The organism is Polaromonas sp. DSP2-3-2b2, from assembly GCF_049895905.1.
Lineage (GTDB): Bacteria > Pseudomonadota > Gammaproteobacteria > Burkholderiales > Burkholderiaceae_C > Polaromonas.
On sequence record NZ_JAFCTH010000013.1, the window covers coordinates 57,672 to 108,147 of the forward strand.

At 63.1% G+C, this 50,476-nt stretch carries 46 protein-coding genes and 1 pseudogene (1 of these 47 running past the window's edge); 25 read left to right on the plus strand and 22 right to left on the minus strand.

Going from position 1 to position 50,476, the window contains the following annotated elements; genetic code table 11:
* The 4 genes from rho to ACP7AD_RS12315 form a co-directional block, all read left to right on the plus strand.
* Positions 1-166, plus strand: the 3' end of a protein-coding gene (gene rho / locus ACP7AD_RS12300) for a transcription termination factor Rho (RefSeq protein WP_029524947.1). Its footprint begins 1,097 nt before the window's first position; only the last 166 of its 1,263 coding nucleotides appear in the window; its start codon lies off the left edge, out of view; it ends in the stop codon at positions 164-166.
* An 80-nt stretch (positions 167-246) separates the two neighbouring features.
* Positions 247-540, plus strand: coding sequence for a type B 50S ribosomal protein L31 (locus ACP7AD_RS12305; RefSeq protein ID WP_426147746.1), 294 nt, complete (start codon positions 247-249; stop codon positions 538-540).
* 130 nt (positions 541-670) lie between these two features.
* Entirely contained in the window at positions 671-2,434 is a 1,764-nt protein-coding gene (locus ACP7AD_RS12310; RefSeq protein ID WP_426147744.1) for a hypothetical protein, read from the plus strand.
* Complete coding sequence (locus tag ACP7AD_RS12315) at positions 2,431-3,798, plus strand: MATE family efflux transporter (protein ID WP_426147742.1); 1,368 nt, start codon at positions 2,431-2,433, stop codon at positions 3,796-3,798. Before ACP7AD_RS12310 ends, ACP7AD_RS12315 begins: the two co-directional genes overlap by 4 nt.
* Here the strand turns inward: ACP7AD_RS12315 and phoR are convergent.
* The 7 genes from phoR to pstS all read right to left on the minus strand — a co-directional run bounded on the left by phoR (position 3,786) and on the right by pstS (position 10,420).
* Positions 3,786-5,132 (minus strand): phosphate regulon sensor histidine kinase PhoR, encoded by a 1,347-nt coding sequence (gene phoR, locus ACP7AD_RS12320; protein WP_426147740.1) that lies wholly within the window; start codon positions 5,130-5,132, stop codon positions 3,786-3,788. The genes ACP7AD_RS12315 and phoR overlap by 13 nt on opposite strands.
* Positions 5,129-5,854 (minus strand): phosphate regulon transcriptional regulator PhoB, encoded by a 726-nt coding sequence (gene phoB, locus ACP7AD_RS12325; RefSeq protein WP_426147738.1) that lies wholly within the window; start codon positions 5,852-5,854, stop codon positions 5,129-5,131. The genes phoR and phoB overlap by 4 nt, the downstream gene beginning before the upstream one ends.
* Before the next feature lie 2 nt (positions 5,855-5,856).
* The gene (gene phoU / locus ACP7AD_RS12330) at positions 5,857-6,561 is read right to left on the minus strand and encodes a phosphate signaling complex protein PhoU (RefSeq protein WP_426147736.1); all 705 of its coding nucleotides are present in this window, start codon (positions 6,559-6,561) and stop codon (positions 5,857-5,859) included.
* 23 nt (positions 6,562-6,584) lie between these two features.
* Positions 6,585-7,364: a phosphate ABC transporter ATP-binding protein PstB gene (gene pstB, locus ACP7AD_RS12335; protein ID WP_426147828.1), complete on the minus strand. Its 780-nt coding sequence runs from the start codon at positions 7,362-7,364 to the stop codon at positions 6,585-6,587.
* 56 nt (positions 7,365-7,420) lie between these two features.
* Positions 7,421-8,293, minus strand: a complete 873-nt coding sequence (gene pstA, locus ACP7AD_RS12340; protein ID WP_426147734.1) for a phosphate ABC transporter permease PstA — start codon at positions 8,291-8,293, stop codon at positions 7,421-7,423.
* Complete coding sequence (gene pstC / locus ACP7AD_RS12345; RefSeq protein ID WP_426147732.1) at positions 8,290-9,255, minus strand: phosphate ABC transporter permease subunit PstC; 966 nt, start codon at positions 9,253-9,255, stop codon at positions 8,290-8,292. The genes pstA and pstC overlap by 4 nt, the downstream gene beginning before the upstream one ends.
* 121 nt (positions 9,256-9,376) lie before the next feature.
* On the minus strand, positions 9,377-10,420 hold the full coding sequence (gene pstS / locus ACP7AD_RS12350; RefSeq protein ID WP_426147730.1) for a phosphate ABC transporter substrate-binding protein PstS: 1,044 nt from the start codon (positions 10,418-10,420) through the stop codon (positions 9,377-9,379).
* 213 nt (positions 10,421-10,633) lie between these two features.
* On the opposite strand from pstS, the gene ACP7AD_RS12355 reads away from it, so the two are divergent.
* From ACP7AD_RS12355 to ACP7AD_RS12370, 4 genes are all read left to right on the plus strand, one after another.
* Positions 10,634-11,125 carry a fasciclin domain-containing protein gene (locus ACP7AD_RS12355; protein ID WP_426147729.1) on the plus strand — a complete coding sequence of 164 codons (492 nt, stop codon included), beginning with the start codon at positions 10,634-10,636 and terminating at the stop codon, positions 11,123-11,125.
* 127 nt (positions 11,126-11,252) lie between these two features.
* Positions 11,253-12,401, plus strand: coding sequence for an ABC transporter substrate-binding protein (locus tag ACP7AD_RS12360; RefSeq protein ID WP_426147727.1), 1,149 nt, complete (start codon positions 11,253-11,255; stop codon positions 12,399-12,401).
* A gap of 82 nt (positions 12,402-12,483) precedes the next feature.
* Positions 12,484-13,983, plus strand: a complete 1,500-nt coding sequence (gene ppx, locus ACP7AD_RS12365) for an exopolyphosphatase (protein WP_426147827.1) — start codon at positions 12,484-12,486, stop codon at positions 13,981-13,983.
* A 70-nt stretch (positions 13,984-14,053) separates the two neighbouring features.
* Complete coding sequence (locus ACP7AD_RS12370; protein WP_426147725.1) at positions 14,054-14,596, plus strand: hypothetical protein; 543 nt, start codon at positions 14,054-14,056, stop codon at positions 14,594-14,596.
* 24 nt (positions 14,597-14,620) lie between these two features.
* On the opposite strand, the gene ACP7AD_RS12375 is transcribed toward ACP7AD_RS12370, so the two are convergent.
* From ACP7AD_RS12375 to ACP7AD_RS12400, 6 genes are all read right to left on the minus strand, one after another.
* Complete coding sequence (locus ACP7AD_RS12375) at positions 14,621-15,094, minus strand: SixA phosphatase family protein (protein ID WP_426147723.1); 474 nt, start codon at positions 15,092-15,094, stop codon at positions 14,621-14,623.
* 6 nt (positions 15,095-15,100) lie between these two features.
* Positions 15,101-17,203 (minus strand): polyphosphate kinase 1, encoded by a 2,103-nt coding sequence (gene ppk1 / locus ACP7AD_RS12380; RefSeq protein WP_426147721.1) that lies wholly within the window; start codon positions 17,201-17,203, stop codon positions 15,101-15,103.
* A gap of 190 nt (positions 17,204-17,393) precedes the next feature.
* On the minus strand, positions 17,394-19,088 hold the full coding sequence (locus ACP7AD_RS12385; protein ID WP_426147719.1) for a thiamine pyrophosphate-binding protein: 1,695 nt from the start codon (positions 19,086-19,088) through the stop codon (positions 17,394-17,396).
* A gap of 72 nt (positions 19,089-19,160) precedes the next feature.
* A complete protein-coding gene (locus ACP7AD_RS12390; protein WP_426147717.1) occupies positions 19,161-19,463 on the minus strand; it encodes a hypothetical protein in 303 nt (100 codons plus the stop codon).
* 97 nt (positions 19,464-19,560) lie between these two features.
* Positions 19,561-22,011 (minus strand): DUF3772 domain-containing protein, encoded by a 2,451-nt coding sequence (locus ACP7AD_RS12395; RefSeq protein WP_426147715.1) that lies wholly within the window; start codon positions 22,009-22,011, stop codon positions 19,561-19,563.
* Between the two features lie 214 nt (positions 22,012-22,225).
* Entirely contained in the window at positions 22,226-23,656 is a 1,431-nt protein-coding gene (locus tag ACP7AD_RS12400) for a coniferyl aldehyde dehydrogenase (protein WP_426147713.1), read from the minus strand.
* Between the two features lie 89 nt (positions 23,657-23,745).
* Between ACP7AD_RS12400 and ACP7AD_RS12405 the strand changes: the two genes are divergently transcribed.
* The 8 genes from ACP7AD_RS12405 (at position 23,746) to ACP7AD_RS12440 (ending at position 31,519) form a co-directional block, all read left to right on the plus strand.
* Positions 23,746-24,267, plus strand: coding sequence for a CreA family protein (locus ACP7AD_RS12405; RefSeq protein ID WP_426147711.1), 522 nt, complete (start codon positions 23,746-23,748; stop codon positions 24,265-24,267).
* A 116-nt stretch (positions 24,268-24,383) separates the two neighbouring features.
* Positions 24,384-25,370 (plus strand): DnaJ C-terminal domain-containing protein, encoded by a 987-nt coding sequence (locus ACP7AD_RS12410; protein ID WP_426147709.1) that lies wholly within the window; start codon positions 24,384-24,386, stop codon positions 25,368-25,370.
* Positions 25,367-25,696 carry a chaperone modulator CbpM gene (locus ACP7AD_RS12415; protein WP_426147707.1) on the plus strand — a complete coding sequence of 110 codons (330 nt, stop codon included), beginning with the start codon at positions 25,367-25,369 and terminating at the stop codon, positions 25,694-25,696. The genes ACP7AD_RS12410 and ACP7AD_RS12415 overlap by 4 nt, the downstream gene beginning before the upstream one ends.
* 290 nt (positions 25,697-25,986) lie before the next feature.
* Positions 25,987-27,951 (plus strand): DNA methyltransferase, encoded by a 1,965-nt coding sequence (locus tag ACP7AD_RS12420; protein WP_426147705.1) that lies wholly within the window; start codon positions 25,987-25,989, stop codon positions 27,949-27,951.
* A gap of 18 nt (positions 27,952-27,969) precedes the next feature.
* Positions 27,970-29,571, plus strand: a complete 1,602-nt coding sequence (locus ACP7AD_RS12425) for a type IIL restriction-modification enzyme MmeI (RefSeq protein ID WP_426147703.1) — start codon at positions 27,970-27,972, stop codon at positions 29,569-29,571.
* A 69-nt stretch (positions 29,572-29,640) separates the two neighbouring features.
* The gene (locus ACP7AD_RS12430; RefSeq protein WP_426147701.1) at positions 29,641-29,865 is read left to right on the plus strand and encodes an AbrB/MazE/SpoVT family DNA-binding domain-containing protein; all 225 of its coding nucleotides are present in this window, start codon (positions 29,641-29,643) and stop codon (positions 29,863-29,865) included.
* Complete coding sequence (locus ACP7AD_RS12435) at positions 29,862-30,257, plus strand: type II toxin-antitoxin system death-on-curing family toxin (protein WP_426147700.1); 396 nt, start codon at positions 29,862-29,864, stop codon at positions 30,255-30,257. The genes ACP7AD_RS12430 and ACP7AD_RS12435 overlap by 4 nt, the downstream gene beginning before the upstream one ends.
* 176 nt (positions 30,258-30,433) lie before the next feature.
* The gene (locus tag ACP7AD_RS12440) at positions 30,434-31,519 is read left to right on the plus strand and encodes a hypothetical protein (protein WP_426147698.1); all 1,086 of its coding nucleotides are present in this window, start codon (positions 30,434-30,436) and stop codon (positions 31,517-31,519) included.
* A 100-nt stretch (positions 31,520-31,619) separates the two neighbouring features.
* On the opposite strand, the gene clpB is transcribed toward ACP7AD_RS12440, so the two are convergent.
* From clpB to ACP7AD_RS12480, 8 genes are all read right to left on the minus strand, one after another.
* The gene (gene clpB / locus ACP7AD_RS12445; RefSeq protein WP_426147696.1) at positions 31,620-34,223 is read right to left on the minus strand and encodes an ATP-dependent chaperone ClpB; all 2,604 of its coding nucleotides are present in this window, start codon (positions 34,221-34,223) and stop codon (positions 31,620-31,622) included.
* 137 nt (positions 34,224-34,360) lie between these two features.
* On the minus strand, positions 34,361-34,837 hold the full coding sequence (locus ACP7AD_RS12450) for a molybdenum cofactor biosynthesis protein MoaE (protein WP_426147694.1): 477 nt from the start codon (positions 34,835-34,837) through the stop codon (positions 34,361-34,363).
* Between the two features lie 5 nt (positions 34,838-34,842).
* Positions 34,843-35,094, minus strand: coding sequence for a MoaD/ThiS family protein (locus ACP7AD_RS12455; protein ID WP_426147693.1), 252 nt, complete (start codon positions 35,092-35,094; stop codon positions 34,843-34,845).
* A gap of 13 nt (positions 35,095-35,107) precedes the next feature.
* Entirely contained in the window at positions 35,108-36,367 is a 1,260-nt protein-coding gene (gene glp, locus ACP7AD_RS12460) for a gephyrin-like molybdotransferase Glp (protein WP_426147691.1), read from the minus strand.
* Positions 36,368-36,408: 41 nt separating this feature from the next.
* Positions 36,409-36,945, minus strand: a complete 537-nt coding sequence (mobB, locus tag ACP7AD_RS12465) for a molybdopterin-guanine dinucleotide biosynthesis protein B (protein ID WP_426147689.1) — start codon at positions 36,943-36,945, stop codon at positions 36,409-36,411.
* 78 nt (positions 36,946-37,023) lie between these two features.
* Positions 37,024-38,451: a threonine synthase gene (thrC, locus tag ACP7AD_RS12470; RefSeq protein ID WP_426147688.1), complete on the minus strand. Its 1,428-nt coding sequence runs from the start codon at positions 38,449-38,451 to the stop codon at positions 37,024-37,026.
* Positions 38,451-39,797, minus strand: coding sequence for a homoserine dehydrogenase (locus ACP7AD_RS12475; protein WP_426147686.1), 1,347 nt, complete (start codon positions 39,795-39,797; stop codon positions 38,451-38,453). Before ACP7AD_RS12475 ends, thrC begins: the two co-directional genes overlap by 1 nt.
* Positions 39,798-39,862: 65 nt before the next feature.
* Positions 39,863-41,086, minus strand: a complete 1,224-nt coding sequence (locus ACP7AD_RS12480) for a pyridoxal phosphate-dependent aminotransferase (RefSeq protein WP_426147684.1) — start codon at positions 41,084-41,086, stop codon at positions 39,863-39,865.
* A gap of 199 nt (positions 41,087-41,285) precedes the next feature.
* On the opposite strand from ACP7AD_RS12480, the gene ACP7AD_RS12485 reads away from it, so the two are divergent.
* The 3 genes from ACP7AD_RS12485 to ACP7AD_RS12495 all read left to right on the plus strand — a co-directional run bounded on the left by ACP7AD_RS12485 (position 41,286) and on the right by ACP7AD_RS12495 (position 44,123).
* A complete protein-coding gene (locus ACP7AD_RS12485) occupies positions 41,286-41,678 on the plus strand; it encodes an Mth938-like domain-containing protein (RefSeq protein ID WP_426147682.1) in 393 nt (130 codons plus the stop codon).
* A gap of 129 nt (positions 41,679-41,807) precedes the next feature.
* Complete coding sequence (locus ACP7AD_RS12490; RefSeq protein WP_426147680.1) at positions 41,808-42,284, plus strand: peroxiredoxin; 477 nt, start codon at positions 41,808-41,810, stop codon at positions 42,282-42,284.
* Between the two features lie 153 nt (positions 42,285-42,437).
* A complete protein-coding gene (locus ACP7AD_RS12495; protein WP_426147678.1) occupies positions 42,438-44,123 on the plus strand; it encodes a PhoH family protein in 1,686 nt (561 codons plus the stop codon).
* An 84-nt stretch (positions 44,124-44,207) separates the two neighbouring features.
* Here the strand turns inward: ACP7AD_RS12495 and ACP7AD_RS12500 are convergent, their stop codons facing one another.
* On the minus strand, positions 44,208-45,545 hold the full coding sequence (locus tag ACP7AD_RS12500) for a sigma-54 interaction domain-containing protein (protein ID WP_426147826.1): 1,338 nt from the start codon (positions 45,543-45,545) through the stop codon (positions 44,208-44,210).
* Positions 45,546-45,761: 216 nt separating this feature from the next.
* On the opposite strand from ACP7AD_RS12500, the gene ACP7AD_RS12505 reads away from it, so the two are divergent.
* From ACP7AD_RS12505 to ACP7AD_RS12530, 6 genes and pseudogenes are all read left to right on the plus strand, one after another.
* Entirely contained in the window at positions 45,762-45,962 is a 201-nt protein-coding gene (locus ACP7AD_RS12505) for a hypothetical protein (RefSeq protein WP_426147676.1), read from the plus strand.
* Between the two features lie 2 nt (positions 45,963-45,964).
* A complete protein-coding gene (locus ACP7AD_RS12510) occupies positions 45,965-46,612 on the plus strand; it encodes an MBL fold metallo-hydrolase (protein WP_426147674.1) in 648 nt (215 codons plus the stop codon).
* Between the two features lie 37 nt (positions 46,613-46,649).
* Positions 46,650-48,074, plus strand: coding sequence for a cytochrome c oxidase accessory protein CcoG (ccoG, locus tag ACP7AD_RS12515; protein WP_426147672.1), 1,425 nt, complete (start codon positions 46,650-46,652; stop codon positions 48,072-48,074).
* A gap of 290 nt (positions 48,075-48,364) precedes the next feature.
* On the plus strand, positions 48,365-49,195 hold the full coding sequence (locus ACP7AD_RS12520; RefSeq protein WP_426147671.1) for an alpha/beta hydrolase: 831 nt from the start codon (positions 48,365-48,367) through the stop codon (positions 49,193-49,195).
* A 30-nt stretch (positions 49,196-49,225) separates the two neighbouring features.
* Positions 49,226-49,605 (plus strand): annotated as a pseudogene (locus ACP7AD_RS12525) (rhodanese-like domain-containing protein).
* Positions 49,606-49,804: 199 nt separating this feature from the next.
* Positions 49,805-50,476: MBL fold metallo-hydrolase (locus tag ACP7AD_RS12530; protein WP_426166160.1), on the plus strand; the 672-nt coding region annotated here is incomplete at its 3' end.

The following is a 50,476-nucleotide window of genomic DNA, read 5'->3' on the forward strand; positions in this document are numbered from 1 at the left end:
CAAGGAAGAACTGCTGCTCGCGCCTGAAATCCTGCAGAAATCGCGCATCCTGCGCCAGTTCATGTACAACATGGACGAAATCGAATCGATGGAGCTCATGCTGAAGAACATGAAGGCCACTAAGAACAACCACGAGTTCTTCGACATGATGCGCCGGGGCGGCTAAAAATGCGATAATCGCTGGCTTCATGGAAAGTGCCCGGAACGGTTTCGGGTGGCTACCAAAACGATGAAAAAGGAAAAATCATGAAAGCAGGAATTCACCCCAACTACCGCGAAGTTTGTTTCATGGACTTGTCCAACAACTTCAAGTTCGTGACCCGCTCGTGCGTGAACACCAAAGAAATGGTGAAGATGGAAGACGGCCGCGAACTGCCGCTGTACAAGCTCGATACGTCGAGCGAATCGCATCCGTTCTACACCGGCACGCAAAAATCCGTGGACAACATGGGTGGCCGCGTTGAGCGCTTTCGCAACCGCTTTGGCAAGACCACCGCCAAGGAAGCAACTCCCGAGGCTGCACCGGTCGCTGCCGAGTAAGCTGCACAAGCTTCTGCCCGCCAGCACGAAAAGCAGCCTGAAATTCAGGCTGCTTTTTTTTTCGGCTAAATTTCCTGCTTCCGGCGTATCGCATCCGGCCCATTCGGCCATCGTCCATCATCAAGCTGTTTTGAACAAACCCTCCCCTGCCATCATTGCCCAGTCTGCCGTGCGGCGCCTGCCGCGCCGGGCGCTGCTGCTGTTTTGCGCGGCCTACATCCTGCCGGGCTTCCTCGGGCGCAGCCCATGGAAAAACGAGGACATCGCGGCCTTTGGCGTGATGCGCGAACTCACCTCCTCCGCAGCCAACTGGCTGCAACCGCAGCTGCTCGGCCAGGTCACCGGCTTCGATGCCTTGCTGCCCTACTGGCTGGGTGCGTTTGCCATCAAGCTGCTGCCCTTTCTCGATCCCGCCATGGCGGTGCGCATTCCCTACATGGTGCTGCTGGCGCTGACACTGCTGGCCAGCTGGTACGCGGTGTATTACCTGGCCCGAAGCCCGCAAGCCCAACCGGTGGCGTTTGCCTTTGGCGGCGAGGCCAACCCGGTGGACTACGCCCGGGCGATTGCCGATGGCGGCGTGCTGGCGCTGATTGCCAGCCTGGGCCTGGCGCAGTTCTCGCATGAAACCACGCCGGCCCTGGCGCAACTGGGTTTTACGTCGCTGACGTTCTATGCCATGGCATCCAGCCCTTACCGCCGTGCCACGCGGATTGCAGGTCCGGCGCTGGGCCTGCTGGTTGGTCTGGCCGGCCTGGCCTTGAGCGGCGCGCCGACGCTGGCGATGCTGCTCGGCGTGGGCGGCACGCTGGTGGAATGGTCGCACACGCGCAACCTTTCATCGGGTTCAAACGCCGCAAGCCGCAAGCAGTCCTGGCACTGGGTGCTGCTGATTGCCAGCACCACGCTGGCCGTCGCGCTGTTGAGCTCAGGGCTGGATTTGTGGCGCTGGCGGATCGAGCTGCCCGGCACCGGCGGCCAGCCGGCCTGGACCGACTGGAAAAGCCTGGGGCGCCTGCTGCTGTGGTTCACCTGGCCGGCCTGGCCGCTGGCGCTGTGGACGCTGTGGCGCTGGCGCCGGCAACTCTCCAGTCGCCATGTGGCGTTACCGATGTGGTTTGCCGGCATGGCCGTGGTGTCGGCACTCACCACCAATGCATCTGACCGCAGCCTGCTGCTGAGCCTGCCGCCATTGGCAGCGCTGGCCGCCTTTGCCCTTCCCACGCTCAAGCGCAGCGTGGCATCGCTGATCGACTGGTTCACGCTGCTGTTTTTCACCACCTGCGCCATTGCCATCTGGGTGATCTGGATTGCCATGCAAACCGGCGTTCCCCGGCAACCGGCAGCCAATGTCGCCAAGCTGGCGCCGGGGTTCGAGCCCAGTTTTTCGCTGATTGCCTTTACAGCAGCGGTGGCCGCCACGCTGGCCTGGGCCTGGCTGGTGCGCTGGCGCACCGGCGCGAACCGGGCCGCCGTCTGGAAATCGCTGGTGCTGCCTGCCGGTGGCGCCACCCTGTGCTGGCTGCTGCTGATGACGCTCTGGATGCCTTTGCTGGACTATGCTCGCAGCCTGGGGCCGCTTTCGCGCCAAGTGGCCAGCCTGGTTGACAAGAAAAGCTGCGTTGAAATCTTTGGCGTCAACAGCGCCCAGGCAGCGGCCTTGCAGTACCACGGCCAGCTTGAGCTGCGCCAGGCAACGCTGCGGGCAAGCTGCCCTTACCTGGTGGTCGATGTCACGGCCCAGGCGCGCCTGGGCAGCGCGGTCAACCTGCCCGACTGGGCTTTCCAGGCCACGGTGCGCAAACCGACCGACAAGACGGAAAACATGCTGGTGTACAAGCGGGTCAGCCTCGGCGCGGCGCCCGGACTGGCGGACGCCCCGCGCCGCCCATGAGCGAACTGCGGCTCATCAGCCGCCACGCGGGCACCATTTTGGTTGGCCAGCTGGCGGTAATGGCCTTCGGCGTTGCCGACACGGTGATTGCCGGGCGCCACAGCGAGGCGGCGCTGGCCGCGCTGTCGGTCGGCTCGGCGCTGTACATCAGCGTGTATGTCGGCTTGATGGGCGTTGTACAGGCGCTGCTTCCCATCTGGGCTGAAATGCTGGGCGGGCGCAAGCATGCAGCCGTTGGCCAGTCATTGCGGCAAAGCCTGTACCTTTGCGGCCTCATCAGCATCGCGGGCATGGCAGTCCTGCTGTTTCCGGGACCGCTGCTGCGCTGGGCCCAGGTGCCTGTGCCAATGCAGGACGAAGTTCAGCGCTACCTCGGCGTGCTGGCCTTTGCCTTTGCGCCTTCGCTGCTGTTCAAGCTCTACGCTACCTTCAACCAGTCCCTGGGCAAGCCGCGCCTGGTCACCTGGCTGCAGATCGCCGCGCTGGCCATCAAGATTCCCCTGTCGGTCTGGTGGGTCGCGGGCGGTGCCGGCGTTGACGCCATGGGCGTCGTCGGCTGTGCCTGGGCAACCCTGGTCGTCAACTACGTCCTGCTGGCGCTCGCCATGGTGATGCTGCGCACGCAGGACATCTACCGGCCCTTTCAGTTCTGGCAGCGCATCGAGCGGCCCGACTGGCGCCAGCTCGCCGCCTTCCTGCGGCTCGGCCTTCCGGGCGGTCTGGCCTACCTGGTGGAAGTCACATCGTTCACCCTGATGGCGCTGTTCATCGCCCGGCTGGGAACCGTTGCGTCAGCCAGCCACCAGATCGCAGCCAGCGTGGCCGCCGTGCTGTACATGATGCCGCTGTCGATGGCGGTAGCCTGCAGCGCCCGCGTGTCCTTCTGGCTGGGCGCGGGCCGCCCGGACTTGGCCAGGCACGTTGTTTTTATAGGTTTTATGCTTTCTACGCTTGTTGCGCTTGCCTTTGCAGCTATTATTTATATAGCATCACCGACGCTGGCCGGCTGGTATTCGGCAAGCCCTGGCGTCGTTGCCATGGCCTCCGGACTGCTGACTTGGGTGGCGGCCTACCATGTCGCCGACGCCATACAGGCGCTGTGCGCCTTTTTGCTGCGCTGCTACCGCATCACGATCGCTCCGCTGGCGCTGTATGGTGTGCTGCTCTGGGGACTGGGCCTGTATGGCGGCTACCAGCTGGCCTACGTCGGTCTTGCCGGGAACCCGGCCGCGCAGGCCGCAGGCAGCTTCTGGGCGGCCAGCACCGTAGCGATCAGCCTGGTGGCCAGCGCGCTGTTGGGTCTGCTGCTGCATGCGGTGAAGCGCAGCCAGCGGGGCTATGCTGCCAGCCTTCAGGCCGGCTGAAGCTGCCGGCGTATCCGGGCCGCAGGAAAAATGATGCAAAAGCACGAACCCTGCCCCACATGGCTTTCAATCTTCAGTTCGGCCCCGTGCCGCTGCGCGACATGCTTGACGATGGCCAGGCCCAGGCCGGTGCCGCCGGTCTCGCGTGAGCGGCTGCGGTCCACCCGGTAAAACCGTTCGGTCAGCCGGGGCAGGTGCTCGGCTGCAATGCCCGGCCCTGAATCCCGGACGCAAAACCTGCCGCGTCCATCAGGCAGCAGCGTCCAGGTGACGCGGATCAGGCCGGACTCGGGGGTGTAGCGGACGGCATTCGTCACCAGGTTAGACAAGGCGCTGATGAGTTCGCGCCCAATGCCGGAGATGTCGCTGGCCGGGCCGGCATCGAACAGCAGTTGATGGCCCTGTGGCGACATCAGGCCGGACAGTGCCCGGGCTTCCTGCTCGCACTGCGCGAACAGCGAAGCAGTCGCCGTCCATTCCTGCGTGCCGGGCAGCGGACTGCCCTCCAGCCGCGACAGCGTCAGCAGATCGTCCACCAGACTCTGTATGCGCTGCGACTGCTGGGCCATCAGCGCCAGGTAGCGGTTGCGATCAGGCTTTTTCAGGGGCAGGTTTTGCAGTGTCTCGATGAAACCGGCCACCACGGTCAGCGGCGTGCGGATTTCATGCGACACATTGGCGACAAAATCACGCCGCATGGCCTCGGCCTGCTCCAACGCGGTGATGTCGCGCGACAGCAGCAGTTTTTTCTCCTTGCCATAGCGATGCGCATGCACCGACAACCTGATTGGCCGCACGACTGTGCTGAAATTTCCCGGGATCACCACTTCATGCGAGAAACTGGCGGCCGTCAGGTAGGCGCTGAAGGCCGGATCGCGCACCAGGTTGGCAATGTGCTGCTGGAGGTCGCGCTTGGCATCGAAACCAAAATGCTGGGCAGCCGTCTGGTTACACCATTCGATACGCCCTTCTTCGTCGAGTAGCACCACGCCGTTGGGCGAAGTCTGCAAGGCTGCCAGAAGTTCATCCAGCCTGGCCTGACTTTCGCGGGACTGCTCATGGCGGTTTTTCAACAGGCGGCGCACACGGTCAGCCGCCTCGCCCCAGACGCCGGGCAGGCGCGGCTGCGAACCGGCCATCAGCACCGGCGATTCGTTACTTTGCTCCGAGCGCAGCCAGTTCAGGAGTCGCCGGGCGTAAAAACTGTCCATGAGCTGCCAGCCGACGGCGCCTAGCAACAATCCCCAGGCCAAGCCTTCGTGGGACGCAAGCCACCAGCCCGGGAAACCGCCCGCCAGAGCGAAGGCGGCTAAAACGATCCAGCGGCCGATCATGACTCCAGGGATGCCCTGGCTGCAGGGGTTTTCGCCATGATTCCGGTCAGCCGGTAGCCCGCGCCCCGGACGGTTTCCACCATCGCGCCGGCCTGCCCAAGGGCTTCACGCAGGCGCTTGACATGCACATCAACCGTACGTTCCTCGATGAACACATGGTCGCCCCAAACCTTGTCGAGCAGGCTGGCGCGGCTGTGGACCCGCTCCGGGTGCCTCAGCAGGTAGTGCAGCAGCTTGAATTCGGTCGGCCCCAGCTTGAGTTCCTGGCCCTGCAAGGCAACGCGGTGCGTGGCAGCATCAAGCGCCAAACCGCCCACGGTGACGCTGTCTCCCTGCGACTCTGGCGCGCGGCGGCGCAACACGGCGCGGATGCGGGCCAGCAGTTCCTGCGTCGAAAAAGGCTTGGTGATGTAGTCGTCGGCGCCGGCGTCCAGACCCGCGACCTTGTCGGGCTCGTCGCCGCGCGCAGTCAGCATCAGGATGGGAATGCCTTTGGTGCGCTCTTGCTTGCGCCAGTGGCGCGCCAGGCTCAGGCCGCTCTGGCCGGGCAACATCCAGTCGAGCAGTATCACGTCGGGCAGTTCGGTATCCAGCTCGCGCTGGGCGGCCACGCTGTCGTAGGCCAGCACCGGCGTGAAGCCACCATGCTTGAGGTTGACCTGGATCAGTTCGGCAATGGCCGGCTCGTCCTCGACGATCAATACGCGGGGCAGGTGCTTCACGGTCAAGACTTGACGGCCGATTCGACCTGATCCATCGGGCTGTGCCGCACGTCGGCACCCTTGACGATGTAGATGATGAACTCGGCAATGTTCTTGGCATGGTCGCCGACGCGTTCGATGGCTTTGGCGATGAACAGCAGGTCCAGGCTGGACGAGATGGTGCGTGGGTCTTCCATCATGTAGGTGATGAGCTTGCGCACGAAGCCGTCGAATTCGGCATCGATCTGGTCGTCTTCCTTGAGGATGGACAACGCCGCCGCCGTATCCAGCCGGGCAAAGGCATCAAGCGCCTTGCGCAGCAGCCCTGAGGCCAGGTCGGCCGCAATCTGCAAATCCGACGACGGCAGGGTGCGCGACGCGCCGCTGTGCATGATGGACTTGACCATGCGTGCGATCTTGGCGGCTTCGTCCCCGGCCCGCTCCAGGTTGGCGGTGGTTTTTGAAATGGCGATCAGCAGGCGTAAGTCGCGCGCCGTCGGCTGGCGCCGGGCAATGATGGAAGACAGCTCGCGGTCGATTTCGAGCTCCATGCCGTTAACGCGAATCTCGGTCTCGATGACCTGGTTGGCGCACTCGGCGCTGTAATGCGACAGCGCATGAATTGCCAGCCGAAGCTGGGACTCGACCAGGCCGCCGAGCTCCATCACGCGGGACGACACGCTATTGAGTTCGCTGTCGAACTGGGAGGATAAATGTTTGTCAGGCATGCTATGTTTTCCTTGCTTCTTGCTCAGCCGAAACGGCCGGTGATGTAGTCTTCGGTTTCCTGGCGCTTTGGCTTGAAGAATATCTCTTCGGTTGCGCCGAACTCGACCAGGTCGCCCAGGTACATATAGGCTGTGTAGTCGCTGCAGCGGGCGGCCTGCTGCATGTTGTGCGTCACGATGACCACGGTGTAGTCATTTTTCAGCTCTGAAATCAGCTCCTCGATCTTGGCAGTGGAAAGCGGGTCCAGCGCCGAACACGGCTCGTCGAGCAACAGCACTTCGGGCTTGATGGCGATGCCCCGGGCAATGCACAGCCGCTGCTGCTGGCCGCCTGACAGGCTGGAGCCGCTCTGGTTGAGCTTGTCCTTGACCTCGGTCCACAGCGCGGCCTTGCGCAAGGCCCATTCGACCCGCTCGTCCAAGTCGGCCGAATTGAGGCTTTCAAACAGTTTCACGCCAAAGGCGATGTTGTCGTAAATCGACATCGGGAACGGCGTCGGCTTCTGGAACACCATACCAACCTTGGCCCGCAGCAGCGCCACGTCCTCCTTGGAGGTCAGCAGGTTGGCGCCGTCCATTAGCACTTCTCCCTGCGCGCGCTGGTCGGGGTAAAGCGAGTACATCCGGTTCAGAACCCGCAGCAGCGTCGATTTTCCGCAGCCGGAAGGGCCGATGAAGGCGGTGACCTTGCGCTCTGGAATTTCCAGATTGATGTTCTTCAGGGCATGAAACTTGCCGTAGTAGAAGTTCAGATTCTTTACCGAAATTTTTGATTTTTCGTGGGTTGCCGTCAGGGTTTCCATCATTTGCCTTGTCTTGGAGATCTTGGGTGAGAGCCGGGCCGGGGTAGGCCGGGTGCTCAGTCTTTTTTGCGCGTCAGCACGCGCGCCAGGATGTTCAGGCCCAGCACCGCCATCGTGATGATGAAGACACCGGCCCAGGCCAGTTTCTGCCAGTTTTCGTATGGGCTCATCGCGAACTTGAAGATCGTCACCGGCAAGCTGGCCATCGGCTCGCCCAGGTTCGAGGTCCAGAACTGGTTGCTCAGCGCGGTGAACAGCAGGGGCGCGGTTTCACCGGCAATGCGCGCCACGGCCAGCAGGATGCCGGTGACCACGCCAGCCCGGGCCGCTCGCAAGGTGACTTTTGTGATCACCTTCCACTTCGGCGCGCCCAGCGCATAGGCGGCCTCGCGCAGGCCCGGTGGAATCAGCTGCAGCATGTTTTCGGTGGTGCGGATTACCACCGGGATCACGATCAGTGCCAGCGCCATGACGCCGGCCCAGCCTGAAAACGAATTAAAACGCGACACCACGACCGTATAGACAAACAGGCCGATGACGATGGAAGGCGCCGACAGCAAGATGTCGTTGACAAAGCGCGTAACCGTCGCCAAAGGGCCCCGGGTGTTGTACTCGGCCAGGTAAATGCCGGCCATGATGCCAATAGGCGTGCCGACCAAGGTCGAGAGCATCACCATCAGGAACGAGCCGTAAATCGCGTTGGCAATACCGCCTTCCTCATTGGGCGCCGGCGTCATCTGGGTAAAGGCGGCCAGCGAGATGCCGCCAATGCCCAGCCTGACGGTTTCCCACAATATCCAGAACAGCCAGAACAGGCCAAAGCACATGGCCCCCAGAGACAGCACCAGGGCCACCTGATTGACCAGCTTGCGCTGGGCGAACCGCGCCAGGCGCGCGGCCTGCGCCGGGTTTTTCATGACGGCGCTCATGTCTTGGCTCCTTCATTCTTTTGCAACTGAGACAGAAGGATCTTAGACAACGACAGCACCACGAAGGTGATGAAGAACAGCACCAGCCCCAGATAAATCAGCGATGCCTGGTGCAGGCCTTCGCCGGCTTCGGCAAACTCGTTGGCCAGAGCCGAGGTAATGCTATTTGCAGCCTGGAACAGGCTCAGCGAGTCGAGCTGGTTGAAGTTGCCGATGACAAACGTCACCGCCATGGTTTCACCCAGCGCCCGGCCCAGCCCAAGCATGATGCCGCCCATGACGCCGGACTTGGTGTAAGGCAGCACCACGCCGGTCACCACTTCCCAAGTTGTGGCGCCCAGGCCGTAGGCCGATTCCTTGAGCAGCACCGGAGTGACCTCGAACACGTCGCGCATCACCGAAGCGATGAACGGGATGATCATGATCGCCAGAATAATCCCAGCCGACAAAATGCCGATGCCAACCGGCGGGCCTGAAAACAGCGCACCCAAGTAAGGCACGTCGCTGAAAGCGTTTTGCAGGGGCTGCTGCACATAGGTTGCCAGGATGGGGCCAAACACCAGCAGGCCCCACATGCCGTACACAATCGATGGCACAGCGGCAAGAAGTTCGATAGCTGTTCCGAGCGGGCGTTTGAGCCAGGCCGGTGACAGTTCTGTCAAAAACAGCGCGATGCCAAAGCTCACGGGCACGGCGATCAGTAGCGCAATGAAGGACGTGGCCAGCGTGCCGTAAATCATCACCAGCCCGCCGTACTCGTTCTGCACCGGATCCCAGACGCTGCTGGTCAGGAAACTCAGTCCGTACTTGCTGATGGCCGGCCAGGCGCCAATCACCAGCGACACCAAAATGGCAAACAACAGGGCCAGCGTGATTAGAGCAGCGCCCAGCGCCGCCCAACCAAAAATCTGGTCGGGCAGCGGGCTTCGCTTCAAAGGTCTGACGGGGGGAGGATTGGTCATGGCACGTCCGGTCGCTGTTGCCGGAAACTCCAGAGTGGACCGGCTTGCCGGAAGTGTAGAGGACACGAAATAAACCCCTGTGATGGTGAAGCTGCGAAGCGCGTCTTAAGGCTAAGGCAGCTTATTTGTAAGCGATGGCCTTGCCCGACGCGTCCTTGATCTCGGCCCAGGATTTTTCGATGACGCCCTTCACGTTGGCGGGCATCGGCACGTAGTCCAAGGCGCTGGCAGTCTGGTCGCCATTTTTATAAGCCCATTCAAAAAACTTGAGCGAAACGGCCGCCTGTTCAGGCTTGTTCTGTGCCTTGTGCATCAAGATGAAGGTGGCGCCGGTGATGGGCCACGCATCCTTGCCGGGCTGCTCGGTCAATATCTGGTAGAAGCTCTTGGTCCACTGGGCGCCGGCGGCAGCGGCCTTGAAACTTGTGTCGTCAGGGGATACAAAGTGGCCATCGACATTTTTCATTTGCGCGAACGTCAGCTTGTTCTGCTTGACATACGCATATTCCAGGTAACCGATTGAATTGGGCAGCCGACCGACGAAAGCGGCCACGCCTTCATTACCCTTGCCGCCGGCACCGACCGGCCAGTTGACCGCAGCACCCTCACCCACCTTGGTTTTCCATTCAGGGTTGACCTTGCTCAGGTAGTTGGTGAAAATAAAACTGGTACCCGAGCCATCGGCGCGGCGCACTGGCGCAATAGCGGCATCCGGTAACGCGAGCGTCGGGTTCAAGGCCTTAATAGCGGGATCAGTCCAGTTGGTGATCTTGCCCAGGTAGATATCACCCAGAACCGCACCCGTCAATTTAAGCTGGCCGGGCGCGATGCCCTTGATGTTGACCACCGGCACCACGCCACCGATCACGGTGGGGAACTGCATCAATCCCTTTTGGGCCAGTTGCTCGTCCGTCAAGGGAGCATCCGATGCGCCAAAATCGACCGTTTTGGCTTCAATTTGACGCAAGCCAGCGCCCGAGCCAACCGACTGGTAGTTAATTTTGACGCCGGTTGCTTTGTTGTAGTCGGCGGCCCATTTGGAATAAAGGGGTGCTGGAAAACTTGCGCCTGCGCCAGTCACGCCCTGTGCAGCCGAGAATGCGGCGAACGACATCAGGGCGGCGCCCATGGTCAAGGTCACGGAAGCTTTGAAAGTTGATTTCATCAGAACACCTTTGCAGTTGGTAAGAAAGATGTCGTCACTTTAGAAGCCTTGTGTGACAAGGTTGTGACAATCTAGATGCAGCTTTTTAACGATTCAATCGTCAAACGTTGTCATGAAACTGTCAAATATCTGTCATTAACCGGTCATGCAGTCCCCCTACGCTTGCGGCTGTCTTATTCACCCGTCCTGTTCAGCCACCCCGGAGAATTTTCTATGCTCAAGCGTTACTTTGCCATTGCCCTTGCTTCCGCTGTCACTGCTGCTTTTGTTGCCGGCTGCGCCACTGGCTCGCGTCCGGCTTCTATCGCTGACACCCTGGCAGCGCAAGCACAGCTATCCACCCTGAACAGCCTGGTGGCCAAGGCCGGGCTGACCGACACGCTCAAGGCAGGCGGCCCATTCACCGTATTTGCGCCCACCAACGAAGCCTTTGCAAAAGTGCCAGCCACGACCCTCGAAACGCTGGCCAGCGACCCGGCCAAGCTCAAGGCGGTGCTGAGCTACCACGTCTTGCCTGTCAAGGTCATGGCGGCCGATGTGAAAAATGGCAACAGCAAAACGCTCAATGGCGCCAACGTGGCACTGTCAAAAGCCGGCAACTTCGTGACGGTGGAAGAAGCGCTGGTGACAACCCCCGATATTGGGGCGACCAATGGCGTCGTGCATGTCGTGGACAGCGTTCTGCTGCCGCCGGCCAGCCGCTGAACACAGATGCGCCTTCAGCCATGCGCCTTTATGGTCATTGATGGCCTTGGCGCTTGATGAGCGGGCGTACTCTGCTATTTAATTCATAGTAATCCACTGTCTGTTACGGCCTACTGAAAAAATCACCATGCCACTGCCCTCTTCCCTGATCAAGCGGCGCCATTGGCTGCAGCGCGCCGGCTGGCTGACGGCGGGCGTCGCTGCGCCTGTCTGGGCTCTGCCCGGCAAAGCGGCGTCACCAGCGAACAGTCTGGTAGTAGCCCAGCTGGTGGATTTTTCCGATGCACAACAGGATGTGTCCAAGGATTTCCTGATCGGCTCGCGCGCAGCCTGGCAAGACATCAATCTGCGCGGCGGCATTCGCGGCCGGCAAGTCATGCACTTGGCGCTGGAGACCGACGGCACGGCGGCCAGTGTGCGCACGGCCCTCAATGAAGCCTTGGCAAACCCGGCTTGCCTGGTGCTGTCCGGCAGTGTCGGTGATTCGCTCGCCAGCCAGATCGCCATGCTGTCGCGCCAGGGCGGCCTGAACATCGCCCATGCCGCGCCATGGCTGCAAAACGCCAGCCTTGACGTGGACGACAAGACTTTTCCGATTTTCGCCGCGCGTCAGGAACAGATCACCCATGCGCTCAACACCTTGACGGTCATGGGCGTGAAAGTGCTGGGCGCCGTGTACGCCAGCGCCCGCGAGCATGCGGCCTACCACCTTGAAGTCGAACGCATCGCCGCTGGAATGAAGCTTGGGCTGCAGTCTTTTCAGGGCAACGGTGATGTGCGCCTGCTCGGCCAGAAACTGACGCCGGGCACGCCAGCCGTGCTGCTGTTCATGGGCGGCACGCCGGAATTGGCGCAATTCACCCAGGGGCTGGAAAAGCAGGCACGCCAACGCTACATCGTCGCGCTGGCGGATGTGAACCTGCAAACTCTTCTGCAGATGGGCGCGGCGCGCAACACCCCGGTGATTGCCACTCAGCCTGTACCGATGGTTAATTCGGCCTTGCCGGTGGTGCGGCAGTACCGTGAAACGCTGGCCCGACTGTTCGACGAGGCGCCCACGCCGCTGAGCCTGGCCGGCTTCATTGCCGCCCGCTACACGTTCGAGGTGCTCAACGCGATCGACGGCATGCCGACGCGCCAAAGCGCACTGGCCGGTTTTCAGCAGCGCGCCAGCCTGAACATTGGTGGTTTTCGCATCGCCTTCAACGCCCAGCGCCGAAGCAGCAGCTATGTGACGCAAAGCATGCTGGCGCTAGACGGCCGGTTGATTGGCTGAAGACCTGATCCACGCGCCCGTGGCCCGTCTGAAAGCGGCTTCGGCCGAATGCTATGCTGGCTTCCGATCAAAAAGCCTAAATATGCAAAATGGAACATTACTCGCTGCGGTGGACTTGGGGTCCAACAGCTTTCGTCTAGAAATTGGCCGCCTTGACCATGGCCGCATCCACCGGATTGAATACCTTAAGGAAACCGTGCGCCAGGGCAACGGCCTGGACGCCGACCGCAACCTGTCCGAACCAGCCATGCAACGCGGCTGGGACTGCCTGGCCCGCTTTGGTGAACGGTTAGCGGGATTCAAAAAAGAGCAAGTCCGGGCTGTTGCCACGCAGACGCTGCGCGAAGCCAACAACCGTGAGGAATTTCTCAAGCGTGGGCAGAAAACACTTGGTTTTCCGATTGACGTAATTGCTGGTCGCGAGGAAGCGCGCCTGATTTACCAAGGCGTGGCTCACTTGCTGCCGCAATCGGATCAACGGCGGCTGGTGGTTGACATCGGCGGGCGCTCGACAGAAATGATCCTGGGTCAAGGTCTGGAGGCCCGTACCCTGGAGTCTTACCGCGTGGGCAGCGTAACCTGGTCGATGCGGTATTTTCCTGACGGAAACTTCACCGCACGCGCTTTTGAGATGGCGGAAATTGCGGCCAAGGCGGTACTTGACGAAACCGTCGCGACCTACCGTTCAAGTACCTGGGATGTCGCTTATGGTTCTTCGGGAACGGTAGGCGCTGTCTGTGAAGTACTGACAGCTGCAGGCTGGCCACCCAATGTCGTGACCCGTGACGGCCTGGACTGGCTGCTGGACCGCCTGATCAAGGGGCAAAGCGCTGAGCGGCTGAAGCTTGAGGGCATCAAGGAAGACCGCCGCGCCGTTATTGGCGGTGGTGTCAGTGTGCTGCGTGCGGTGTTTGACCTGCTGGACATTGAACAAATGGAAGCAGCGCAAGGCGCGCTGCGCCACGGCGTGCTTTATGACTTGGTGAACAGAGATGACGATCTGACGGATTTACGCACCGCCAGCGTGCAGCGCTTGGCGCATAACTTCAATATCGACAGCATCCAGTCCGAAAGGCTCAGCAAGGTCGCCCAGCACCTGTTCCTGATGGCGGGCACCAGCCTGCCCAAGACTGAATCGCACAGCTTGCAGCATCAACTGGCCTGGGCGGCGCAACTCCATGAAATCGGAAGCCGGGTTTCACACAACTACTACCACAAGCATGGCGCTTACATTCTGGACAATGCCGACGCACCCGGCTTTGCCCTGCATGAAATGCATCGCCTAAGCCTGCTGGTTCTTGGTCACCGGGGTAAGCTGCGCAAGCTGGAGGCTGATTTTGAAGATCGGTTGTTCGTCCAGCAACTGCTGTGCCTGAGACTGGCGGTCATTTTGTGCCATGCACGTCGCGACCCCGATCTCAAGGGCCTGCAACTCAAGTGGGATGACGAACCCGGACGGAGCTTCTTGCTTAGCTGCAGGCCAGGATGGGCTGAAGCCTTTCCCCAATCAGCTTATCTGCTGCAGGAAGAAGTACTGGCCTGGCAGAAAACGCCCTGGACGCTGCTTGTTTCCCCTGCGTAAGTCTGCAGACTTGAAGTTGTCGTGCAAATTCGATTAAACTATTTATACCGTTTAATCAAGGAGTACAGTCATGAGCACCACAATGCCACAACCAACAGAATTCGCAGCTGCAGCAACACCTGTTCCGGCCTCCACGCCGGTTATCGCAGCGCCTGCGGCGGCAGCAGCGCCTGCCCCGCAGAAAGCAGCCCCGGTCAAGCGAGCCAGACAGCCCGCCCGCAAAGTCGCCAGCGATGTCGCGCCAGCCAAAGAAACAGCCGTAAAAAAACCGGTAGTCAAAAAAGTGACAGCCAAAGTTGCAGCCCCTCAAAAAGCCGCAGCCAAGGCACCTCTTGCCAAAGCGGCCGTCGTGGTGAGTCCTGAGAAAAAGGCCGCATCGCCTAAAGTCAAGAAAGACAAACTGATCCGGGACAGCTTTACCATTCCCAAAGCGGAATACGCTGTGATTGATGAACTGAAGCAGCGGGCCGCCAAGCTGAACAGCCCCGTCAAAAAGAGTGAGCTGCTGCGCGCCGGTATCAAGCTTCTGGCGACGCTGTCTAATGCCGCTTTGACAACAGCCCTGACTCAGGTTCCCATCATCAAGACCGGCCGGCCATCGCTTAAAAAATAAGCGACCAGCGATGCGCCGAACCGCTTAAAGCAGTTCAGGGGACTGGACGGTCACCACGACCGTCTGCACTTGCCCGTCGCGTTCCCGGGTGCGCAGCCACCACAGCGCGCCCTTCTTGATGGCGCAGTCGGTTTCGACCAGACGCAGCAGTTGGGCCAGGGTCTTGCCCAGCGTGGGCTGGTGGCCTATCACCAGCACAGGCGTCTTGCTCAACGGCCACTGCGCCAGTTCCAGCAGCTCTGCGGGCATGGCGCCCGGCGCCAGCTCTGGCCTTGTCTTGAACTTGCGCCCCAGCGCCAGCGCAGTCTGCTCGCAGCGCCGCGCCGGACTCACCAGGACGCGGGCGCTACCCGGCAGTTGCCGGTCCAGCCATTCGGCCATGCGGACCGCCTGCTTGTCGCCGCGCGCGGTGAGCTTGCGCTCCAGGTCGCTACGCGCATCGGCTGTGCCTTCGGGCAACTCTTCTGCTTCGGCATGACGCCACAAAATCAGGTCCATGGTTGACTACCTTTCGCGGGGTTTCAAGGCTGAGTAGCGCGCCATCAGCGCCGATTGCGCGCCGTGGCGCTTTTCAGGGTCTGCCGGATTCACCAGCACATACGTGCCATCGGGCTGCAAATCCCAGGCATCGCGGCCGTCGTGCAGGTAGGCCACCAGGCATTCGTCGATGATGTGCTGACGAATCACCGGGTCATTCACCGGCCAGGCCAATTCGACCCGGCGCAGCATGTTGCGGTTCATCCAGTCGGCGCTCGACAGCAACAAGGTTTCCTCATCGCCGCAGCGAAAGTAAAACACCCTTGTATGCTCCAGGAAGCGGCCGATCACCGAGCGCACCCGGATGTTGTCGGTCACGCCTTTCACCTGCGCCGGCAGCATGCAGGCGCCGCGAACGATCAGGTCAATCTTCACGCCGCACTGCCCGGCCTTGACCAGCGCGCGCATCAGGTCTTCGTCGGTCAGCGCATTGGTCTTGACGACGATGCGCGTGTCCTTGCCGGCCTGCGCGGCAAGGGCCAGCGCGTCGATTTTTTCCAGCAGCCTGCGCTGCAACTGGAACGGCGCCAGCAGCAGGTGGTGCAGCTTGGGCAGGCGGCTGTGACTTGCCAGGTGCACAAACACATGGTCGATGTCGGCGGTCAGCAGCGGGTCGGCCGTGAGATAGCTGACGTCGGTGTACAGCCGCGCCGTGCCCGGGTTGTAGTTGCCGGTGGACAGGTGGGCATAGCGCACCAGGCGCCGGCCTTCGCGGCGCGTGACGAGCAGCATCTTGGCATGGGTTTTGAGCCCCATCACGCCATACACCACCTGCGCGCCGATGGATTCGAGCATCTCGGCCCAGTTGATGTTGGCTTCTTCGTCAAAGCGCGCTTTCAGCTCGACCACCACCATGACCTCCTTGCCGCGCCGCACCGCTTCGCGCAGCAGCAGCATCAGCTCGGAATCAGGGCCGGTGCGGTAGATCGTCTGCCGGATCGCCAGCACCGAGGGGTCGTTGACCGCCTCGCGCAAAAAGGCCAGCACGCCGTCGAAGCTTTCGAAAGGCTGGTGGATCGACACGTCGCCCTGGCGAAGCCGCTCGAAAAACGACTGGCCCGGTACCAGCTGCCTGGGGTAGCAGGCTTTGTAGGGCGGGAACAGCAGCTTCGGGTCGTTCACCAGGTCGACCAGCTGCGTCAGCCGCACCAGGTTGACCGGACCCGGTACCCGGTACAGCGCCTGCGCCGGCAGGTTGAACTGCGTGAGCAAAAAGCTGGAGAGATACTCCGAGCAGCCGGCCGACACTTCGAGCCGGACCGCCTGGCCGTAGTTGCGCTGCTCCAGCCCCAAGCGCAGCGCGGTGCGCAGGTTTTTCACGTCGTCCTCGTCGACTTCCAGGTCGGAATGCCGGGTCACGCGAAACTGCGAAAACTCGCCGACCTTGCGGCCGGGAAACAGATCGGCCAGATGCGCGCGGATCACGCTGGACAGCGACAAAAACAGCCTGTTGCCCTTTTCAGCGCCCCGACTCGGCATGTGAATCAGGCGCGGCAGCACGCGCGGCACCTTGACGATGGCGATTTCGTTCTCGCGGCCAAAGGCGTCGCGCCCGCCCAGCCGGACGATGAAGTTCAGCGACTTGTTGGCCACCTGAGGAAACGGGTGTGACGGATCGAGCCCGACCGGCACCAGCAGCGGCCGCACCGCGCGTTCAAAGTAGGACTTGACCCAGCGCCGCTGCACCGTATTTCGCTCGCCATGCGAGACGATGCGGATGCCGTGCCGGGCAAACGCTGGCAGCAGCTCGTCGTTGTACAGCGCGTACTGGCGCGCCACCATGTCATGCGCAATGCCCGAGAGCGTATTGAACGACAGGGCCGAATAAGTGCCTTTCAGCTCGTTGTTCAGCGCGGCCGTCAGGTGCGACACCGCCCGCACTTCAAAAAACTCGTCCAGGTTGGACGACACGATACACAAAAACCGCAGCCGTTCCAGCAGCGGCACGTCGGTGCGACGCGCCCAGTCCAGCACCCGTTCGTTGAAGGCGAGGATGCTGTGGTCGCGGTCAATAAACCTGATGGGCAAGGCAGCGGGAACCGATGCAGGGGTCGAGGCTGGAGGCAACAAACTAGTCTTTATGTTCAAAAAAATAGCCCCTAGTATTGTCTGGTTTGATGACAGGCTTGTGATTGCCGGCGGCACCCGATGGTGCGAGTGTCATTGCCGGCAAGCAAATTAAAAAATCACCTGGTCCATCACATTTTCAAGCAAAAATAGCCGTTTGCGCAATAGCCACGGGCGTAAGCGGCTATTATTTTTATAGCTTCTGCTGCATCGCGGCCAGCGTGATCGATGACAGCGTGGCGCGCGTGGTGATGACATCCGGGTCCAGCATGACCTCGATCACCGTGCCCTCGGGCCGGGCCAGCGCGGCCAGCAGTTCGGCCTCGAATTCACCGGTGCGGGTGATGCGAACGCCGGCATAGCCGTAAGCGCGGGCCAGCGCGGCAAAGTCCGGGTTATTCAGGCGCGAGCCGCTCTCGTGTCCGGGATAGGTCTTTTCCTGGTGCATGCGGATGGTGCCGTACATGCCGTTGTTCAGCAGCACGATGATGCTTTTGGCGCCGTGCTGCACGGCCGTCGCCAGTTCCTGCCCGCTCATCAAAAAGTCGCCATCGCCGGCTATCGTGAACGCCACGCGCCCGGTGGTGATGGCCGCCGCAATGCCGGCCGGAACGCCATAGCCCATCGCGCCAACGGTGGGCGCCAGCTGCGTCTTATGGCTTTTTGCCAGCCCGTGGTACTTGAAAAAGCGGTGGATCCAGCTGGCAAAATTGCCCGCGCCGTTGGTCAGCACCGCGTCCGGCGGCAAATGCTGCTGCAGCAGGCCGACGATGGCCGGCATGTCGATGTCGCCCGGCAGCGCTTGCGGCTCAAGGTTGGCCAGGTAATCGGCATTGGCCGAAACCGTCCATGCTTCCCACGGCACCGACACCGGCGCGCTCAACACTTCCAGCGAGCGCGCGGCGGCGTTCATGGTGGCGTTGATCGCCAGGTCGGCCTGGAACACGCGGTTGAGTTCCTCGGCGCTGGCGTGGATATGGACCAGCTTCTGCTTCGGCCGGGGTGCTTCGATCAGCGTGTAGTTGCCGGTCGTCATTTCGCCCAGGCGCGGGCCGATGGCGATGATCAAATCGCTGGCCTTGACGCGCGCAGCCAGCTTCGGGCTCAGGCCGATGCCGACATCGCCGGCATAGAGCGGGTGGTGGTTGTCGAAGGTGTCCTGGAAGCGAAAGGCATTGCCGACCGGCAGCTTCCAGTTCTCGGCAAAACGCTGCAGCGCCTGCGCCGCTTGCGGTGTCCAGCCGCCGCCACCAGCGATGACCAGCGGTTGTTTTGACGCCAGCAGCATCTCGCGCAGCGTGCGCAGGGCGCCGGGGTCGCTCCAGGCCTGGACCGGCTCGACACGCGGCAAAGGCTGGGCGGTGGTCATCCGCGTCAGCATGTCCTCGGGCAGCACCAGCACGACCGGGCCAGGCCGGCCGTTCATCGCCGTGGCGAAGGCGCGCGCGACGTATTCGGGAATGCGGTCGGCGTCGTCGATGCGCTCGACGCGCTTGGCAAAGCCACGGGCAGAAGGGCCGAAAAAGCTCGAATAATCCACTTCCTGGAAGGCTTCGCGATCGCGGCAGTCGCTGGCGACGTCGCCGACCAGCAGCACCATCGGCGTCGAATCCTGGAACGCCGTGTGAACGCCAATCGACGCATTGGTCGCGCCCGGCCCGCGCGTGACCATGCACACGCCGGGGCGGCCGGTGAGCTTGCCGTGCGCCTCGGCCATGAAGGCCGCGCCGCCTTCCTGGCGGCAGGTGATGAAGCGGATCTGGTCCTGCCGGGCATGCAGGCCGTCAAGCACGGCGAGATAACTTTCACCAGGAACGCCGAATGCATGGGTGACGCCCTGGGCCAGAAGGCAGTCGACAAGGAGGTGGCCGGCAAGCTGTGAAGTCATGCGCTTTATTGTGGCCTTGGCCTATGCGGCGCCAGATGCCGGCCGCCGTCGCAAAACAAGGCGGCGCCCTGCTTATTCCGGCGTGGTCGGGTCGGCGTCGCCGCCGCCGTCTTCCAGCGCCTGGCGGGCCAGTTCCTCATCGCTCAGTGGCGGCGCGTTTTCCAGCTCGGCGAGTTCTTCGAGCAGCGCGTCATCGGGCGGCTCGTGGCCGAGCAGCACTTCCTCGATGCGCTGGGTGTAGGTTTCGGCATGGATCGCCTCGGGTCCGCTGGTGGCCGGCGGGAATTTGTCAGCGATGTCGGCCATGACGGCGTCTGATTTTTCTTCCACCCAGCGGACAAAGTCGTTGGCTGGAGGGGTCTGGGATGCGGTCATTGAAGTCTCCTGAAGTTAATCCATCGTAGCAGCCGTGCGCTCGCAAAAAGCCAATGTACGCCGGCCTCCCCGCCAGCGCAACAGGAAACGCCCCGGCCTAGGCCAGCGCTGGCAGCAGGGGCGGCTCCAGCGCCCTGTCCTGCGCCTCGCGCAGCACCAGCCCGGCCGGCTTGACCAGCGAGATATCGGCCTCGCGCAGCCGCCGGAGCACGTCGAACAGCAAGGCGCTGCGAACGCCATAGGCTGCACGCGGCGAGTTGACGAAGGCAGTCGCGTTGAACACCATGCCAGCGCTGTCGATGGCGTCGAGCTGCACGCTGGGCTCGGGCGTTTTGAGCACGTCGGCATGCGCTTCGAACAGTTCCAGGATCAGGCTGCGCACCTGGTCGGCGTCGGCGTCCAGCGGCACCGGCAGCAGGATCTTGACCAGCCCGAGCGGATTGGCGTGGGTGACGTTGCGCACCGTCTTGGTGATGAATTCCGAATTCGGAACGATCACCGTCGAGCGGTCGCCCATCTGGATTTCGGTCGCCCGCACGTTGATGCGCCGGATGTCGCCCTCGATGCCGCCCAGCGACACCCAGTCGCCAACCTTGACCGGCTTTTCAGCCAGCATGATGATGCCCGAGACAAAGTTCTGCACCACCGCCTGCAGGCCAAAACCGATGCCCACCGACAAGGCGCTGGCCACCCAGGCAATGCGCTCCAGCCCGATGCCGACAGCCGCCAGGCCCAGCGACAGCGCTAGCAAGTTGCCGGCATAGGCAAACAGCGTGGACGTCCAGACCTGCATGCCGGCGTCCAGCGACGTGGTCGGCAGGAAATCCTCCTTCAGCCAGCGCCTGACGATGCGCACCACCACCAGGCACAGGATGATGACCAGCGCGGCCTGCAGCACCGACGCCGGCAGGATCTGGAACTGGCCAATCGAAATCCCCTGGTGCAGTTTGTCGGCGCGCTCGAACAGCTCGGACGGCCCTTCGCCAAACGGCGCCAGCAGCAGCATCAGCGCCAGCGCCACCACCAGCAGCCGGCCCACGCCTGACAGCAGCACGGCGGCCTGCGCCCGCACCTTGAGGAAACGCGATTCCGGCATGTCGGCATCCGCCGTCGTGGCGGTGTCTACAGCGCCGGCAGGGCTGGTTTTGGGACCCAGCAGCGCGCTGAAGCCATCGTCGATCAGCACCGCCAGCAGATAGGCCGAGCCCAGCACGACAGAAATCCAGGCCATCTGGTGCACCACGAAGCTGCCCAGTGCAACATAGCCCAGCAGCAGCGCCAGCAGGCTGATGGCCACGCCCAGCCAGGCCAGGGCGACCACCGTGGTCAGCCACAGCGGACTTGGCGGCCAGTTCGCGGCCGACTCGGGCTCGCGCAGGGCGCGGCGGCGCGCCATGTCGCTCTGCAACAGGCCCAGGCCCATGGCGAGGCCCATCGCCAGCGCGACGATGCAGTCGGCCGCCACTGTGGTCACTAAACTGGCATTGATCTGCGCGGTCAGCTGCATGAGCGCCCAGGTCAGCACCATCAGCAGCGCCAGCACCGGCGGCAGCCAGCGCAGTTTCAGCGCCACCTCATCGGGCAGCGGCAGCAGCCGCCACGACGGACGGGCTGGCAGCAGCAGCGCATGGCCCAGGCCGACGACGAAGCCGCCAAAGCAGATCACGCCGGCCAACCGGCCCATGATCGGCGCCAGCGCCTCGGGCAGCGGCGCGACCCAGACCAGCCCCAGGTAAAGCGCCTCGGCCATCAGGCCGGCCGTGGCGGTGGGCAGCAGCACCCGCGTCCAGGCATGGAGCGACCGGCGCAGCCGGCCCGGCGGCACGCGCGTGGTCGTCAGCTTCAAAAGCGCCATGCCCGCCCAGGCGTGCAGGCCCAGCAGCACCAGCAGCGCCAGGCCCACGCTGGCCCAGACCGCCGTGCCGCTGGCCCGGGCGGTGGCAGCCAGGCCGTCGGCCAGGCGGCGGGCGCGCAGCAGGTCGTCAGAAATGTCCATGCGCAGTTCGGTCCAGAACAGACTGCTCAGGATCGACGAGGTGCGTTCGCCCAGCCGCGCCTGGAATTCGGAGCGCCGCAGTGCCGAGATTTCACCGGCCGTCTGTTCGCTTTCCACCGACAGCAACTTAGCCTGCTTGAACTGGGCGTCGAGTTCGGCGCGCACCTTGTTCAGCTGGGCGCGCAAGGTCGCCACGTCGGGCGCCTCGGCTTGTGCGGGCGTGACCGGCCCGAGTTCGGCCAGCCGCGCCTGCACGCTTGCCAGCTGCGGCTCCAGCAGCGCGGCCGCCGCGTCGGCCTGGGTGCCGGCGGCCAGCACAGCGGCCCGCAGCGGCAGCAGGTCGGCCGCGTCTTTCGGCGGGTTGTCGAGCACTTTTCGCGCCTTGTCGATCTGCGCGCGCGCGGTGTCCAGCGTGGCGTCGATGCTGTCTGGCTGGGCCTGGGCGTACAGCGCGGCCAGCAGGAGCAGCAGGCCGATGACAAGGCAGCGCAGCCCATGGGCGACGCCTGGCAAACCGGCGCAGGTGTCAGCCCGGCGGGAATAAAAATTCAATAGGTTTGGCGAAACAAGGCGCATCAGAAAGCGGCAACGCTGGCGCGCGGCAAGCGGGAGTCATGGAGACCGCCATCATAAATGCGCTGGCGATGCAGCCGGGTGCGGGTGGAGTCGCCGGTGCTGCGCGACCCATGCTCTTTAATTCATAGCTAGTTGCGCCCGTGGGTATTGCGCAAAAGCCTGTTTTAATCGAATTTCTCAAGCCCGCCCGTCAAATGATCCGCTTGAGCAGCCCCATGACCTGGTCGAAGCGCCGGCCATACGGCGGATAGAACAACTCGCCCCGTGCCCACCTCGACTGCACCAGCACCGGCTTTTGCTGCGCCAGCCGCAAAAAGCCGGCTTCGCCGTGGTAGGCGCCCCAGCCGCTTTTGCCCACGCCGCCAAAAGGCAGGTTGGGATGTGCAATGTGCATCAAGGTGTCGTTCACCGTCACGCCGCCGCTCACGGTGCGCGCCAGCACCTTGTGGCGTGAAGCGGCGTTCGTGCCAAACCAGTACAGCGCCAGCGGCCGGGGCCGGGCATTGACATACGCAATCGCCTCATCCAGCGACTGGTAGGGCAGCACCGGCAGGATCGGGCCAAAAATTTCCTCGTTCAGCAGCCGCGAATCGGGCGCCGGGTGAAACACCAGCGCCGGCGGCATCTGGCGCGACCCGCTGGCTGCGGCTTCGTTGCCGGCGCCGGGGTTGACCACCTGCACCCGCGCGCCGTCGTCGCGCGCATCGTCGAGCAGCGCCTGCAGGCGTTCATGCTGGCGCGGGCTGATGATGGCGGCGTAATCGGGGTTGCCTTCAATGCTCGGGAACAGCGTGGCCACGGCCCGCTCGAAGGCCCGCGCAAAATCCGCCTCGCGGCCCTCGGGCAGCAGCACATAGTCGGGCGCAATGCAGGTCTGGCCGGCATTGAGCAGCTTGCCGTGGGCAATCTTCAGCGCCGCCTGCTCCAGGTCGCACGACGCGTCGATGATGCACGGCGACTTGCCGCCCAGTTCCAGCGTGGTCGGCGTCAGGTTGGCGGCTGCCGCCGCAGCCACCTTGCGGCCCACCGCCGTTGAGCCGGTGAAAAACAGGTGGTCGAACGGCAGGTCGGCAAAGGCCGCCGCCACGTCGCCCTCGCCCTGCACCACGCACAGCTCCTCAAGCGCAAAGCTCCGGGCGATCAGCTCGGCCAGCAGCGCCGAGGTGCGCGGCGTCAGCTCGCTGGGCTTGAGCATCACCCGGTTGCCCGCCGCCAGCGCGGTGATGACCGGCCCGAGCGACAGCTGCACCGGGTAGTTCCACGGCGAAATCACGCCGACCACGCCGAGCGGCTGGCGCAGCAAAAAGGCGCGGGCGGGCAGCAGGTACAGCGGCGTGCGCACGCGGACCGGCTTCATCCAGCGCGCCAGGTTCTTGAGCAGCCCGGCCAGCAGCGTGCGCAGCACGAACAGGTCGGCAATCTCGGTCAGCTGCGGCGAGCGAACGCCAAAGTCAGCCTGCACCGCCTGCGCCAGCGCCGCGCCATGCTGCTCCAGCAGCGTGCGGACCTTGAGCAGCCGCTCGCGGCGCAGCGCCAGCGGCACTTCAGCCTGGGCGCGGCTGGCGCGGTGCTGGGCTTCAAACAGGGAATGCAGGCTGGACGGCGGTGGGCTGGACATCATCCGCCCATGATAGAGCGGCCGGCTTTGTACATTAGAGGCTTGGTACCAGCGCCCTCACCTGTTTGGCGTACCTCTCAAGGAATTTCCCCATGCATGTATCCACCGCTTCCACACCATCGAACGTTTCGCACCACTTTCGCCGTGCCGCACTGGCCGCCGTCCTGGTCCTGAGCGGCTGCGGCCTGTCCAGCGCCGAGGAAGTCGGCGCCGTCGATACCGTCTTCAAGTTCATCGGCCCCGACCACAAGATCGTCGTCGATGCCTACGACGACCCCAAGGTCAGCGGCGTGACCTGTTACGTGTCGCGCGCCAAGACCGGCGGCATCAAAGGCGCGTTCGGCCTGGCCGAGGACAAGTCCGATGCGTCGATTGCCTGCCGCCAGACCGGCGTCATCAGTTTTGCCGGCGGCAAGCCGCTGGACAAGCAGGAAGAAATGTTCAGCGAGCGCATCTCGCTGGTCTTCAAGCGGCTGCGCGTGGTGCGCATGGTCGATGCCAAGCGCAACACGCTGGTCTACCTGACCTATTCCGACCGGCTGATCGAAGGCTCGCCGCAAAACAGCGTGACCGCCGTTCCGGTGCCAGCTGCCACGCCGATTCCGGTGAAATAACCAGGCAAGCCAATGGCCTACACGCCGGCTTGACGCAGAACAGCTAAAACGGCGCGGTTTTGCGCTAAGGTGCAGGTTAGCCCGTCATGGGTCGCATCTGTTCAGGGAAGGCCTTCATGGAATTCAAGGATTACTACACCGTCATGGGCCTGGCCCGCGACGCCGCGCCCGACGACATCAAGCGCGCCTACCGCAAGCTGTCGCGCAAATACCATCCCGACGTCAGCAAGGAAAAAGACGCCGAGGCGCGCTTCAAGCAGCTCGGCGAAGCCTACGAGGTGCTGAAAGACCCCGAAAAGCGCACCGCCTATGACCAGCTGGGCCAGCACTGGAAGGAAGGCCAGGAATTCCATCCGCCGCCCGGCTGGAACGCCGGCGCGGAACATGCCGGCCGCAGCGCGCCGCGCGATTTCCCAGCGGGCGACGGCGGCGACTACAGCGACTTTTTCGAGTCGCTGTTCCGCCAGGGGTTTGCCAGCAGCGGCGGTGCCCGCGCGGGCGCAGCCGGCCAGCGGTCCCGCTTCAGCGCCGCCGGCGAAGACCGCCATGCCAAGATCCTCATCGACCTGGAAGACGCCTACAGCGGCGCCACCCGCACCATCAGCCTGCGCGTGCCCGAGGTCAACGCCCAGGGCCAGGTCAGCCACCACGAGCACCAGATCAGCTTCAGCGTTCCCAAGGGCATACGCGCCGGGCAGCACATCCGCCTGGCCGGGCAGGGCGCGCCCGGCGTGGGCGGCGGTGGCGCGGGCGACCTGTACCTGGACGTGGAATTCAAGCCGCACCAGCACTACCGCGTGGACCAGCGCGATGTTTACCTCGACCTGCCTGTTGCGCCGTGGGAAGCCGCGCTGGGCGCCGACGTGGAGGCGCCCACGCCGACCGGCCGCGTCGAGGTCACGGTGCCGCCCGGCTCGGCGGCCGGGCGCAAGCTGCGGCTCAAGGGACGCGGCCTGCCCGGCAGCACGCCCGGCGACTTTTACTTCGTGTTGCAAATTGCCGTGCCGGCCGCCGACAGCGACAGTGGCAAAGCGTTCTATGAAAGCATGGCCAAGCAGTTCAACACGTTCAAACCCAGAGCCAAACTGGAAGGCCAGCCATGACCACCACCGACTTCCAACTCGTACAAGTCACCGGGCTGATCCTGGAAGACCAGACCGAACTGAGCCTGGACGACCTGTGCCGCGCCTGCGCCGCGCAAGCCGAGCGCATTGTCGAACTGGTGGACGAAGGCCTGCTGACGCCCGCCGGCACCGCGCCCGGCGAATGGCGCTTCACCGGCGTTCACCTGCACCGCGCCCGCGTGGCGCTGCGGCTGGAAAGCGACCTGGGCGTGAACCTGGCCGGCGCCGCGCTGGCGCTGGAACTGCTCGACGAGCTGGACGCCCTGCGCGAGCGCGTGCAGCGGCTGGAGGCCGGCGGTCGATAGCCTTCTGACTTGCGCCCACCTTTGCCCAGCATAGGCACACATTTTTTCAGGGCAAACTGCTCTGACTCCTTCCCCCTCTGGGGGAAGGCAGGGATGGGAGCCGCCCCGAATCCGAATCCAAATCCGGCCCCCATCAAACCCCTGGCAGTCTGACTGCCCCAAGCAGGCATGCCAAAGACCGGCGGCTGGCGTGCGGCCTCCGCTCGCCCCCATCCCGGCCTTCCCCCAGCGGGGGAAGGAGCAAAACCAGTCACAGTAACCAACCGTAACCCACCCGCTATTATCCAGCGATGCAAAACGCCCCCACACAAGCCAGCGAAGTTCAAGAAGCCACCCAGACCACCGCCGCCCAGACCTTCATCGAACGCTGGCAAGGCGTCACCGCCAGCGAACTGTCCACCGCGCAGAGCTTTGTGCGCGAGCTGTGCGAGCTGCTCGGCCTGGCCAGCCCGCACGCCACGCTAGAACAGGACTACATGTTCGAGCGGCCCATCACCTTCCACCATGGCGACGGCAGCACCAGCCCTGGCCGCGTGGACTGCTACCGGCGCGGCCACTTCGTGCTTGAAGCCAAGAAGCTCCGCGCCGCCGGCCACACCAGGGGTTTCGACGACGCCCTGCTGCGCGCCCGCGCCCAGGCCGAAGGCTATGCCCGCGCCCTGCCCGCGCTGGAGGGCCGGCCGCCGTTTTTGCTGGTGGTCGATGTCGGCAACGTGATCGAGCTGTATTCCGAATTCAGCCGCAGCGGCGCCACCTACACGCCGTTTCCCGACCCGCGCAGCCACCGGCTGCTGCTGGCCGATTTGCGCAAAAGTGACGTGCGCGACACGCTGCGCCGCATCTGGCAAGACCCCGACAGCCTGGACCCCAGCCGCGCCAGCGCCCGCGTGACGCGGCAGGTCGCCGGGCAGCTGGCCGGCCTGGCGCGTTCGCTCGAACGCAGCGGCCACAAGCCCGACCACGTCGCCGCCTTCCTCACGCGGGCGCTGTTTTCCATGTTTGCCGAAGACGTCGGCCTGCTGCCCAAGGGCGCGTTTTTGCAACTGCTGCAAACCCACCGCGCCCAGCCCGCCACCTTGCAGCACATGCTGCGCGTGCTCTGGGCCGACATGGACACCGGCGGCTTTTGCGCCGCGCTGGCCACGCCGGTGCTGCGCTTCAACGGCAAATTGTTCAAGCACTCCAGCCATGACAGCTATAGCCTGCTGTTGAACCCCGAGCAGATCGACGGCCTGATCCTTGCGGCCAACAGCAACTGGCGCGAAGTCGAGCCGGCCATCTTCGGCACGCTGCTGGAGCGCGCGCTCGACCCCGCCGAGCGCCATGCGCTGGGCGCGCACTACACGCCGCGCGCCTATGTTGAGCGGCTGGTGCTGCCCACGGTGATCGAGCCGCTGCGCGCCGACTGGGCCAATGCCCAGGCCGCCGCGCTGGTGCTGGCCCACGAAGCCGCCGAACTGAGCGGCAAGGCGGCCGACAGCAAGCTTGAAGAAGCCCGGCTGGAGGTCCGCAAGTTCCACCACCAGCTGTGCGACACCCGCGTGCTCGACCCGGCCTGCGGCAGCGGAAACTTTCTCTACGTCACGCTGGAGCACCTCAAGCGGCTCGAAGGCGAGGTCGTCAACCAGCTGGCCGATCTGGGCGAAAGCCAGGACCGGCTCGGCTTTGAAGGCGAAACCGTCACGCCCCGGCAGCTGCTGGGCATCGAGCTGAACGAGCGCGCCGCCGCCATGGCCGAGCTGGTGCTGTGGATTGGCTACTTGCAGTGGCACATCCGCACGCGCGGCAACAACGCCGTGGCCGAACCCGTGGTGCACGACTACGGCAACATCGCGCACCGCGACGCCGTGCTGGCCTGGCAGTCCAGCGAACTGGCTTACGGCGACGACGGCCAGCTAGTCAGCCGCTGGGACGGCCAGACCTTCAAGCCGCACCCGGTCACCGGCGCGCTGGTGCCCGACGAGGCCGCGCTGGTGCCCGACGAGGCCGCGCTGGTGCCGCAGTGGAAATACCACCAGCCGGCACAGGCAGCGTGGCCGGCGGCCGACTTTATCGTCGGCAATCCGCCCTTCATTGGCGCCAGCACCATGCGCGCCGCGCTGGGCGACGGCTATGTGCAGGCGCTGCGCGGCGCCTGGCCCGAAGTGCCCGAAAGCGCCGACTTCGTGATGTATTGGTGGAGCCGCGCCAGCACCCTGCTGGCCAGCGGCGCGGTTCGCCGCTTTGGGCTGATCACCACCAACAGCCTGCGGTAAACCTTCAACCGCCGCGTGGTGCAGGCCGCGCTCGGCAAGGGCGTGGCGATCAGCTTCGCCATTCCCGACCATCCGTGGGTGGACAGCGCCAACGGCGCGGCGGTGCGCATCGCCATGACCGTTGGCAGCCGCGAGGCCGCCGCCAGCGCGGGAAAGGCGGCGGTTGAAGCCGTTCCCGCCCGGCTGCTCAGCGTGACGAGCGAGCAGACCGGCGAGTTTGGCGAAGTCGCGGTGACGCTGGCTGAGAGCACCGGGCTGATCTCTGCAGATTTGAGCGTCGGTGCAAATGTGGCGGCGGCCGGAACACTTCAATCGAATGAAAACCTAAGCAACCGGGGTGTCCAACTCTTTGGAGGCGGTTTTATGGTCACGCCAGAAGAAACCGCCCTCTTGCTCCCTCTCCCTCTGGGAGAGGGTTGGGGTGAGGGCCAGCGGACGCCGCAAACCATCATCCGCGACTACCGCAACGGCCGCGACCTGACCGACGCACCGCGCGGCGTGAAGGTCATCGACCTGTTCGGCCTGAGCGCAGAACAGGCGCGAACCCAATTTCCGGCGGTTTACCAATGGCTGCTGGAACGGGTGAAACCCGAGCGCGACCAGAACAACCGCGCCACCTATCGAGACAACTGGTGGATTCACGGCGAGCCGCGCAAAGTGATGCGCAAACAACTCGCCGACCTGCCCCGCTACATCGCCACCGCCGAAACCGCCAAGCACCGCGTCTTCCAGTTTCTGGACGCCAGCATCCTGCCCGATAACAAGCTGATCGCCATTGCCATGAGCGATGCGTTTCATCTCGGCGTACTGTCCAGCAGACCCCATGTGGCTTGGGCGATGGCGACCGGCAGTTGGCTTGGCGTAGGAAACGACTCGGTTTATGTGAAAACCCGCTGTTTCGAAACCTTCCCCTTCCCCGACGAAGACACCGGCCTGACACCCGAATTGCGCCAGCGTATCGGCGTGCTGGCCGAACAGATCGACGCGCACCGCAAGCGCCAGCAGGCCGCCAGCCCCGGCCTGACGCTGACCGGCACCTACAACGTGCTCGAAGCCCTGCGCGAAGGCCGGCCGCTGTCGACCAAGGAAAAAATCATTCACACGCAAGGCTTGGTCAGCGTGCTGAAGGAACTGCACGACGAACTCGATGCCGCCGTGTTGCTGGCTTATGGCCTCACACCGGGCGAAGACACCGACGCCCTGCTCACGCACCTGGTCAGCCTGAACGCCAGCCGCGCCGCCGAAGAAAAAACCGGCCGCATTCGCTGGCTGCGGCCCGCCTTCCAGAACCCGGCGCTGGCCGCATCGCTCACAAATCAGGAGCTGCTGGCGTCCGCCCCTCTTGCGCAACAGGTCGATTTGGCACTTGATGTGCCGCTTGAAGACGTGCCGGCCGCCGCCACCGGCCCGCAAGCCGCCCAGCCCTGGCCCGGCACGCTGCCCGACCAGGTCCGCGCCGTGGCCCACATTCTGGCCGGCACCCCCATCGCCCTGCCGCAAACCGCTATCGAAGCCTGCTTCAAGGGCCGTGGCCCGTGGAAAAAGAGCCTGCCGCGCATCCTCGACACGCTCGAAGCGCTGGGCCGGGCGCGGCGCGAAGGGACGGACTGGCGCGGGTAAGCGGATTGACGGTTTGACGCCTGCCTGAATCGTCTTTAATATTACGCCTGTAATAACAAAAGGACCGTCATGCATGTGCTCAAACTGACCCAGATCGGCAACTCGGTGGGTGTGATATTGCCCAAGGAAGTGATTTCCCGACTCAAGCTGGCCAAGGGTGAAACGGTGTTCCTGACCGAAACACCGGACGGCTATGCCATCACGCCGTATGACCCGGCGCTGGAAGAAGAAATCACGGCGGGCCGCGCCTTCATGCGTGATTTTCGGGACACCTTTCATCAGCTTGCCAAATGAACTGGCGCTGGATCAGCAAGCCGGCACTGCTGCTGCTGCACGGCGAAAGCCTGGCCACGCATGGCGGGCTTGAAGGCTTGCGGGACGAAGGCCTGCTGGACTCGGCGCTGGGCCGGCCGCTGAATTTACTGGCCTATGCCGACCCGGCCGTGCCGCCGGATGTTGCCGCGCTGGCCGCCAGCTACGCCGTGGGGCTGGCCAAAAACCATCCGTTCGTGGATGGCAACAAGCGCGCGGCCTTCCTGGCGACCGGCCTGTTTTTGTACCTCAACGGCTACCGGCTGAACGCCTCGCAAGCCGATGCAACGATCACGGTCCTTGGACTGGCCGCCAGCGACATCACCGAAAGCGAATTCGCCGACTGGCTGCGCGCCCATGCGGCCGCACGCTGACGTGTTGCCGGATTTTTAAACTAAAAAGGCTGCTCACGCGCAACGGACAAACGCTTGCGGCTTTTAAAAACAAAGCCCCAAGCGACAAAGGTTTACCGCGCGCTGGCGAGTTGGCGTTTACCGTTGCAAATTTAAGTCATTGGCCGCACCTGTCGCCGTTGTCACTTGGAGCTTTTATGAATCTTCATCTTTTCACTTCAACACCGGCTGGCTTCAAACCGGCCACCCGGCTGCTTGCGCTGCTGGCGCTGGCGGCGCTGCTGTCAGCCTGCGGCGGCGGCGATGGCGACAGCGCCCTGCCAGCGGCGCCGCCCGCCCAGGCGGCAGCGCCCGCTTCGCCAAACCCTTCGCTCGTCATCTCGCCGAATGCGCCGCCAAGCTATGCGCCGGGCAGCGAGGAACTGGCGGCCTTCAGCCTGCTCAATGCCGAGCGCGGCCGCTGCGGTTTTGGGCTGCTGGCCGCCAACGCGCCGCTGGATGCGGCGGCCCGGGCGCATGCTGACTACCAGATCATCAACAGCCTGAATTCGCACCTGCAAAACGCCAGGCAGTTCCCGGAAGGCTTCACCGGCACCGACCCGGCCGCTCGCGTCAGGGCGCAGGGCTACACCGACCTGGGCGGCGTGACCGACGAATTTGCCTTTTTCACCTCCAGCAGACCGCCGCTGTCCAAGCGCGGCATCGGCATGCTGGGCGTGCGCGGACTGCTCAATGCGCCCTATCACCTGAACGGGCTGATGACCGGCTACCGCGATGTCGGCATGGCCGTGCGTTCCAAAGAAGACACCGGCAAGGGGCAGGAAGGCGTTTTCGTGCAGATCAATGCGGCTTTCACCGCCAGCGCCGGTCCGCAACTGCTCGGCAGCAGCGACGTGCAGACCTATCCCTGCGAAGGCACGAGCGGCGTGAACCGCCAGCTGACCAATGAAACGCCGAACCCGGTCCCGGGCCGGGACCTGCGCACCGCGCCGCTGGGCTCGACCGTTTACATTGCGGTTCGCGAAAGCAACCGGCTGACGATCACCAGCGCGGCGATGACGCGAGCCGCCACTGGCGAAGCCGTGACGCTGCGCGCTCCGGTCACATCGGCCAACGACCCCTACGGACCGTGCCTGACCGGCTGCTTCGGGCCGCACCAAGCCTATGTCGTTCCGGACGCGCCGCTGTTGCCGGACACGGCGTACACCGTGATGGTCAGTGGAACCAACAACGGCGCGGCGTTCAGCCGCAGCTTTATCTTTTCGACCGGCAGCGGGGACTGAGGGAAGCGCTGGCGATTTTAATTCTCAAGCCAAAAATGCCGTTTGCGCAATAGCCACGAGCGTGGGCTGCTATCAAAAAAAGCAGCCCACGCCCGGTGCATCAGGCCAGCTGCGCTTCGCCGAAGTGAAACACGCCCGGCTCCAGAATCGGGTTCACGTCCACATGGATGGTGCTCTTGGGCGGAAACCGGCCTTCGAGCAGCAGCCTGGACAGAGGGTTTTCAATCCGCTGCTGAATCGCGCGCTTGAGTGGTCGGGCGCCAAACACCGGGTCGAACCCGACCTTGGCCAGTTCGCCAATCGCCGCTTCGGACACGTCGAGCGCCAGGTCCATCTTGGCCAGGCGTTCGAGCAGCACCTTAAGCTGGATGCGGGCAATCGATTCGATATTCTTCGCATCGAGCGCATGGAACACCACCGTTTCGTCGATCCGGTTCAGGAATTCGGGGCGGAAGTAGTTCTTTAGCTCGTCCGTCACGGCGTCCTTGATGTCTTCGTACGGCTGGCCGACCATCGACTGAATGATCGGCGAGCCGATGTTGCTGGTCATGACGATCACGGTGTTTTTGAAATCGACCGTGCGGCCCTGGCCATCGGTCAGCCGGCCATCATCGAGCACCTGCAGCAGCACGTTGAACACGTCCGGGTGAGCCTTTTCTATCTCGTCGAGCAGCAGCACGCTGTAGGGCTTGCGGCGCACGGCCTCGGTCAGGTGGCCGCCCTCCTCGTAGCCGACATAACCCGGCGGCGCGCCGATCAGGCGGGCGACCGAATGCTTTTCCATGAACTCGCTCATGTCGACGCGGATCAGGTGATCTTCGCTGTCGAACAAAAAGCCGGCCAGCGCCTTGCACAGCTCGGTCTTGCCGACGCCCGTGGGGCCGAGAAACAAGAAAGAACCCGTGGGGCGGTTCGGGTCGCTCAGGCCCGAGCGCGAGCGGCGAATCGCGTTGGCGACCGCGCCAATCGCTTCTTCCTGCCCGACGACGCGCTCATGCAGCTTGCCTTCCATCTGCAGCAGCTTGTCTTTTTCGCCCTGCATCATCTTGGCGACCGGAATGCCGGTGGCGCGGCTGACGACCTCGGCGATTTCCTCGGCGCCGACCTGGGTGCGCAGCAGCCGGGGCTTGTCGCCCACACCCTTGGTTTCTTCGGTGTCCTGCGCCTGCTTCAGGCGTTTTTTCAGCTCCGGCAGCTTGCCGTATTGCAGCTCGGCCACCTTGTTGAAGTCGCCCTTACGGGTGAATTCCTCGATCTGCGTGTTGATGCTGTCGATTTCCTCCATCACGTCCTTGGAGCCAAGCGCCTGGGCTTTCTCGGCCTGCCAGATTTCGTCCATGTCGGAGATTTCCTTTTGCAGCTTGCCGATCTCCTCCTCGATCAGGCCAAAGCGCTTTTGCGAGGCTTCGTCCTTTTCGCGGCGCACGGCTTCACGCTCGATCTGCAGCTGGATCAGGCGGCGGTCGAGCCGGTCCATGACCTCGGGCTTGGAATCAATCTCGATCTTGACCTTGGCGGCGGCCTCGTCGATCAGGTCAATGGCCTTGTCGGGCAGGAAGCGGTCGGTGATGTAGCGGTGGCTCAGTTCGGCCGCCGCGACGATGGCAGGGTCGGTGATCTGCACGCCGTGGTGGGTTTCGTACTTTTCCTGCAGGCCGCGCAGGATGGCGATGGTCGCTTCCACCGTCGGCTCGCCAACCAGGATTTTCTGGAAGCGGCGCTCCAGCGCGGCGTCTTTCTCGATGTACTTGCGGTATTCGTCGAGCGTGGTCGCGCCGACACAATGCAGCTCGCCGCGCGCCAGCGCGGGCTTGAGCATGTTGCCCGCGTCCATCGCGCCCTCGGCCTTGCCGGCGCCGACCATGGTGTGCAGCTCGTCGATGAAGACAATCGTCTGGCCTTCGTCCTTGGCCAGTTCCTTGAGCACGTTTTTCAGCCGTTCCTCGAATTCGCCACGAAACTTGGCACCAGCCAGCAAGGCCGCCATGTCCAGGCTCAGCACGCGCTTGCCCTTGAGCGAATCGGGCACCTCGCCGGCGACGATGCGCTGGGCCAGGCCTTCAACGATGGCGGTCTTGCCGACGCCAGGCTCGCCAATCAGCACGGGGTTGTTCTTGGTGCGGCGCTGCAGCACCTGGATGGCGCGGCGGATTTCGTCGTCGCGGCCGATCACCGGGTCAAGCTTGCCGATCCGGGCGCGCTCGGTCAGGTCGATGGTGTACTTGGTCAGCGCTTCACGCTGGCCTTCGGCGTCGGCGCTGTTGACATTCTGGCCGCCGCGCACTGCGTCAATCGCCGCTTCGAGCGCCTTGCGGGTCAAACCATTCTCGCGGGCGATCTTGCCCACGTCAGCTTTGCTGTCGGTCAGCGCCAGCAGGAACAACTCGCCAGCGATGAACTGGTCGTTGCGCTTGATGGCTTCCTTTTCAGTCGCCTGCAGCAGCCGAGCCAGTTCCTGGCCGACCTGAACCTGGTCCTGGCCCTGCACCTGCGGCAGTTTCTTGACGGCAGCGTCGGCGGCCTGCGTCAAGCCCTTGATGTTGACGCCAGCCCGCTCCAGCAGCGCGCGCGGACCGTCGTCCTGGCGCAGCATAGCGGCCAGCAGGTGCGCCGGCTCGATGTAATTGTTGTCGTTGGTCAAGGCCAGCGTCTGGGCTTCGCCCAAGGCTTCCTGGAACTTGGTGGTGAGTTTGTCTTGTCGCATGGAATCTCCGGTGAAACTTGAATAAATTCAGACCTTGAGAAGCTTGGGGCTTTTGCCGGGCTTTACAAGCAGCGGTGGCGCCGTATGTCGCCCGGGCTGGCCGTTGCTTGATCAAGGTCAAGCCAGGGTGACGCGCTTCAGGCGTTCAGCGCGCGAATGCCCCACTTGGCCAGCGCGGCATCGTCGCTGACGCGCGCATCGACCCAGCGCGCACCCTCTGGCGTTTCTTCCTTTTTCCAGAACGGCGCCTGCGTCTTGAGGTAGTCCATCAGGAATTCGCAAGCCTCAAAACTCTCGCCCCGGTGCGCCGAGGTAACGGCAACCATCACCACCTGGTCGAGCGGCTGGAGCAGCCCGACGCGGTGGACCACTCGGGCGGCAAAGATGTCGAAGCGCGCCATCGCCGCGTCGATCATCGCCTCGATGGCTTTTTCGGTCATGCCCGGGTAGTGTTCCAGCTCCATGCTGCTGACGCTCAGGCCGTCATTGCGGTCGCGCACCGTGCCGGTGAAAGTGCAAATGGCGCCGACGCGCTTGTCGCCGCTGCGCAGCGCATCCACCTCGTCGGCCAGGTTGAAGTCGCCGGTCTGGATGGTGACGCGCGCCGTGGTCATGCGGTTCAGCCTCCGGTCACCGGCGGAAAGAAGGCGATTTCGCAGCCGTCGGCCAGCAGCGCGGCTTCGTCGCTCATGACCTGGTTCACGGCCATGCGAACCGCCCTGCCGCGCGCCAGGCTGGCAGCATGCGCCGGGCTGGCGGCGAGCAGTTCGTCGCGCAAACCGGCCAGCGTCAAGGCGGAAGTTTGGCGCGATTCGCTGCCCTGCCCGATGGCCTCGCGGATCGAGGCAAAGTATTTGATGGTGACGTTCATGGCGCAAAAACCTTCAAGACAGCAGCGCCGAAAACGGCAGGAAGCGCACCGTGTCGCCACAGGCAATGACATGGCCCGCCGGGAGATCGACCAGCCCGTCGCCCCAGACCGCCGAGGTCAGCACGCCCGAACTCTGGTTGACGAACAGGTCCAGCCCGCCCGCCGCATTCAGCCTGGCGCGCAGGAATTCACGGCGTTTATCGGCTTTTGTCCAGTCAAAATGGGCGGTAATCGCTATGGATTCAGGAGCAATCGCGGTCGCACCCTGAAGCTTGAGGATGAAGGGCCGAACCAGCAGCAAAAAGGTCACAAAGCTCGACACCGGGTTTCCCGGCAGTCCGATGAAATGGGCGGCGGCTATCCTTCCGTAGGCAAAGGGCTTGCCGGGCTTGATGGCGATTTGCCACAGGCTGAGTTCGCCCAGCGCCTGCACGGCGGGCTTGATGTGGTCTTCCTCGCCGACCGACACGCCGCCGCTGGTCAGGATCAAATCGTGCTGCTGGCTGGCGCCCTGGAGCGCGGCTATGGTCGCATCAAACTGGTCGGGAACGATGCCCAGGTCGGTCACGATGCAGCCCAGCCGCTGCAGCAAGGCCTTCAGGAAAAAGCGGTTGGAGTTGTAGATCGCGCCCGGTTTCATGTCGCCGGGCGCCACATCGCCGGGCATCACCAGTTCGTCGCCGGTGGAAAACAGCGCCACCCGCACGCGCGGCGCGACTTGCAAGCGGTCAAAGCCGATGCTGGCGGCCAGCCCGAGAGACGCTGGCGACAGGCGCGTTCCGCGTGCCAAGACCACCGCGCCGGCGGCCACGTCTTCGCCACGGCGCCGTATCCACTGGCCGGGCCGTGGCTGCGCGGCGATACAAATGCTGCCATCCACCGCGTCGCAGTCTTCCTGCATCACCACCGCATCGGCGCCCGGCGGAATCGGCGCGCCGGTAAAGATTCGCGCAGCGCTCGCCGCCGCCAGCGAATGCCCGCTGGTGCCGGCCGCAATGCGCTGGCTGACCGGCAGCAGCGTATCGGCGCCCAGCCAGTCGGCGCAGCGCAACGCGTAGCCATCCATCGAGCTGTTGTCGTGCGCAGGAACGTCCAGGCTGGAGCGCAGGTCCTGCGCCAGCACGCGGCCATCGGCGTCGAAGGTCGAGATGCTTTCGGCGGGCGCCAGCGGCGCGGCAAAGGCCAGCAGTTCGGCCAGCGCCAGGTCGAGCGGCTTCATGGGTGGGCGCTCTGGCCGGGCGGGCACCGGGGTGGAAACTGAAACTGAAGGCATGGCGGGTGTCCGAGAACGGTGGAAACAGTGAAAAAAGCTGCTCAGTCGAGCCGGTGTTCAAACGAATAATCAAACCGGTCCTGATTGTTCACCAGGAAATCGGCCACGGCATCGGCGTCGTTCAAATCCAGCACCGGACGCAAGGTTGCCGCCGGCAACTGGCCGGGAGAATCGGTGGCAATGGCCACCACGTAGTCGTCGTCAAGGTAGCGCGTGGGCTTGCCCGACGAGGCCCGCCAGACCTCGATCTTGAGCAGGTCGCTGTGCTTGAAGCCCTCGACCAGCACCCAGTCCACGCCTTCATACAACTCGGCGATCAGGTGGTGCACCGTGAGTTCGGCGGGCTGCTCGAATTCGCGCATCAGCGCCAGCCGGTTTTGCGAGGCCACGACGACCTCGAAGGCGCCGGCCTCACGATGGCGAAAGGTGTCCTTGCCGGGATGGTCGATGTCGAACTTGTGATGCGCATGCTTGACGACCGACACGCGCAGGCCACGCAGCCTGAGCGCGGGAATCAGCTTTTCAACCAGCGTGGTCTTGCCCGAACCCGAGAAACCGGCAAATCCGATGACCTTCATCCGGCGGCATCCATGCGGCACGAACCGCTATTAAATAAATAGCTACTCGCGCCCATGCTATATACGAAAACGCCCGATTTAATGCACATTTTCGGCAATGTACTGCTTGATGGCTGCGGCATCGGACGGCAGCAGCCTGACGCGCTTGGGCAAATCTTCAATACCCTCGAAGCCCGCAGGCCGCACCGGCGGCTGGCCCAGCGCCTCTTCGATGGTGGCGGCGAACTTGATCGGCAAGGCGGTTTCCAGCACGATCATCGGAATGCCGGGCGCCACATGCTCGCGCGCCACCTTCACGCCGTCGGCGGTGTGGGTGTCGATCATGGTGCCAAAGCGCTGCCAGGTGTCGCGAATCGTTGCCAGCCGGTCGGCATGCGTGCTCTTGCCGCTGGCAAAGCCGTAACGCCCGGCCGCCATGGCAAACGCCGGGTCGGCGCCCAGGTCGAAGCTGCCCTGGCTGGCAATCTGGTCATGAAACAGCGAACGCGCCCGGCCGCCATCGCGTCCCAGCAGGTCAAACACGAAGCGCTCGAAGTTTGAGGCCTTGGAAATGTCCATCGACGGGCTGGAAGTCTCGTGAGTGTCGGCGCTGGTGCGAACCCGGTAGATGCCGGTGCGGAAGAACTCGTCAAGCACGTCGTTTTCGTTGGTGGCGACCACCAGCTGGTCAATCGGCAAGCCCATGCTGCGGGCGACATGGCCGGCGCAGACATTGCCGAAATTGCCTGAAGGCACGGCGAAGCTGACCTTTTCAGTGTTCGACTTCGTCGCCTGGAAATAGCCGGCGAAGTAATACACCACCTGCGCCATCAGCCGCGCCCAGTTGATCGAGTTGACCGTGCCTATCTTGTACTGGCGCTTGAACGCCAAGTCGTTGGACACGGCTTTCACGATGTCCTGGCAGTCGTCGAACACGCCGTCAATCGCGATATTGTGGATGTTCTCGTCCTGCAGGCTGAACATCTGCGCCTGCTGGAACGGGCTCATGCGGCCATTGGGTGAGGTCATGAAGACGCGAATGCCGTGCTTGCCGCGCATGGCGTATTCGGCGGCGCTGCCGGTGTCGCCGCTGGTCGCGCCCAGAATGTTGAGTTCCTCGCCGCGCCGCGCCAGTTCGTATTCGAACAAGTTGCCCAGCAGCTGCATCGCCATGTCCTTGAAGGCCAACGTCGGGCCGTTGGACAGGGCTTCAAGGTACAGGCCCTCGCCCAGCGGGCGCAGCGGCACGATTTCCTTGCTGCCAAACACTTGCTCGGTGTAGGTCTTGTCGCAGATGGCCTTCAGGTCGGCGGCGGGAATGTCGTCGATGTAGAGCGACAGCACTTCGAACGCCAAACCGGCGTAGGACAGGCCACGCCATTTGGCGAGCATGGCGTCGCTGACCTGCGGATAGTATTCGGGCAAATACAGCCCGCCATCAGGCGCCAGGCCTTCAAGCAGGATTTCGCAAAAGCGCTTGCGCTCGGGCGGGTTGCCAGATGAGGCGCGGGTGGAGATGTAATGCATCAGGCCAGTTCCTCCTTGCGGATGCGGGTGATGGGCGCCAGCACGGTAGCGAGCGCCTGCATCTGCGCGATGGCTTCGTTCATTTTGGCTTCTACGCAGTCATGCGTGAGGATGATCAGGTCGGTCTGGGTCGAGCCTTCGCCACCCACTTCGTCGGCTTCGCGCTGCAATACCGCGTCGATGCTGATGCCGAACGATGCCAGGATGCCGGTGACATTGGCCAGCACGCCGGCTTCGTCGGCGACTTTCAGGCGCAGGTAGTAACTGGTGACGATTTCCGACATCGGCACGATGGCCAGGTCGCTCATTTCGTCAGGCTGGAAGGCCAGGTGCGGCACACGGTGCTCAGGGTCAGCGGTGTGCAGCCGGGTAATGTCGACCAGGTCGGCAATCACCGCACTCGCGGTCGGCTCACTGCCGGCGCCCTTGCCGTAGTACAGCGTGGTGCCGACGGCGTCGCCATGCACGACGACAGCGTTCATCGCGCCTTCGACATTGGCCAGCAGGCGCTTGGCCGGGATCAGGCTGGGGTGCACGCGCAGCTCGATGCCGCCCGCCACGCGCTTGGTGATGCCCAGCAGCTTGATGCGGTAGCCGAGTTGCTCGGCATAGCGAATGTCCTGCGCTGCCAGAGCCGTGATGCCCTCGACATAGGCCTTGTCGAACTGAACCGGAATGCCGAAGGCAATCGCGCTCATCAGCGTCGCCTTGTGCGCGGCGTCTACGCCTTCGATGTCGAAGGTCGGGTCGGCTTCGGCGTAGCCCAGGCGTTGCGCTTCTTTCAGCACCACGCCGAAGTCCAGACCCTTGTCGCGCATTTCGGACAGGATGAAGTTGGTCGTGCCGTTGATGATGCCGGCAATCCACTGGATCGAGTTGGCGCTCAAGCCTTCGCGCAGCGCCTTGATGATCGGGATGCCGCCGGCCACCGCCGCCTCGAAAGCGACCATCACGCCCTTGCGGTGCGCAGCGGCAAAAATCTCGGTACCATGCACGGCCAGCAGTGCCTTGTTCGCGGTCACGACATGCTTGCCCGACTCGATGGCTTCAAGCACCAGCGCCTTGGCAATGCCGTAGCCGCCGATGAGTTCGATCACGATGTCAATGTCCGGGCTGGCAACAACCTTGCGCGCGTCGTCCACGACCAGCACGCCATCGCCCACCAGAGCTTTCGCGCGCGCCACGTCGAGGTCGGCGACCATGGTGATCTCGATGCCCCGGCCGGCGCGGCGGCGAATTTCTTCCTGGTTACGCCTGAGCACATTGAAGGTGCCGCTGCCCACGGTGCCGATACCCAGAAGGCCTACCCGGATCGGGCTTAAATTCGTCGTCGTTTTGAGGTTCACCTGATGTCCTGCGTGTCGTGGTTGTGCGAACTGGCCATTGAAAAGGCGCAGCGGGAAAATGAAAATCAGATCAGCTTGTTGCGGTATTTTTCAAGGAACAGGGCAATGCGGCTGATCGCTTCGCGCAGGTCTTCCTCATGCGGCAAAAAGACGATGCGGAAATGGTCGGGCGCGGCCCAGTTGAAACCGGTGCCCTGCACCAGCATGACCTTGGTTTCCTTGAGCAGTTCCAGGAAAAACTGCCGGTCGTCGGTGATCGGATAGACCTCCGGGTCAAGCCGGGGAAACATGTACAGCGCCGCGCTGGGCTTGACGCAGCTCACGCCCGGAATGGCGGTGATCAGCTCATACGCCAGGTCGCGCTGGCGCCGCAGCCTGCCGCCCGGGCAGGTCAGGTCATTGATGCTCTGGTAGCCGCCCAGCGCCGTCTGGATGGCCCACTGGCCCGGCACGTTGGAGCACAGCTTCATGTTGGCCAGCATGTTCAGGCCTTCTATATAGTCCTGCGCCCTGTTCTTGGGGCCGGACACCACCAGCCAGCCCGCGCGGTAGCCGCAGGAGCGGTAGCTCTTGGACAGCGAATTGAAGGTCAGCGTCAGCACGTCGGTGGACAGGCTGGCCAGCGCGGTGTGCTTGACGCCGTCGTACAGCACCTTGTCATACACCTCGTCGGCCAGGATCACCAGGTTGTGTTCACGCGCAATCTCGACAATGCTTTTGAGCAGTGCGTCGGAGTACAGCGCGCCGGTCGGGTTGTTCGGGTTGATGACGACAATGCCCTTGGTCCGCGGCGTGATCTTGGCGCGGATATCGTCCAGGCTGGGCATCCAGCCATTGCTCTCGTCGCAGATGTAGTGAACCGGCGTGCCGCCCGCCAGGCTCACGGAAGCGGTCCACAGCGGGTAGTCGGGCGACGGCAGCAGCAGTTCGTCGCCGTTGTCGAGCAAGGCGTTGGTGGCCATCGAGATCATTTCGCTGGCGCCGTTGCCCAGGTAGATATCTTCCAGCGTCACGCCCTTGATGCCCTGCTTTTGCGTCTCGTGCATGACCGCCTTGCGCGCGGCGAAAATGCCCTTGCTGTCCGAATAGCCGGCTGATGCGGGCAAATTGCGGATCATGTCCTGCTGGACTTCCTCGGGCGCGTCAAAACCAAACACCGCCAGGTTGCCAATGTTGAGCTTGATGAGCTTTTGGCCTTCTTCCTCCATCTGCTTGGCCGCGTCCATGATCGGGCCACGGATGTCGTAAAGCACATTGGCCAGTTTGGCAGACTTGGTGATCGGTTTCATGTCGGTTTTGATGAAAGGTTGGGCAGGGCCGCTTCGCCAATGGAACGCGCCAAAGGTAAAAAACCGGTGCAGCCACCTGAGTTTTGGGTGGAATCTATAATTTGACCACATAAAACGCTGATTTTTACCCTCAACTCGGTAGCTTGGCGGTCGTGACCAAACCGGCTGTCTGAACAAACGCCACAACCCTCCATACCGTATGAAACTCCAACCAGACCGCCTCGATGTCCAGTCCATTCTTGCCTACGGCGCCGGATGGGTCGGTCTGGGCAACAACGGCGTCGCTGAAAAAATTGACTACAGCGTCGTGATCGGGTCACGCGGAGAAAAATTGCCGTGGGATTGCCAGCGCTTCGAACAACTGACCGCCGAGCACTTTGCGTTGCTGGCGGGCATGAAGCCGGAACTGGTGATTTTTGGCAGCGGCACACGCCTGAGGTTTCCGCCCCCTGCCTTTTTGCGCGGCCTGATGGCGCAGCGGATTGGCCTTGAAACCATGGACACGCTGGCGGCCTGCCGCACCTACAACATTCTGGCCGGCGAAGGCCGTCATGTGGTTGCAGCACTGCTGATCGAGCCCGATGCGGCCTGAGAGCCGGACGATATCCCTTTCAGCGTAAAATGTAGGGTTGCATTTGGCACCGCACCCAGTGAACTACATCTGTCTTCATTGGCAAAGGCCGCGGCTAATTACAACTACTTTCGTCAGGGTACCCTCAGTATGGCAGTCGTCGTCAACAAACCTCTTCCCGAATTTGAAGCGCTCGCCACCGGCGGCCTCAAAGTTTCAAACCAAACGCATCTGGGCAAAGTGGTCGTGCTGTTTTTCTACCCGAAAGATAACACGCCCGGCTGCACCACCGAAGCGATGCAGTTTCGAGACCATTACAAGGACTTCATCAAGGCCGGCGCCACCGTCTTTGGCGTCTCGCGCGACAACATGAAATCGCACGACGAGTTCAAGTCCAAGCTCGAACTCCCTTTTGAGCTGATCGCCGACACTGAAGAAAAAATGTGCCACATGTTTGGCGTGGTCAAGAACAAGATCATGTACGGCAAGAAGGTCAAGGGCATCGAGCGCAGCACCTTCCTGGTGGGCGCAGACGGCTTACTAAAGGAAGAGTGGCGCGGCCTGAAAGTTCCCGGCCATGTCGAGGAAGTCCTGAAGGCAGTCAAGGGCCTCAAGAAAGAGGCCTGAAACCTGCTTCGCGCCTGTCGGGATGGAGGTCATTTGAGTTGTGCATAATGAGTTCATGCAATTGATCCCAGCGACCGCGTTCAAGAAAAGCCGCCCCGGCCCTGAGGCGGCTTTTTTTATTTCTGAAACTTCATGTAAAGAGTTTTAAGCACCATGCCCCTGCCCCCCGCCCCGACCAAACGTGCTGCCCTGCTTTCACCTGACGTGCTTGACGTACCGGCACGCCCCTCCGCAAAAGCACCGCGAAAATCCTCAAAACCGGTTGAACTGGCCAGCCAGCCTGTTGACATCAGGCTGCTGGAAAGCCGCGCCGTCATGGAGCTTGAGCAACCCATCATTTATGCAGAAAAAAAGGCCTCTCCCGCAATGGATGCGAGGGTAGTCGGCTCTCAAAAAGAGAGCGTACCGCGCGCCCAGCCGGCTTTCAGGCCAAAAAAGACCCGGCCGTCCGGCCAGCCCAAGCTTTTTGTGCTCGACACCAATGTCCTGATGCACGACCCGATGTGCCTGTTCCGCTTCGAGGAACACGACATTTTCCTGCCGATGATCGTGCTGGAAGAACTCGACGGCCACAAGAAAGGCATGACGGAAGTAGCCCGCAATGCGCGCCAGACCAGCCGTACGCTCGACGGGCTTGCCGGGGCCAACGGTGCCGACATCGGCAAGGGCCTGAAGCTGAACACCACCGGGCACCCTGAAGCCAGCGGCTGCCTGTTTTTCCAGACAAAGGTGCTCGACTACACCTTGCCCATGAGCCTGCCGCAAGGGAAGGCCGACAACCAGATTCTTGGCGTGGTCGAAGCGCTGCGCAAGGAATATGCGCCGCGTGAAGTCGTGCTGGTCTCCAAGGACATCAACATGCGCGTCAAGGCGCGTGCGCTGGGCCTCAATACCGACGACTACCAGAACGACAAGGTGCTTGAAGACAGCGACCTGCTGTATGCGGGCTCGCTGGCCCTGCCGCCTGACTTCTGGACGCGCCAGAGCAAAACCATCGAAAGCTGGCAGCAAGGCATCCACACCTTTTACCGCATCACCGGCCCGATCGTCCCCAGCCTGCTGATCAACCAGTTCGTGTTTTTCGAGTCGCCCGGCGAACCGTCGCTGTATGCCCGGATCACGGAAATCCAGGGCAAGACAGCGGTCATGAAGACCCTGAAGGATTTCACCCACCTGAAGAATTCGATATGGGGCGTCACCATGCGCAACCGCGAACAAAATTTCGCCATGAACCTGCTGATGGATCCGGAAGTGGACTTTGTCACCCTGGCCGGCACGGCAGGAACCGGCAAGACGCTGATGGCATTGGCCAGCGGGCTGACGCAGGTGCTCGATGACCGGCGCTACACCGAAATCATCATGACCCGCGCCACGGTGTCGGTCGGCGAAGACATCGGCTTCCTTCCCGGCACCGAAGAGGAAAAAATGGGCCCGTGGATGGGCGCGTTAGACGACAACCTGGAAGTGCTTGGCAAGACCGACGGCGGCTCGGGCGAATGGGGGCGCGCTGCAACCAATGAACTGATCCGTTCGCGCATCAAGGTCAAGAGCATGAACTTCATGCGCGGCCGGACGTTCATGAACAAGTACGTCATCATTGATGAAGCGCAGAACCTGACGCCCAAGCAGATGAAGACCCTCATCACCCGCGCCGGGCCTGGCACCAAGATCGTCTGCATGGGCAACCTGGCGCAGATCGACACGCCCTACCTGACCGAAGGATCGTCGGGCATGACGTTTGCCGTCGACCGCTTCAAGGGCTGGCCGCATGGCGGGCACATCACCCTTGCGCGTGGCGAGCGCTCGCGCCTGGCGGACTTTGCCAGCGAAGTGCTTTAAAGACACTTGCCCGAGCTTCCTGCGGCTGAATTGCCGCCGCAGAACAAAAAAACAAGCCGGTCAAGGCTTGAATCCCCTGAAAACTTACTTCAGCGCCTTGAGTTTGCGGTAAAGCGAGCGCTCGCTGATGCCCAGCTTGTCCGCCAAGTCAGCCCGGCTACCCTGGTGGTCGCTGACCCATTGCTGCAGCGCAGCGCGTTCGATGGTTCTGAGAGCGCCTGGCGCCAGGGTCAAGCCCGTCAGGCGGCCAAGCGCAGCGTCTTTGATGCCGGCATCGCAAGCTTGCGGATCGACACTCGGCCCGGACGACGGGCGCCTTCCCGACGACAGGGCCTGCTGAACATGGCTGGCTTCGACCGTATGGCCATCGCACAGCAGCGCCGTGCGTTCCAGCAGGTTTCGCAATTCCCTGACATTGCCCGGGTAATCCTGCGCCTGCAGCAAGCGAAGTGCGGGCTCTCTGATGCGCAGCTTGCGCTGCGGGGCCACGCGCTCCAGCAAGGCGGCGGCCAGCAGAAGGATGTCGTCCCTTCGCTCGCGCAAGGCGGGCAGGTGAATCGGAAACGTGCTCAGGCGGTAGTTCAGGTCTTCGCGAAACAGCTCCTGGGACACCATGCGGTCCAGGTCGCGGTGGGTGGCCGAGACCACGCGGATGTCGGCATGGCGCAGTTCGGTGCTGCCCACGCGGCGGTAGGTGCCGGTTTCCAGCAGGCGCAGCAGCTTGACCTGCATGGTCAGTGGAATATCGCCCACCTCGTCGAGAAACAGCGTGCCGCCGCTGGCCGCCTCGATCAGCCCGCCCCGGGCGGTGCTGGCGCCGGTGAAAGCGCCGCGCTCGTGGCCAAACAGCTCGGACTCGAACAGGTTTTCCGGCAAGCTGGAGCAGTCCACCGCCACCAGCGCACGATGGGCGCGCGGGCTGGCCTCGTGGATCGCCTGGGCAACCAGTTCCTTTCCAGTACCAGATTCCCCCAGCAGCAAAACAGTGGCCTGCGAGGGCGCGACGCGTGCCACCAGCGCCAGCATGTGCTGAAAGGCCGGCGCCCGCCCAATCAGTCCCTGGGTTGCCGGCTGACCCTGCGCCACCCGCAGCCGCTCCATCTTCTCGACAAAATAAGCCTGCGCGCCGTTGGTGTCCAGCAGCGGGGCGAGCTCGATGTTGACGTACTCTTCGCCCTTGGGCGTGTGGTGCAGGTGCAGCACCCGCTCGCGCTGGCCGGACACGCGTGACCGGGCCAGCGGGCACGACTCGCCAGCCTGGTCACACGGCACGTTGAAGTGGTGCGACACCTCGTAGCAGGTGCGCCCCACCACAGAGTGAACCGGGCTGAACTGCTGCCGGTAAGCCGCGTTGGCGGCCAGGATGCGGTATTGGGTGTCGAACAGGATGTGGGGCTCGCTCAAGCCCTCCAGGTAGGACATCAATTCGGGCAATGGCTTCACGCAGGCTCCTTGGTGTGGCTGGCATGCAGTCTATGCCTGAATTGGCAGTCTCTGCCAGATATGGCGGTTTTTTCTTTCTGGTATTGAAGGCTGGCGTTATTTAAAACCGTAACTCATTGAACTTAAACGATATTTATTCGGATCACGTCGTGGCACGGTTCTTGAGTTATAGAACGCACAAGCGTATTGATTGTCATGACTTCCCTGAAAAATCCCCTCGTCAAAAAACTGGCCGTCGTGCTGGTCGCGCTGTGGTGGGGGCTTGTGCAGGACCAGCGCATGACAGTTGACGCAAACAACATGGCCGCGCCGTTGCGGCTCTGGCACCTGTGTTTTTCGGGTTGGTCTTGCGCAGCGGCATTGCTGCTGGCGGGCTGGCTGCGGTTTGGGGCTTGAAGATGTACTTTCGCATCCTGCATGACGAGGCCAGCGGCGAGCTGACCTACCTGCTGGCCGACCAGGACGCCGGCGAGGCCGTGCTGGTGGACCCGCGCGGCCGTGATTTGCCGGTGCTCGCCGCCTTGCTGGCGGAGCGCGAGTTGCGTCTGCGCTGGGTGTTGCGCACGCATCAGCACGACCATCTGCACCTCCGGGAGCCGGCGCAACTGGCCCGCCTGGGCGCGCCGCTGGTGCAGGGCGCTGCCGGTGAAAACACCCGCATGGCTAGAGATGGCGACGTGCTGCCCTTTGGCCATGAACTGGTTCGCGTGTTGGCCACGCCGGGTCACACCGCCGGATGCCTGAGTTTTGCCTGGCGCGACCGGCTGTTTTGCGGCGGCCTGCTGGCGGTCGATGCTTGTGCGCACCAGCCCGTCCCCGCCCAGCCCGAAGCCTTGTGGGACAGCGTGACGCAGCGCGTGTTCACGCTGCTTGATGAGACGCTGCTGTTCGCCGGCCATGCGCGCCGCGCCCGCGCCGTCAGCACCGTGCTGGAGCAGCGGCGCTGGCATCCGTTGTTTGCCGGCCTGTCGCGCGACGAGTTCCTGGCGTGCGTCGCTGCGCTGGCGCCTCCACCGCACCCTGCCGCGCTCAATGCGCTTGCATGAAACCCATTCAAGTCAAGTTTTCACCTAGAAAAACACCATGTCAACACCCCGCAAAGTCATCCCAATCATTGCGCAGCCTGCGGACGGCGAACCGATCTCGCTGTACGCGGCGCACGAGAAAATCTATCCCCGCAGCGTTTCGGGCTTTTTTGCCCATTGGCGCTGGGCCGTGGTGTTTTTGACCCAGCTGGTGTTTTACGGTCTGCCGTGGATTGAGTGGGGGCAGCGCCAAGCGGTGCTGTTTGACCTGGCCTCGCGGCGCTTTTACATCTTCGGGCTGGTGCTGTATCCGCAGGACTTCATCTACTTGACGGGCATCCTGGTCATCTCGGCCCTGTCGCTGTTTCTTTTCACGGCGGTGGCCGGGCGCCTGTGGTGCGGCTACGCCTGTCCGCAGACGGTTTACACCGAGATTTTTCTCTGGATAGAACGAAAGATGGAAGGCGACCGCGCGGTGCAGATGCGCCGCGACAGCCAGCCCTGGTCGTTCGACAGGCTGTGGCGAAAAAGCGGCAAGCACCTGCTGTGGCTGGCGGTGGCCTTGTGGACCGGATTCACGTTTGTCGGCTACTTCACGCCCATCAAGCTGCTGGGCATGGAATTTGTGCAATTGAACATGACTTCGTGGGAAAACTTCTGGGTCTTTTTCTACGGCTTCGCCACCTACGGCAATGCCGGCTTCATGCGCGAGCAGGTGTGCAAGCACATGTGCCCGTATGCACGCTTTCAAAGCGCCATGTTCGACAAGGACACGCTGATCGTCACCTACGACGCCGAGCGCGGCGACCCGCGCGGCGCCCGCTCGCGCAAGGCTGACCCGGCCGCGCTGAACCTGGGTTCGTGCATCGACTGCAACCTGTGCGTCCAGGTCTGCCCCACCGGCATCGACATTCGCAAGGGCCTGCAGTACGAGTGCATTGGCTGCGGCGCCTGCGCCGATGTGTGCAACACGGTGATGGACAAGATGGGCTACGAGCGCGGACTGGTGAAATACACCACCGAAAACGCCATGAAGAACAAGTGGACCCAGGCGCAAACCTGGCGCCATGTGCTGCGGCCGCGCATCTTGATCTACACGGCCATCTTGCTGGGCATTGTCATCGCCATGCTGGTCAGCCTGACGCTGCGCACGCCGTTCAAGGTGAATGTGCTGCGTGACCACGGCGTCATGGCGCGCATTGTCTCGGGCGGCAACATCGAGAACGTCTACCAGCTGCAGGTGATGAACGCCACGGAGACCGATCAGCGCTACAAGATCCGCGTCACGGGACTGCCCGGCCTGGCCATCATGTCAGAAGACGTGGTGGCGGTGGAGTCCACCCAAGCACGCCGGCTGGCCGTCCGGGTGCAGGCGCCGTATGAAGCGGCGGCGCCCGGAACACACCCGATCGCATTTGAAATCGACGCGCTGGATTCTGCCGGTCATTTGTCGGAAAAATCAGTGTTCATGGTTCCCCGATAGAGTGACATCATGCTGATTTTTTATCGAAGCGTTCAAGGCAGCGTACTGGTTTTGCTACTAGATCAATAGCTGCTTGCGCATACTGCGCAAGCGACAGAGGCCTATTTGATGCATAAAAGCAGTTTGCTGACTAAAACCAAGACGATGCAAAAGACGATCCTTAAAGCCAGCATTGATTCGAAGACATGCACGCAAGGTGGCAGGGTCGACACGGTCGAACATGCCCCGGATGCGGAAACCCTGCGAAGCACGCCAGGCCTTGTGCCCTCGCAAAAGGCTGGCACGCCGTGATGAAACGCCTGCGCCGTGGTGTGCATGCGCAGATCCTGCGCCGGCTGCAAGCGCCGCGCTTACCTCATCACAGCTCGCCTTCAGCGCTCGGTCTTGACGCGCAGCCGCTGCGACTGCAGACAGCAGGCGACAAAACCTTGTTTGCGTGGTTTGTGCCTGCCCTGGGCGCTGGCCCCGTGCCGGCCGTCGTGGTGATGCATGGCTGGGGCGCCAACGCCAGCCTCATGCTGCCCGCAGCAGCCCCCCTGCATGCCGCCGGCTTCGCCGTGCTGCTGGTGGATGCGCGCTGCCACGGCGCCAGCGACGATGAAGACTTCACCTCGCTGCCGCGCTTTGCCGAGGATATTGAAACCGGCCTTGACTGGCTGAAGCAGCAGCCCGGCGTTGACGGCGCCCGCCTTGCCATCATGGGCCATTCGGTGGGTGCTGGCGCTGCGCTCTTGTGCGCCGCGCGCCGCACGGATGTGCGCGCCGTGGTGAGCCTGAGTGCTTTTGCGCATCCACGCGAGGTGATGCGCAGGTTTCTGGCCGAGGCGCATATTCCCTATCCGTTGCTGGGCTGGTATGTGCTGCGCCATGTACAGCGCGTCATCGGCGTTCGCTTCGACGAAATTGCCCCGCTGGCCAGCATGCGCCGCATACGCTGCCCCGTGTTGCTGGTGCATGGCACCAACGACAAGGTGGTGCCGTTCGACGATGCCAGGCGCCTGCAGGCAGCGGGCCTTTCTGGCATGGTGCAGTGTCTTTCGGTGACGGGTGGGCATGACCCCAGCCCGGCGATGGAAGCGCACTTTCCTCAGCTGATCGACTTTTTGCAGCATTCTCTCTAGTCCAACAACTCACATCGCAAGGAATTACCCATGAAAAATGCGCATGATCTCGTGACGGCCGCCAAGCTGCGTATCACGAAGTACCGCTGGACGATGCCGAGCAAGCCATCCGGGAAGCCGACGTGCTGCTCGACGTCCGCGAAGCTGACGAGTATGCGGCGGGCCACCTTCCCGGCGCCATCCATGCCTCGCGCGGTGTGCTGGAGTTCAAGCTCAGCAGCACGCCCGAGCTCGGTTCGCGCGATTTGAAGATCGTGCTGTATTGCAAGACCGGCGGACGGGCTGCGCTGGCGGCCTGTGCGTTGCATGACATGGGTTACCTGCAGGTCAAGTCCATTGCCGGCGGTTTCGATGCCTGGGCCGGCGCAGGCAAGAGCGTCGTCAAACCGACTTCGCCCACATTCGAATAAAGTGCACTCGTTTGAACCGGCAAACAGCTTTTTAGCATCAAATACGCCTTTTGCGCACTGCTGGTAGGCGTAAGCAGCTATATATTCAGTAGCAAAATCGGTCAGGTGCCTTGAACGCTGCGATGCAAGGGCCATCTAAATGAACCCGCCCAGATGTACCGGACCGACAAACGCTGACCCTTTTCAGGCTTGGAAAAACATGCAAGAACCCACCATCCAGTCGTTTTTTGACCCAGACACCTTCACCGTCACCCACGTCGTGTCCGATCCGGCGACGGCGCGCGCGGCCATCATCGACAGTGTGCTGGACTATGACCCGAAGTCGGGCCGCACCTCGCACGCCAGCGCCGACAAGGTGGTGGCGCATGTCCGGCAGGCAGGACTGAAGGTCGATTGGCTGCTGGAAACCCACGCGCACGCCGATCACCTGTCGGCCGCGCCTTATCTCAAGGAAAAGCTGGGCGGCAAGATCGCCATTGGCCGGCACATCCGCGAGGTCCAGGGCGTGTTCAAGAAAATCTTCAACGCCCCGGACATGAACACCGAAGGCGCCGAGTTTGACCACCTGTTTGACGACGGTGAACGATTCCAGATCGGCCAGATCGAGGTCCGCGTGATGCACACCCCGGGGCATACGCCGGCCTGCCTGACCTACATCATGGGCAAGGATGCGTTTGTCGGCGACACCTTGTTCATGCCCGACTACGGCTCGGCGCGCTGCGACTTTCCCGGCGGCGATGCGGCGGTGCTCTACCGCTCGATCAAAAAAGTGCTGGCGCTGCCGCCCGATATGCTGCGTATTCCGGTGAACGTGACCGCTGATTCCGGCAACGTGACCGGCATTCCGGCGAACGTGACCGAGGGTTGGTGT

Coding starts and splice junctions, on each gene's coding strand:
- ACP7AD_RS12305 (WP_426147746.1), top strand. CDS start 247: ATGAAAGCAGGAATTCACCCCAACTACCGCGAAGTTTGTTTCATGGAC.
- ACP7AD_RS12315 (WP_426147742.1), top strand. CDS start 2,431: ATGAGCGAACTGCGGCTCATCAGCCGCCACGCGGGCACCATTTTGGTT.
- phoR (WP_426147740.1), bottom strand. CDS start 5,132: ATGATCGGCCGCTGGATCGTTTTAGCCGCCTTCGCTCTGGCGGGCGGT.
- phoU (WP_426147736.1), bottom strand. CDS start 6,561: ATGCCTGACAAACATTTATCCTCCCAGTTCGACAGCGAACTCAATAGC.
- pstB (WP_426147828.1), bottom strand. CDS start 7,364: ATGGAAACCCTGACGGCAACCCACGAAAAATCAAAAATTTCGGTAAAG.
- pstA (WP_426147734.1), bottom strand. CDS start 8,293: ATGAGCGCCGTCATGAAAAACCCGGCGCAGGCCGCGCGCCTGGCGCGG.
- pstC (WP_426147732.1), bottom strand. CDS start 9,255: ATGACCAATCCTCCCCCCGTCAGACCTTTGAAGCGAAGCCCGCTGCCC.
- pstS (WP_426147730.1), bottom strand. CDS start 10,420: ATGAAATCAACTTTCAAAGCTTCCGTGACCTTGACCATGGGCGCCGCC.
- ACP7AD_RS12355 (WP_426147729.1), top strand. CDS start 10,634: ATGCTCAAGCGTTACTTTGCCATTGCCCTTGCTTCCGCTGTCACTGCT.
- ACP7AD_RS12360 (WP_426147727.1), top strand. CDS start 11,253: ATGCCACTGCCCTCTTCCCTGATCAAGCGGCGCCATTGGCTGCAGCGC.
- ppx (WP_426147827.1), top strand. CDS start 12,484: ATGCAAAATGGAACATTACTCGCTGCGGTGGACTTGGGGTCCAACAGC.
- ACP7AD_RS12370 (WP_426147725.1), top strand. CDS start 14,054: ATGAGCACCACAATGCCACAACCAACAGAATTCGCAGCTGCAGCAACA.
- ACP7AD_RS12375 (WP_426147723.1), bottom strand. CDS start 15,094: ATGGACCTGATTTTGTGGCGTCATGCCGAAGCAGAAGAGTTGCCCGAA.
- ACP7AD_RS12385 (WP_426147719.1), bottom strand. CDS start 19,088: ATGACTTCACAGCTTGCCGGCCACCTCCTTGTCGACTGCCTTCTGGCC.
- ACP7AD_RS12390 (WP_426147717.1), bottom strand. CDS start 19,463: ATGACCGCATCCCAGACCCCTCCAGCCAACGACTTTGTCCGCTGGGTG.
- ACP7AD_RS12400 (WP_426147713.1), bottom strand. CDS start 23,656: ATGATGTCCAGCCCACCGCCGTCCAGCCTGCATTCCCTGTTTGAAGCC.
- ACP7AD_RS12405 (WP_426147711.1), top strand. CDS start 23,746: ATGCATGTATCCACCGCTTCCACACCATCGAACGTTTCGCACCACTTT.
- ACP7AD_RS12410 (WP_426147709.1), top strand. CDS start 24,384: ATGGAATTCAAGGATTACTACACCGTCATGGGCCTGGCCCGCGACGCC.
- ACP7AD_RS12415 (WP_426147707.1), top strand. CDS start 25,367: ATGACCACCACCGACTTCCAACTCGTACAAGTCACCGGGCTGATCCTG.
- ACP7AD_RS12420 (WP_426147705.1), top strand. CDS start 25,987: ATGCAAAACGCCCCCACACAAGCCAGCGAAGTTCAAGAAGCCACCCAG.
- ACP7AD_RS12430 (WP_426147701.1), top strand. CDS start 29,641: ATGCATGTGCTCAAACTGACCCAGATCGGCAACTCGGTGGGTGTGATA.
- ACP7AD_RS12435 (WP_426147700.1), top strand. CDS start 29,862: ATGAACTGGCGCTGGATCAGCAAGCCGGCACTGCTGCTGCTGCACGGC.
- ACP7AD_RS12440 (WP_426147698.1), top strand. CDS start 30,434: ATGAATCTTCATCTTTTCACTTCAACACCGGCTGGCTTCAAACCGGCC.
- clpB (WP_426147696.1), bottom strand. CDS start 34,223: ATGCGACAAGACAAACTCACCACCAAGTTCCAGGAAGCCTTGGGCGAA.
- ACP7AD_RS12450 (WP_426147694.1), bottom strand. CDS start 34,837: ATGACCACGGCGCGCGTCACCATCCAGACCGGCGACTTCAACCTGGCC.
- ACP7AD_RS12455 (WP_426147693.1), bottom strand. CDS start 35,094: ATGAACGTCACCATCAAATACTTTGCCTCGATCCGCGAGGCCATCGGG.
- glp (WP_426147691.1), bottom strand. CDS start 36,367: ATGCCTTCAGTTTCAGTTTCCACCCCGGTGCCCGCCCGGCCAGAGCGC.
- mobB (WP_426147689.1), bottom strand. CDS start 36,945: ATGAAGGTCATCGGATTTGCCGGTTTCTCGGGTTCGGGCAAGACCACG.
- thrC (WP_426147688.1), bottom strand. CDS start 38,451: ATGCATTACATCTCCACCCGCGCCTCATCTGGCAACCCGCCCGAGCGC.
- ACP7AD_RS12480 (WP_426147684.1), bottom strand. CDS start 41,086: ATGAAACCGATCACCAAGTCTGCCAAACTGGCCAATGTGCTTTACGAC.
- ACP7AD_RS12485 (WP_426147682.1), top strand. CDS start 41,286: ATGAAACTCCAACCAGACCGCCTCGATGTCCAGTCCATTCTTGCCTAC.
- ACP7AD_RS12490 (WP_426147680.1), top strand. CDS start 41,808: ATGGCAGTCGTCGTCAACAAACCTCTTCCCGAATTTGAAGCGCTCGCC.
- ACP7AD_RS12495 (WP_426147678.1), top strand. CDS start 42,438: ATGCCCCTGCCCCCCGCCCCGACCAAACGTGCTGCCCTGCTTTCACCT.
- ACP7AD_RS12500 (WP_426147826.1), bottom strand. CDS start 45,545: ATGTCCTACCTGGAGGGCTTGAGCGAGCCCCACATCCTGTTCGACACC.
- ACP7AD_RS12505 (WP_426147676.1), top strand. CDS start 45,762: ATGACTTCCCTGAAAAATCCCCTCGTCAAAAAACTGGCCGTCGTGCTG.
- ACP7AD_RS12510 (WP_426147674.1), top strand. CDS start 45,965: ATGTACTTTCGCATCCTGCATGACGAGGCCAGCGGCGAGCTGACCTAC.
- ccoG (WP_426147672.1), top strand. CDS start 46,650: ATGTCAACACCCCGCAAAGTCATCCCAATCATTGCGCAGCCTGCGGAC.
- ACP7AD_RS12520 (WP_426147671.1), top strand. CDS start 48,365: ATGAAACGCCTGCGCCGTGGTGTGCATGCGCAGATCCTGCGCCGGCTG.